At 63.2% G+C, this 56,382-nt stretch carries 53 protein-coding genes (1 of these 53 only partly in view); 34 read left to right on the plus strand and 19 right to left on the minus strand.

Going from position 1 to position 56,382, the window contains the following annotated elements; all coding sequences use genetic code 11:
• Together VSX56_RS15545 and VSX56_RS15550 are read left to right on the plus strand one after the other, a co-directional pair.
• Window positions 1-334 (plus strand): transposase (locus VSX56_RS15545; RefSeq protein ID WP_350938465.1); only part of this gene is annotated, 334 nt, incomplete at its 5' end.
• Window positions 335-640: 306 nt separating this feature from the next.
• The gene (locus tag VSX56_RS15550; protein WP_350938467.1) at window positions 641-2,905 is read left to right on the plus strand and encodes a methyl-accepting chemotaxis protein; all 2,265 of its coding nucleotides are present in this window, start codon (window positions 641-643) and stop codon (window positions 2,903-2,905) included.
• Window positions 2,906-2,946: 41 nt separating this feature from the next.
• On the opposite strand, the gene VSX56_RS15555 is transcribed toward VSX56_RS15550, so the two are convergent.
• The 4 genes from VSX56_RS15555 to VSX56_RS15570 form a co-directional block, all read right to left on the minus strand.
• A complete protein-coding gene (locus VSX56_RS15555) occupies window positions 2,947-4,380 on the minus strand; it encodes a DUF6880 family protein (protein WP_339114962.1) in 1,434 nt (477 codons plus the stop codon).
• A 151-nt stretch (window positions 4,381-4,531) separates the two neighbouring features.
• Entirely contained in the window at window positions 4,532-4,843 is a 312-nt protein-coding gene (locus tag VSX56_RS15560) for an ETC complex I subunit (protein ID WP_339114961.1), read from the minus strand.
• A gap of 96 nt (window positions 4,844-4,939) precedes the next feature.
• Window positions 4,940-6,259, minus strand: coding sequence for a sigma-54-dependent transcriptional regulator (locus VSX56_RS15565; protein ID WP_350938470.1), 1,320 nt, complete (start codon window positions 6,257-6,259; stop codon window positions 4,940-4,942).
• Window positions 6,256-7,902, minus strand: a complete 1,647-nt coding sequence (locus tag VSX56_RS15570) for an ATP-binding protein (protein ID WP_350938472.1) — start codon at window positions 7,900-7,902, stop codon at window positions 6,256-6,258. The genes VSX56_RS15565 and VSX56_RS15570 overlap by 4 nt, the downstream gene beginning before the upstream one ends.
• A 213-nt stretch (window positions 7,903-8,115) precedes the next feature.
• Between VSX56_RS15570 and VSX56_RS15575 the strand changes: the two genes are divergently transcribed.
• The gene (locus tag VSX56_RS15575; RefSeq protein ID WP_349295641.1) at window positions 8,116-9,462 is read left to right on the plus strand and encodes a dicarboxylate/amino acid:cation symporter; all 1,347 of its coding nucleotides are present in this window, start codon (window positions 8,116-8,118) and stop codon (window positions 9,460-9,462) included.
• 114 nt (window positions 9,463-9,576) lie between these two features.
• Here the strand turns inward: VSX56_RS15575 and VSX56_RS15580 are convergent, their stop codons facing one another.
• Window positions 9,577-10,275, minus strand: a complete 699-nt coding sequence (locus VSX56_RS15580; RefSeq protein WP_349295640.1) for a fumarylacetoacetate hydrolase family protein — start codon at window positions 10,273-10,275, stop codon at window positions 9,577-9,579.
• A complete protein-coding gene (locus VSX56_RS15585) occupies window positions 10,272-10,685 on the minus strand; it encodes a VOC family protein (protein ID WP_339114956.1) in 414 nt (137 codons plus the stop codon). Before VSX56_RS15585 ends, VSX56_RS15580 begins: the two co-directional genes overlap by 4 nt.
• Window positions 10,686-10,778: 93 nt before the next feature.
• Between VSX56_RS15585 and VSX56_RS15590 the strand changes: the two genes are divergently transcribed.
• A complete protein-coding gene (locus VSX56_RS15590; protein WP_350938475.1) occupies window positions 10,779-11,666 on the plus strand; it encodes a LysR family transcriptional regulator in 888 nt (295 codons plus the stop codon).
• 8 nt (window positions 11,667-11,674) lie between these two features.
• Here VSX56_RS15590 and VSX56_RS15595 read toward each other — a convergent pair whose 3' ends face one another.
• Window positions 11,675-12,337 (minus strand): GntR family transcriptional regulator, encoded by a 663-nt coding sequence (locus tag VSX56_RS15595; protein ID WP_349295638.1) that lies wholly within the window; start codon window positions 12,335-12,337, stop codon window positions 11,675-11,677.
• Between the two features lie 132 nt (window positions 12,338-12,469).
• Here VSX56_RS15595 and VSX56_RS15600 point away from each other — a divergent pair, with 132 nt between their 5' ends.
• The 8 genes from VSX56_RS15600 to VSX56_RS15635 all read left to right on the plus strand — a co-directional run bounded on the left by VSX56_RS15600 (window position 12,470) and on the right by VSX56_RS15635 (window position 18,801).
• Window positions 12,470-12,973 carry an ureidoglycolate lyase gene (locus VSX56_RS15600; RefSeq protein WP_339114953.1) on the plus strand — a complete coding sequence of 168 codons (504 nt, stop codon included), beginning with the start codon at window positions 12,470-12,472 and terminating at the stop codon, window positions 12,971-12,973.
• The gene (locus tag VSX56_RS15605) at window positions 12,970-13,878 is read left to right on the plus strand and encodes a polysaccharide deacetylase family protein (protein WP_339114952.1); all 909 of its coding nucleotides are present in this window, start codon (window positions 12,970-12,972) and stop codon (window positions 13,876-13,878) included. The genes VSX56_RS15600 and VSX56_RS15605 overlap by 4 nt, the downstream gene beginning before the upstream one ends.
• A 96-nt stretch (window positions 13,879-13,974) precedes the next feature.
• Window positions 13,975-14,823, plus strand: a complete 849-nt coding sequence (locus VSX56_RS15610) for a substrate-binding periplasmic protein (RefSeq protein WP_350938478.1) — start codon at window positions 13,975-13,977, stop codon at window positions 14,821-14,823.
• A 74-nt stretch (window positions 14,824-14,897) separates the two neighbouring features.
• Window positions 14,898-15,575 carry an amino acid ABC transporter permease gene (locus tag VSX56_RS15615; protein WP_339114950.1) on the plus strand — a complete coding sequence of 226 codons (678 nt, stop codon included), beginning with the start codon at window positions 14,898-14,900 and terminating at the stop codon, window positions 15,573-15,575.
• A gap of 1 nt (window position 15,576) precedes the next feature.
• Window positions 15,577-16,251: an amino acid ABC transporter permease gene (locus VSX56_RS15620; RefSeq protein ID WP_339114949.1), complete on the plus strand. Its 675-nt coding sequence runs from the start codon at window positions 15,577-15,579 to the stop codon at window positions 16,249-16,251.
• A 9-nt stretch (window positions 16,252-16,260) separates the two neighbouring features.
• The gene (locus VSX56_RS15625) at window positions 16,261-17,283 is read left to right on the plus strand and encodes an NAD-dependent epimerase/dehydratase family protein (protein WP_350938481.1); all 1,023 of its coding nucleotides are present in this window, start codon (window positions 16,261-16,263) and stop codon (window positions 17,281-17,283) included.
• Window positions 17,270-18,025 carry an amino acid ABC transporter ATP-binding protein gene (locus tag VSX56_RS15630; RefSeq protein WP_350938483.1) on the plus strand — a complete coding sequence of 252 codons (756 nt, stop codon included), beginning with the start codon at window positions 17,270-17,272 and terminating at the stop codon, window positions 18,023-18,025. The genes VSX56_RS15625 and VSX56_RS15630 overlap by 14 nt, the downstream gene beginning before the upstream one ends.
• Complete coding sequence (locus VSX56_RS15635) at window positions 18,022-18,801, plus strand: SDR family NAD(P)-dependent oxidoreductase (RefSeq protein ID WP_350938485.1); 780 nt, start codon at window positions 18,022-18,024, stop codon at window positions 18,799-18,801. The genes VSX56_RS15630 and VSX56_RS15635 overlap by 4 nt, the downstream gene beginning before the upstream one ends.
• Before the next feature lie 65 nt (window positions 18,802-18,866).
• On the opposite strand, the gene VSX56_RS15640 is transcribed toward VSX56_RS15635, so the two are convergent.
• Window positions 18,867-20,237 (minus strand): aminotransferase, encoded by a 1,371-nt coding sequence (locus VSX56_RS15640; RefSeq protein ID WP_350938487.1) that lies wholly within the window; start codon window positions 20,235-20,237, stop codon window positions 18,867-18,869.
• A gap of 284 nt (window positions 20,238-20,521) precedes the next feature.
• On the opposite strand from VSX56_RS15640, the gene VSX56_RS15645 reads away from it, so the two are divergent.
• From VSX56_RS15645 to VSX56_RS15655, 3 genes are all read left to right on the plus strand, one after another.
• Complete coding sequence (locus VSX56_RS15645; protein WP_350938489.1) at window positions 20,522-21,589, plus strand: AbrB family transcriptional regulator; 1,068 nt, start codon at window positions 20,522-20,524, stop codon at window positions 21,587-21,589.
• Between the two features lie 71 nt (window positions 21,590-21,660).
• Complete coding sequence (locus tag VSX56_RS15650) at window positions 21,661-23,145, plus strand: aldehyde dehydrogenase (RefSeq protein ID WP_339114943.1); 1,485 nt, start codon at window positions 21,661-21,663, stop codon at window positions 23,143-23,145.
• 18 nt (window positions 23,146-23,163) lie between these two features.
• Entirely contained in the window at window positions 23,164-24,114 is a 951-nt protein-coding gene (locus VSX56_RS15655; RefSeq protein WP_350938491.1) for an NAD(P)-dependent oxidoreductase, read from the plus strand.
• Here VSX56_RS15655 and VSX56_RS15660 read toward each other — a convergent pair.
• Window positions 24,111-24,869, minus strand: coding sequence for an IclR family transcriptional regulator (locus VSX56_RS15660; protein ID WP_350938493.1), 759 nt, complete (start codon window positions 24,867-24,869; stop codon window positions 24,111-24,113). The two genes, VSX56_RS15655 and VSX56_RS15660, sit on opposite strands and share 4 nt — an antisense overlap.
• Before the next feature lie 180 nt (window positions 24,870-25,049).
• Between VSX56_RS15660 and VSX56_RS15665 the strand changes: the two genes are divergently transcribed.
• From VSX56_RS15665 to VSX56_RS15695, 7 genes are all read left to right on the plus strand, one after another.
• A complete protein-coding gene (locus tag VSX56_RS15665; protein ID WP_349295631.1) occupies window positions 25,050-26,216 on the plus strand; it encodes an extracellular solute-binding protein in 1,167 nt (388 codons plus the stop codon).
• An 83-nt stretch (window positions 26,217-26,299) separates the two neighbouring features.
• Window positions 26,300-27,259 carry an ABC transporter ATP-binding protein gene (locus VSX56_RS15670; RefSeq protein WP_350938496.1) on the plus strand — a complete coding sequence of 320 codons (960 nt, stop codon included), beginning with the start codon at window positions 26,300-26,302 and terminating at the stop codon, window positions 27,257-27,259.
• Window positions 27,256-27,414, plus strand: a complete 159-nt coding sequence (locus tag VSX56_RS15675; RefSeq protein WP_350938498.1) for a hypothetical protein — start codon at window positions 27,256-27,258, stop codon at window positions 27,412-27,414. The genes VSX56_RS15670 and VSX56_RS15675 overlap by 4 nt, the downstream gene beginning before the upstream one ends.
• On the plus strand, window positions 27,411-28,418 hold the full coding sequence (locus VSX56_RS15680; protein WP_339114937.1) for an ABC transporter permease: 1,008 nt from the start codon (window positions 27,411-27,413) through the stop codon (window positions 28,416-28,418). Before VSX56_RS15675 ends, VSX56_RS15680 begins: the two co-directional genes overlap by 4 nt.
• Window positions 28,415-29,281: an ABC transporter permease gene (locus VSX56_RS15685; RefSeq protein ID WP_339114936.1), complete on the plus strand. Its 867-nt coding sequence runs from the start codon at window positions 28,415-28,417 to the stop codon at window positions 29,279-29,281. Before VSX56_RS15680 ends, VSX56_RS15685 begins: the two co-directional genes overlap by 4 nt.
• Before the next feature lie 32 nt (window positions 29,282-29,313).
• A complete protein-coding gene (locus VSX56_RS15690) occupies window positions 29,314-30,648 on the plus strand; it encodes an NAD(P)/FAD-dependent oxidoreductase (protein ID WP_350938500.1) in 1,335 nt (444 codons plus the stop codon).
• A 176-nt stretch (window positions 30,649-30,824) separates the two neighbouring features.
• Window positions 30,825-32,066, plus strand: a complete 1,242-nt coding sequence (locus VSX56_RS15695; RefSeq protein WP_350938502.1) for an NAD(P)/FAD-dependent oxidoreductase — start codon at window positions 30,825-30,827, stop codon at window positions 32,064-32,066.
• 7 nt (window positions 32,067-32,073) lie between these two features.
• On the opposite strand, the gene VSX56_RS15700 is transcribed toward VSX56_RS15695, so the two are convergent.
• The gene (locus VSX56_RS15700) at window positions 32,074-33,462 is read right to left on the minus strand and encodes an MFS transporter (protein WP_350938504.1); all 1,389 of its coding nucleotides are present in this window, start codon (window positions 33,460-33,462) and stop codon (window positions 32,074-32,076) included.
• Between the two features lie 143 nt (window positions 33,463-33,605).
• On the opposite strand from VSX56_RS15700, the gene VSX56_RS15705 reads away from it, so the two are divergent.
• Entirely contained in the window at window positions 33,606-34,532 is a 927-nt protein-coding gene (locus VSX56_RS15705) for a LysR family transcriptional regulator (protein ID WP_350938506.1), read from the plus strand.
• A 4-nt stretch (window positions 34,533-34,536) separates the two neighbouring features.
• On the opposite strand, the gene VSX56_RS15710 is transcribed toward VSX56_RS15705, so the two are convergent.
• Entirely contained in the window at window positions 34,537-35,112 is a 576-nt protein-coding gene (locus VSX56_RS15710) for a cupin domain-containing protein (RefSeq protein ID WP_349295624.1), read from the minus strand.
• A 121-nt stretch (window positions 35,113-35,233) separates the two neighbouring features.
• Between VSX56_RS15710 and VSX56_RS15715 the strand changes: the two genes are divergently transcribed.
• From VSX56_RS15715 to VSX56_RS15725, 3 genes are all read left to right on the plus strand, one after another.
• Entirely contained in the window at window positions 35,234-36,526 is a 1,293-nt protein-coding gene (locus VSX56_RS15715) for a 4-aminobutyrate--2-oxoglutarate transaminase (RefSeq protein WP_349295623.1), read from the plus strand.
• A complete protein-coding gene (locus tag VSX56_RS15720; protein ID WP_350938509.1) occupies window positions 36,519-37,994 on the plus strand; it encodes an NAD-dependent succinate-semialdehyde dehydrogenase in 1,476 nt (491 codons plus the stop codon). The genes VSX56_RS15715 and VSX56_RS15720 overlap by 8 nt, the downstream gene beginning before the upstream one ends.
• 236 nt (window positions 37,995-38,230) lie before the next feature.
• Window positions 38,231-40,612: a methyl-accepting chemotaxis protein gene (locus VSX56_RS15725; RefSeq protein ID WP_339114928.1), complete on the plus strand. Its 2,382-nt coding sequence runs from the start codon at window positions 38,231-38,233 to the stop codon at window positions 40,610-40,612.
• Window positions 40,613-40,645: 33 nt separating this feature from the next.
• Here the strand turns inward: VSX56_RS15725 and VSX56_RS15730 are convergent, their stop codons facing one another.
• Window positions 40,646-40,981 carry a hypothetical protein gene (locus VSX56_RS15730; protein ID WP_339114927.1) on the minus strand — a complete coding sequence of 112 codons (336 nt, stop codon included), beginning with the start codon at window positions 40,979-40,981 and terminating at the stop codon, window positions 40,646-40,648.
• Between the two features lie 213 nt (window positions 40,982-41,194).
• Here VSX56_RS15730 and VSX56_RS15735 point away from each other — a divergent pair, with 213 nt between their 5' ends.
• Window positions 41,195-42,214 (plus strand): LLM class flavin-dependent oxidoreductase, encoded by a 1,020-nt coding sequence (locus VSX56_RS15735; protein ID WP_339114926.1) that lies wholly within the window; start codon window positions 41,195-41,197, stop codon window positions 42,212-42,214.
• 78 nt (window positions 42,215-42,292) lie between these two features.
• Window positions 42,293-43,225, plus strand: a complete 933-nt coding sequence (locus VSX56_RS15740; protein ID WP_339114925.1) for a 2-hydroxyacid dehydrogenase — start codon at window positions 42,293-42,295, stop codon at window positions 43,223-43,225.
• Between the two features lie 31 nt (window positions 43,226-43,256).
• On the opposite strand, the gene qhpR is transcribed toward VSX56_RS15740, so the two are convergent.
• From qhpR to VSX56_RS15760, 4 genes are all read right to left on the minus strand, one after another.
• Complete coding sequence (gene qhpR / locus VSX56_RS15745) at window positions 43,257-44,279, minus strand: AraC-like transcriptional regulator QhpR (protein ID WP_350938512.1); 1,023 nt, start codon at window positions 44,277-44,279, stop codon at window positions 43,257-43,259.
• A 169-nt stretch (window positions 44,280-44,448) separates the two neighbouring features.
• Window positions 44,449-45,813, minus strand: a complete 1,365-nt coding sequence (gene eat / locus VSX56_RS15750) for an ethanolamine permease (RefSeq protein WP_350938514.1) — start codon at window positions 45,811-45,813, stop codon at window positions 44,449-44,451.
• Between the two features lie 39 nt (window positions 45,814-45,852).
• Window positions 45,853-46,614 (minus strand): ethanolamine ammonia-lyase subunit EutC, encoded by a 762-nt coding sequence (gene eutC / locus VSX56_RS15755; protein WP_350938516.1) that lies wholly within the window; start codon window positions 46,612-46,614, stop codon window positions 45,853-45,855.
• Window positions 46,615-46,623: 9 nt separating this feature from the next.
• The gene (locus VSX56_RS15760) at window positions 46,624-48,015 is read right to left on the minus strand and encodes an ethanolamine ammonia-lyase subunit EutB (RefSeq protein WP_339114921.1); all 1,392 of its coding nucleotides are present in this window, start codon (window positions 48,013-48,015) and stop codon (window positions 46,624-46,626) included.
• A gap of 284 nt (window positions 48,016-48,299) precedes the next feature.
• On the opposite strand from VSX56_RS15760, the gene VSX56_RS15765 reads away from it, so the two are divergent.
• From VSX56_RS15765 to VSX56_RS15785, 5 genes are read left to right on the plus strand one after another with little or no spacing between them, the layout of a single operon-like run.
• Complete coding sequence (locus VSX56_RS15765) at window positions 48,300-49,430, plus strand: ABC transporter ATP-binding protein (RefSeq protein WP_350938518.1); 1,131 nt, start codon at window positions 48,300-48,302, stop codon at window positions 49,428-49,430.
• Window positions 49,427-50,338 (plus strand): carbohydrate ABC transporter permease, encoded by a 912-nt coding sequence (locus VSX56_RS15770; RefSeq protein WP_350938520.1) that lies wholly within the window; start codon window positions 49,427-49,429, stop codon window positions 50,336-50,338. The genes VSX56_RS15765 and VSX56_RS15770 overlap by 4 nt, the downstream gene beginning before the upstream one ends.
• On the plus strand, window positions 50,338-51,156 hold the full coding sequence (locus VSX56_RS15775) for a carbohydrate ABC transporter permease (RefSeq protein WP_350938522.1): 819 nt from the start codon (window positions 50,338-50,340) through the stop codon (window positions 51,154-51,156). The genes VSX56_RS15770 and VSX56_RS15775 overlap by 1 nt, the downstream gene beginning before the upstream one ends.
• Window positions 51,157-51,194: 38 nt before the next feature.
• Window positions 51,195-52,484, plus strand: a complete 1,290-nt coding sequence (locus VSX56_RS15780; protein ID WP_350938524.1) for an ABC transporter substrate-binding protein — start codon at window positions 51,195-51,197, stop codon at window positions 52,482-52,484.
• A gap of 53 nt (window positions 52,485-52,537) precedes the next feature.
• Window positions 52,538-53,338 carry a phosphodiesterase gene (locus VSX56_RS15785; RefSeq protein WP_350938526.1) on the plus strand — a complete coding sequence of 267 codons (801 nt, stop codon included), beginning with the start codon at window positions 52,538-52,540 and terminating at the stop codon, window positions 53,336-53,338.
• Window positions 53,339-53,365: 27 nt separating this feature from the next.
• Here VSX56_RS15785 and VSX56_RS15790 read toward each other — a convergent pair whose 3' ends face one another.
• From VSX56_RS15790 to VSX56_RS15800, 3 genes are all read right to left on the minus strand, one after another.
• The gene (locus VSX56_RS15790) at window positions 53,366-54,094 is read right to left on the minus strand and encodes a haloacid dehalogenase type II (protein WP_339114915.1); all 729 of its coding nucleotides are present in this window, start codon (window positions 54,092-54,094) and stop codon (window positions 53,366-53,368) included.
• A 111-nt stretch (window positions 54,095-54,205) separates the two neighbouring features.
• A complete protein-coding gene (locus VSX56_RS15795; protein ID WP_349295613.1) occupies window positions 54,206-54,757 on the minus strand; it encodes an ImuA family protein in 552 nt (183 codons plus the stop codon).
• A gap of 39 nt (window positions 54,758-54,796) precedes the next feature.
• A complete protein-coding gene (locus VSX56_RS15800; RefSeq protein ID WP_350938529.1) occupies window positions 54,797-55,609 on the minus strand; it encodes a helix-turn-helix domain-containing protein in 813 nt (270 codons plus the stop codon).
• 149 nt (window positions 55,610-55,758) lie between these two features.
• Here VSX56_RS15800 and VSX56_RS15805 point away from each other — a divergent pair, with 149 nt between their 5' ends.
• Window positions 55,759-56,382: the 5' end (the start) of an alanine/glycine:cation symporter family protein gene (locus tag VSX56_RS15805; protein ID WP_350938531.1), read on the plus strand. The gene runs 801 nt beyond the window's last position; 624 of the gene's 1,425 nt are visible here — the first part of the coding sequence; its start codon is at window positions 55,759-55,761; its stop codon lies off the right edge, out of view.

Genomic DNA, 56,382 nt, shown 5'->3' on the forward strand with positions numbered 1-56,382 from the left:
CGCTGATCAGATGCGTCCGAAACTGCCAAAGCTGGCGACCCTCATGGACGGCGCCGAGGAGGATGTGCTGGCCTACATGACCTTTCCCCAGCAGCATCGAACGAAGCTACACAGCACAAATCCGATGGAGCGCCTAAACGGCGAGATCAAGCGCCGTACGGACGTGGTCGGGATCTTTCCTAATGAGGCTTCGATCCGCCGCCTCGTTGGGGCCATCCTGATGGAGCAGACCGAGGAATGGACCGTCCAGCGCGGTCGATACATGACACTGGAAACGCTGGCGCCAATCTGCGATGATGTCGTGGTCAGCTTGCCTGCAGCGCAGCGCGACTGATCAGCTCGGCCCGCCAGTCAGCACGAGGCCCGCTATGAGCTACACCATCAGTTGGGACACGATCCTCGCTCCAAAGGGTCGGGATCGCGCGGTGCTGGAAGCACGCTTGCCGCTTCCGACAAAAATCTCTGTCCGAACCGCCTTTCGGGAAACGATATCTTCAGGGTTTTTGTGGAATTTACGAAGGTAACCTTGAGGTGTTCCATGGCGCAGTCAAAAATTTCCAACCAACTCAAGTTGGGCTTCGGTGTTTTTCTCGGCATCACCCTTTTAAGTGGTGCCTTCACAATATGGCAGGTCGACCATATGTCGACCGTCGGCGATCAGATCGGCGAGCGACTTGCGCAGGAAATCGAGGCTGCAATGCTGCTCGAACAGACGATCGCCCAAGCCAATCTGGACCTCGAGGAGTATATTTCTAACGGGGACGATACCTTCAGATCCGAAATGGAAACAATGTTCGCTCATGCGGATAAACTCCTTCATGCCCTGATAAACGGCGGCGAGATCGACGGATTGTCGCTGCCCGCTCCCAATGCGCCCAAACTCCTTTCAGACATGTCATCGATGGAAGGCAGCCTGAAGGTCCTGCAGGCAAAGGCTCTGGAACGCATCGAGGGAGCAGCCCAACAGCAAGGGGCCGGATCGGGGGCTGATGAAACATTCGACGCCCTCTTCGACGGGATTACCGAGAAATTCTCCACTCTGGCCAGTTCTCCCGCAACCCAGTCCACCGAGATGCAGAACACACTCGGTCAGGCACTATTTCTTGTCACGCTTGGCCACCTGAAGGTAGAAGAAATTCTCGGCGGAGATACCGGAGAGGATTTTTCGCTCGCCGTCGCCAACATATCCCGTGCCGCGCAACTCGTCGACGATCTGCCTTTGTCTGGCAGCAAGGCGGACCTCGTGTCGGAACTGACGGCCTTCGCGCAGATAGCCGACGAACGCTATGATACCGCAACGAAGGTCGCCGCCGAAAGTCTTGCCGACTACCAGGATTTCGATCAGGCCTTCCGCGCGTTCCAGACAAGCGCCGATGCGCTCGTGGAAAACCTGAATATCGAAATGTCGCACGGATTGTCCCAATTCTCCTCCGTCAAATCGACCTCGTTTACCGTCGTTCTTTGCGCGGCCCTTCTGCAGCTGGCCTTTGCGCTTGCCGCCTTTACGCTGGTGAAACGCCGTTTCGTCAACCGGTTGGAAGATGTCACGGGCAGCATCCAGAAGCTCTCCGGCGGGGATCTCGAGGCCCCTCTCCCCGAATGGCATAGCCGCAACGAGCTGGGTGAATTGCGCGACGCATTGAGCGAGTTCCGCGATATTCTCGAACGTCAGAAACAAACGGAAGTCAATGCGCGCGCCGCCGAGTTGCGCGAACTCGAACAGCGCGAGCAATTGGCCCGTCAGGAGCGGGACCGGATTTCACAGGACGCCCAAAAGGCGCGCGCCCAGCAGCTCGAGGCCGAGGAACAGGCGAGATCGGACAAGATCGTTGCGGAAGAGATCGGGCGGGTGGTCGAGGCCTGTGCCGCTGGCGATTTCTCGCATCGCATCGATCTTTCGGGAAAAGACGGACTTCTGGCCGAGATCTGCAACGGCCTGAACCGCGTCGGTCAGGCTGCGGGGGAAGGTCTCGGAGCGGTCTCGGCAGCCCTCGAACATCTCGCAGAGCGGGATCTGAGTTACCGGATGCCCGATAATTTCAAAGGGATCTTCAAGGATATCGCCACGGCCGTCGATAGAACGAATGACACATTGCGCGACGCCCTGTCCGGTATCGCCATGGCCTCAGGTTCCGTCGATACCGCAGCGCGCGAAATCGCCTCGACTGCGGATGATCTTGCCCGCCGTACCGAGCGTAGTGCGGCCATGCTGGAGCAGACCTCTGCGGCGCTGGAAGAGATGTCGGCCACCGTCAAGCAATCAGCCTCCTCGACCTCCGAGGCTGGCCGCACGATCGGGACCATCTCCGATAAGGCGCAGCATGGAAGCCGCGTCGTCACCAAGACGGTCGAGGCGATGGGCGAGATCCAGAAATCGTCCTCCCAAATCGCCCGTGTGCTTCAGGTGATAGACGATATCGCCTTCCAGACAAATCTTCTGGCTCTGAATGCCGGGGTCGAAGCCGCGCGCGCGGGGGATGCCGGCCGTGGTTTTGCGGTGGTCGCGTCAGAAGTACGGGGCCTGGCCCAACGGTCTTCCGACGCTGCACGCGAGATCGCGGAGATTGTCGAACTGTCGGATAGCAATGTCCGTCAGGGCGTGCAGATGGTTGACGCCTCCGGAAATGCTCTGTCCGAGATCGTCGAAGGTATTATGACCGTCGCGGAAATGATCCGCACGATAGCCCAGTCGGCCTCGGAATTGGCGAGCGGCATTCAGGAAATTACAACCGCCACGTCCGAACTGGACCGGACCACACAACAAAATGCAGCCCTCTTCGAGGAGACCAATGCCGCAGTCGCGTCACTTCAGATCGAAGCGCAAGGTCTCGCCGAGGCGATGTCATCCTTCAACGTATCCGTCGAACCGTCGCGCCAGAACGCTCCAAGCAGACTGGCCAGTTAACGCAGCTGATCGGTTCGATCTGAGTTTGAGCACGAAACCTGTCAGTTTCTTCTTTTCGAGGCTGCAAGGTGGGCATGGGTGTCCTCTAGCGCCTGCAGGTAGGCGGCGTGCGAGAGGTGCGGACGATAGTCGCTGATGCGGGTGTCGGCCTCGGCACAGCTTTGGAGGTGGCGGGCGGCGTGGCCGTAGCGGCCCTTGCGCTGCTGGGTGAGTGCAAAATCGATCAGGGCGCGCCAGAGGAGCGCCGCCTGAAGCGGGTGGTTTGGAGCCAGTTCCTCTGCCAGCGGCGTCAGGATCTCGTAGACATTTCCATTCAGTTCAGCGTAGCGGGCGTCGATCAGCTGGCGGGCCAGCTGTAGATCCTGCGTGGTATGGCAAAACCACAGCGCCTTGGTCATCGAAGGATAGGCCAGCACGATTGCGCGGGCAGTATCCTCCGCATCGATATCCTCGAAATCCGGCAACAGTTTCAGATGATGGCGCAGCGCATCGGGACAGAGCCGCGCTTCGAACCGCGCCCAAAGAGCCTCACGCAGCTCCGCCTTGCGCCCGAGCGCCGAGAGGCAGGCGAAATGCGCATCATCGAGCTCGCGCGGGTCGTGCCAGTCGGACCGCTGATCAGGTTTCTGCGCGGCGAGGGCAGTGCGGATCAGCGCGAGGGCCTCCTCGGCGCGGCCTGCATCCAAGAGACGGGTCGCGGCATCGGGGGCAATGGTGTGGTAGGCCAACTGTTCGGGCGTGTATTTGGCCATCCAGCCATCGACATCGCCCTGCTGATCGGCCACGTCCTGCAGGATGCGTTCCAGCGTGCTGCTACGATACTGACGGGCGCGGCTTTCGCGTTCGGACGGGCGGCCATAATCATAGTGGGCAAGGTCGCTGGCGGCGATCGGCGCTTCAAAAGCGGCAGTGGCTTTGTCCTTCAGCGCGGCCAGCCCCTCTGGGCCAAGTGCGGGCGCGAGGACCTCGATCGCGCGATCAAAAGCGCCGTAACCATCTGCAAGCGTGGCCTCAAGGATCTGCTCGGCCAGCGTGTCGGAGGTAAGCGTCAGGTGCGGGGCGATCTCACCAATCGCCTGCATCGCCGCGCGCATCGTGTCGCCGATGGTCCCCCAGCTGTCATCGGTGCGCTCATGGATGCCTTCGGCCAGATGAAGTTGCGTCCAGAGCAGGTCAAAAGCCAAGCCAGGCGCTGTGGGCGCGATGCGGGTCTCGATCAGCTGAATGGCCTCGGTCAACTCCTGCGCCAGCTTTTTCTGCGAGGGGCGGTTCAGGAAGCCTTTCGCCCGCCGGATCGCGGCAAAGCGCTTGCGGATATCGGCGGAAACCGTCTCGGGCCCCTCATCGGCCGCTAAGGCCATCCGCACCCTGCGCTGCCGCGCGGCATCCCCCTTCACCGCCTCAAGGAGTAGATCGGCCAGCACCTCGGCCCCGAGCGCGGTCAGATTGGCTTTATTGAGGGGCTTGCTGGCCATGAAATACGCCCTTGGGTCTAAGAGATCGGCTTAGCCTAGCCGACAGCGAAGGGAAATCAACATATAGAAAAGGCGCCCATTGGGCGCCCTATATATAGATCTCGGGAAAACTTAGCCTGCTTCGGGAAAAACTCAGGTTAGTTTTACACCCTCAATGCGTCCAGTTCCCGCGGCGATCCGAGGAGAAATTGTCGCCATAGCCACGGGCGCGGACGTTGGCGGCGCGTTTGTGGGGCTCGGTCACGGTGTAATCCAGCCCCTTCTCCTTGGCATAAGCCTCGGCTTCCTCGCGGGTGTCAAAGCGGAGGCGGACCTGCGATTGCGTGTCCGAAGAGCTCGTCCAGCCCATCAGCGGATCGATATCGCGCGCGCCCTCGTGGGTGAAATCCAGATACCACTGCTTGGTTTTGGCCACACCCGATTGCATCGCCGTCTTAGCGGGTTGGTAGATACGTGCGCGCATGAACGTCCTCCGATTAGCTCTGTCTCGTCTTAGACCATCACCACGAAATCGCAAGAGATTCCGGTCAGAAATTGCGACATTCCGTCACAGCGCCGCTCAGCGGAAATCACTGCTGCGGATGCCATGTTTTGCCAGTTTATCGTAAAATGTCTTACGGGGAAGTTGCAAACGCGCCATGGCGGCGGTGGCATTGCCACTTTCCGCGCGCAAGGCATTGCGTAGCAACGCCGCCTCGTAGCGCGTCACCATATCCGAAAGCGAGGCCTGTGGCGCGGTCCGGGCATCGGGACGACCATCGAGCCCCAGACTGAAGGTTTCGGCGAATTGTTCCAGCTCGCGCAGGTTTCCGGGCCAGTCATGGGCATCGAGATGGGCCTGATCGACCTCGGTCAGGGGCGGCACCACCCCGCCCCGCCGCGCGGCTGCCCGCGCCACGAAATGCCTGAAGAGCGGGCCGATATCCTCGCGCCGCGCGCGCAAAGGCGGCAGGGTTAGGCTCAGGCCACCCAAGCGGTAATAGAGATCGTCGCGGAACCGCCCCGCCGCCACCTCGGCTCCCAGATCGATGCGGGTGCCCGCGATCACCCAGAGATCGACGGGACGCGGCGAGGTCGCCCCCACCGGCCAGAGCTGCCCCGTCTCGATGACCTCCAGCACCCGCGCCTGCATCTCGGGGCTCAGCGCCTCGATCCCGCCCAGATAGAGAAGCCCGCGCGAGGCGCTCTCGATGCGGCCCGTGGCACGGATATGCGATCCCGATCCGCCGACAGAGCCAAAGAATTCGGCATCGAACCGCTCGGGCGAGAGGGCCGCACAATTCACCGCCACAAAGGGCCGCGTGCGGCGCGCGCTGGCGGCATGGATATGGCGCGCCAGCCGTTCCTTGCCGACACCCGCCTCCCCCAGAAACAGCGCGTTCATCCCCGATGCCGCGATATGCTGGGCAGTCTCGCGCAGATGGCGCATCGCGGGACTGTCACCGATCAGACCGGGGGCAAGACCACTTTCATCGCGCGCCGCCCGCAGCTCGCGGTTCTCCAGCACCAGTCGGCGCGCCGCCAGCGCACGGTGCAATGTCGCCTCGAGTGTCGCGCGGCTCACCGGTTTGGTCAGGAAATCATAGACCCCGTCGCGCAGCGCCCCCACGGCCATCTCCACATCGCCATGGCCGGTGATCAGGATCACCGGCAGCTCGGGGTCGATCCCGCGCATCCGGCGCGCCAGCGTGATCCCGTCCATGTTGGGCATGCGTACATCCGACAGGATCACACCAGGCCAGTCGGCCGTGATTCCCTCGATGCCCGCAAGAGGGTCATCGAAGGCCTCCACATCGAAGCCCGCCATGCGCAGACCTTGTGTCTGTGCCGCCAGAAGGGCTGTATCATCCTCGATCAAGCGGATGGAACCGTGGCTCATAGGGCCTCCCATAGATTGAGATCAATCCGCCAGCGCGCGCCTGTCTGGCCCGCGCGCGGATCATAGGTCAACTCGCCCCCGAAATCGCGCAGGATGGACTGGCAGATCACCAGCCCCAGCCCCAACCCTTTGGGTTTGGTGGTCTGGAATGGCGTGAAGGGCGCACGGGCCACATCAGGGTCCAGCCCCGGCCCGTTATCGGCGATATAGAGCGAGATCGATCGGCCATGTGGCACAAGCTCGAGCCAGATCCGTCCATCGGACTGGCCCGAAAGTGCCTCCTGCGCGTTCTGCAACAGGTTCACCAAAACCTGCTCGAGCCGCACCGCCTCGGCGTCGATCATCAGTGTTTCGGGGATCGGCGGCGCATGGATTTCGGCCGCCTCGGAGGCGCGACGGCTGGCCGCGAGGCGCAGCGAGGCCTGCCACGCCTGCGCCAGCGAGACCGGTTCGCGGTTTCCGCGCGCCTTGCGCGCAAAGCCCCGCAGATCCGAGGTGATCGTGCCGATCCGCTGCGACATCTCCACGATCTGGCCCAGATTGCTGCGCAAAAGATCATGGTCCGCGCCTTCGGGGACCGCGTCCTGCCCGTATTCGGCGAGAAGGCGGATCGTCGAGAGCGGCTGATTGATCTCGTGGGCCACGCCCGCCGAGATCTGCCCCAGCGACGCCAGCTTATTGGCCTGCACCAGCGCCGATTGCATGCCCGCCAGCTGCGCCTCGGCTTCCTCGCGCTCCCTGATCTGGCGGGTCAGCGCCAGTGTCCGCGCCTCGACATCACGCTCGAGCCGGTCGCGATAGAGCGCGGCCTCGACCTGACGGCGCCGGAGCGAGCGCCATGCCAGCCAGAGCGTGACCATCCCCAGTGCCGCAGCGCCGGTGACCGCCGCCGCCACACTGCGAACGGGCCAGATCGGCAGATGCAGCCAGAGCACCCAGTCCGAGCCCGGCACCGGCTCGGAGACCGTCACCGGCTGCGGCTCGGGCGAGGGCTGGAAGCGCAACGCGGGATCGGAGGTGACCGTCACGATCCCCTGACGGTTGCTGACCCATGCGGCATTCTCGCTACTGCGCCAGCCCGTCTCGAGCGTCTCGAAGGTCAGTTTGACCACCACCACCCCCAGCGGCCCTTCCGGCCCGTCGATGCGCCGCGACAGATAGAGCCCCGGCTGGTGCGAGACCGACCCCAGCGCATATTCGCGCCCCTCTCCGGTCTCCAGCGCCTCGCGGATATAGCTGCGATAGCCGTAGGACGTGCCCACGAAGGATTCCTCCTCGCGCCAGTTCGAGGCAGCAATCGCGCGGCCCTTGGCATCGGTCACATAGAGAACGGAGGCCCTGATATCGGCATTCAGCGCCTCGAGCCGCTGCGACAGGGCCTGCCAGTCGCCCGCATCGGCCCTCTCCTGCGTGGTGATGATCTCGGGATCGCTTGCCAGCACCGCCCCCACCGATTGCTGGCGCGCCAGCTCCGAGGCGATCGCCAGAACGCGCATATGGGCATCAACCTGCGCATCCGCCCTCAGCCGCCTCGACAGTTCGTAATCGCAGACCAGATAGACCAGCACGAGCCCGAGCACCACCGCCAGGGCCGGCAGCAACGCGCGACGCGAGGATTTGGGACGGGAAGCGGTCTGGGTCATGGGACGAGTCTGATCCGGAGGGGCTTGGGTTCAAGCTGTTTCACTTTCCGCATTATCGTAAATCAACCTGTGTGGAAAGCGAAACATATTTTCCCCGAGACTTTTACAAATATGACGGAAATATAGACAGTTAGCGAATTTTCAGCGAAATCGGGACTTCAATTTCGATCTAACTATGCTCATCCGCAGATCTCAAAGCATGTGGAGGAGCAGATGCAGTTCGAGACCGGCGGCACGACCGCCCATCGGCATATCCCGTTCTATCGTCACCTATATTTCCAGGTTCTCGTTGCCATCATCCTTGGCGCGGCACTTGGCCATTTCTACCCCAGCATCGGTGAAGCGATGAAACCGCTGGGCGATGCCTTCATCAAATTGGTGAAGATGATCATCGCTCCGGTCATCTTCCTGACCATCGTGACGGGTCTTGCGGGCATGGGCTCGCTCAAACATGTGGGGTCGGTTGCGGCCAAGGCCTTCGGCTACTTCCTGTTCTTCTCGACGCTCGCCCTGATCGTCGGGATGGTCGTGGCCAATGTTGTCCATCCGGGCTCTGGCATGAATATCGACCCCGCCTCGCTTGATGCCTCGAAAGTATCGAGCTACGCGGAAAAAGCGCATGAGACCTCGCTTCAGGGCTTCCTCATGGGTATCATCCCGACCACGCTGGTCTCGGCCTTTGTCGATGGCAACATCCTGCAGGTCCTGCTGGTTGCGATCCTCTTCGGCGTCGCCTGCATCATGGTCGGTGAACCCGCCCAGCCCGTCGTGAAATTCTGCGAGAAACTCTCGCTGGTGATCTTCCGTCTGGTGGCGGTCCTGATGAAAGCCGCGCCCATCGGTGCCTTCGGGGCCTTCGCCTTCACTATCGGGAAATACGGTATCGGCTCGATCGCGAACCTCGCGATGCTGGTCGGCACCTTCTACCTGACGGCGGCGATCTTCATCTTCGGCGTGCTCGGCATTGTCGGCAAGCTCTGCGGCTTCTCGATCTTCAAGCTGGTCGCCTATCTGAAGGCCGAACTGCTGCTGGTTCTGGGCACCTCGTCCTCGGAATCCGCGCTGCCCGCACTGATGGAGAAGATGGAACGCGCAGGCTGTGCCCGCCCCGTGGTGGGTCTCGTGGTCCCGACCGGCTATTCCTTCAACCTCGACGGCACCAATATCTACATGACGCTGGCCGCGCTCTTCATCGCCCAATCGATGAATATCGACATCAGCCTCGGTGACCAGATCCTGCTTCTGCTCGTGGCGATGCTCTCGTCCAAAGGCGCTGCAGGTGTGACAGGTGCAGGTTTCATCACGCTGGCCGCGACCCTCTCGGTGGTGCCCACCGTGCCGGTCGCCGGGATGGCGCTGATCCTCGGTGTCGACCGGTTCATGTCGGAATGCCGCTCGCTGACCAACTTCATCGGCAACGCGGTCGCTACGATTGTCGTCAGCCGCTGGGAAGGCAAGCTCGACAAGGAACAGCTCAACCGCGCCCTGAATGGCGAGCTGCCCCCGATCCAGCACTCCACCGTCCATACGAGCGACGTGGCAGAGCCCCACCAGGCCTGATCCCCTTCCTCCCCAAGTCCGGTCCTCCCACCGGCAAAGCACGAAAAACCGGAGCACCCCTGGTGCTCCGGTTTTTTCTTGTCCAGTCCGATTGGATTGCTTCCGGTGCGAGACTTACACGATCCGCGTCTCGATCCGGCCAAGACCGTCGATCTCGACGGCAACCAGATCGCCTTTCTCGAGGCGTCCGACACCCGCCGGTGTGCCGGTGAAGACCAGATCGCCCGCCGCCAGAGTGACCGAGGCGGAAAGCGCCGAGATCACTTCGGGGATCGTCCATATCATCTGCGCCAGATCGCCGGACTGGCGCTCCTCACCATTCACGAAGCTGCGGATCGCACCGGCGGCAAGCACATCGGCGCGGTCCTGCACAAGATGGCGATGCACGGGGCCCACGACCGCTCCGCCATCGAAGCCCTTGGACAGATCCCACGGGCGTTTCAGCGATTTGGCAAGCGCCTGCATGTCACGCCGCGTCAGATCATTGCCCACGGCATAGCCGAAGATGGTGCGCGATGCGGCCTCCAGATCCAGATCGCGCCCGCCCGAGCCGAGGCAGACCACCAGCTCGCCCTCGTAATGCAGGTCTTCGGTCTGCGGCGGGAAGGGCAGATCCTGCCCGCCCTCGGTGATGCTATCGGCCGGTTTCGAGAAGAAGAATGGCGGCTCGCGATCGGGATCATGCCCCATCTCGCGGGCATGCTCGGCATAGTTACGCCCGACGCAATAGATCCGCCGGATCGGAAAGCGCGCGGTTTCACCCTCGACCGGCAACGAGGGCACGGGCGGCGGCGTGAAGACATACTCGCTCATTTCGCGAAAAGCCCGTCGAAATCGGCAAAGCCCTTGATCTCGATCGGGTTACCCGACGGGTCGAAGAAGAACATGGTGCGTTGCTCGCCCGGTTGCCCCTCGAAACGGATGACCGGCGGAATGTCGAAGGCGATGCCTTTCGACTGCAGACGGTCGGCCAGAGCCTTCCAGTCATCCAGCGCCAGAACCGCACCCATATGCGGCATCATCACCATATGATCGCCGACTTTACCGGTGCGGGTGGTCTCGAAAGGCTTGCCCAGATGGAAGGACAGCTGATGACCGAAGAAGTCGAAATCGACCCAAGTATCGGTCGAACGGCCTTCCTCGCAGCCCAGAACATCGCCGTAGAAATGGCGCGTCTCGTTGAGGTCGGTAACGTGGATGGCAAGGTGGAACAGGGATTTCATAAAGGCTCTCCAATTGCGTATTGGCCTTTTGGGTAGAGAAACCGTAGAGAAAGGAAAAGCTGGAAATTCTTTGTCTGAGAGATAGAAAAACCGATGGATATCCGGTTTCTTGAAAGCCTGATCGCGGTCAGCGAGTTGGGATCGATCGTGGCCACCGCGCGCGCTCAGGGGCTGACCCCTGCCGCCGTGAGCCAGCGGATTCAGGTGCTCGAACGCGATCTGGGCCTGCGCCTGCTGGACCGGCAGGCCAATGCGGCGCTCCCTACCCCTGCCTGCCGCGACCTGCTACCCGCCATGCGCCAGCTGGTAACGCAGGCGCGCGCCCTCGAGCAGGCGGCCAAGCCCTCCGAGGCGGCTGGCCCGCTGAAGCTGGGCGCGATCTCGACGGTGCTGACAGCCCTTCTGCCCGATATTCTGGAACATATGCCCAAGCGCGCGCCAAAGGTTGAGCTGCGCATCACACCGGGCAGCTCGGCCCAGCTTTACGAGGCGCTTCTGGCGGGCGACTTGGATGCGGCGCTGCTGGTCGAGCCGCCCTTCGATCTGCCCGATAGCCTCGAGGCACAGGTGCTACGGCGCGAGCCGCTCTGCCTGTTGGCACCGCCCGCCTGTCGGGAAAAGGCCCTTGCGCGGATCTTCGAGGACCTGCCACTGCTGGCCTATGACCCGCAGTCCTGGGGCGGGGCCATCGCGCAGCGTTATCTGCGGGATCACGGGCTGAAGCCGGTGGTCTTATGCGAACTGGACGCATTGGAGGCGATATCGGCCCTTGTCGCGCGGCGAGCAGGGGCCGCGCTGGTGCCGGACTGGCCGGAACTGCAAGGGGCCTCCCCCCTGCCCGACGGGGCGCAATATGGCAGGACCGTCTCGCTGGTCACACCGCGCACCTCGCCGCGCGCCGCCAACCTGCAGGCGCTGCGCGATGTGATCGAGGGATGCCGTCGCGCGGGCTGCACCTTCCTGTCGGGCGCGCCGCGCTAGGCGCGGAGTTACATCCCCGTATACCAGCGCAGGAACCGCTCACGGACTCGATGGGCATGCTCGGCCATCGCCGCGCGCGCCCGATCCGCATCGCGGTCCGAAATCGCCTCGAGCACCGTGAGATGCTCCTTCGCCTGATCCGAGAAATTACGCTCCATCCGCGCCACGTTACACATACGCACGCGGTCGCGATTCTCGCGGATCATCTTGGCCAGCAACGGCATGCCGCTCGCATTGGCCACGAAATTATGGAAGCGGTCATCATAGGCCCAGAAGGTCTCGAGCTCGGTCTGTGGCGTGGACATGATCTCGCGGGTCTCGTCGATCAGCGCGGACAGCTCGGCCGTGTCGGCGCGCAATGCCGTCTGTGCCGCCGCTTCACTTTCCAGCTGGCGGCGGATGACCATGATCTGCAACAGCTCGTCAAGCGGCACCTCGCGGATGACCAGTGTCCCGTTCGAGAGCCGTTCGGCAAGCCCCTCACCGATCAGCCGCGTGATCGCCGTGCGGAAGGGCGTGCGGGAGAACTCCAGTTGGGCTGCCAGCTTTCTTTCGGTAAACACCGCGCCGGGCTGCAACTCGCCCGTGAGGATCAGGCTGCGGACATATTGATAGGCCTGTTCCGATAGGCTGCTGGCTTTTTCCAGCTCCAGATTTTCGCCATCGCCCATATTTTCAGCAATCCCTCTGTCAAAATTTCTTATCTGTCCGACATTGGCAAATCTCTCTTGCCAGCGCAATATCCAGATGGCATCTAACTGGTATCCCACCGGGATACGAATAGTAATAAAGGACGTTCCGAAGTGTCTCTGCCAGCCTCTCTCCCTTCCCTGACCGAGGAAGCCTTTGCTCCCTATGGCAAGGTCATCCGCCATAAGGGACAGGAACGTCGCGCCTATTTCAGTTCCGATATCGGCGATGATGTCACGGGAACCTCTGTCACAAGCTGGGTCTCGCGCATTGCCGCACCGCTGGCCGAGGACATGGCCCTCACCAGCTTCGAACGCCATCCCCATACCGACCAGCTCTTCGTGCCACTCAGCGGCCAACGCTTTCTGGTGGTGGTCTGTGACGACGCGAACGGCAAACCCGCAGCAGACACCGCGCGCGCTTTCATGGCTGAGCCGGGCACGGGCGTGCTGTTCCACCGCAATATCTGGCATGCCGGCATGCAGACATTCGATGCCCCCGCCGAGTTCGTCGTGATGATGCGCAAGGGGCTGCCTGACGACGATGTGTTCGTGGATCTCGATGCGCCCCTGCCGCTCGCCACGATCGCCTCTTGTGCGACGGAGCGCGCGCTATGACCGATAACAGCCATCTCGAACGCGATTTTCGCGGCTATGCCGGTGCCCTGCCGCAAGCGCAATGGCCCAATGGCGCCCGTCTCGCGCTGAACTTCGTGATCAATATCGAGGAAGGCTCCGAGCCTTCGGTCCCCGACGGGGATGAAGCGACCGAACAGGGGCTGACCGAGGCCGGGGGCGACCCGATGCCGGGGCGCAATCTGGCCGCCGAGACCATGTTCGAATATGGCAGCCGGATCGGATTCTGGCGCATCGCCAAGATGTTTGCCGAGCGCGGCCTGCCTGCCACCGCCATGGCCTGCGGGCTGGCCCTCGAGCGTAATCCCGAGATCACCGAATGGATCAGGCAGTCGGAGTTCGATGTCTGCGCCCATGGCTGGCGCTGGGAACATCACCGCAAGCTCAGCCGCGAGGACGAGGCCGCCCGCATCGCCCGCACCGTGGACTGCTTCAAGCGCCTCCTTGGCGCACCGCCCGAGGGCTGGTATTGCCGCTACGGGCCGAGCCTGAACACCCGCGCGCTTCTGGTCGAGCATGGCGGCTTCCTCTATGACAGCGACGCCTATAATGACGAGCTACCCTACTGGACGCGCGTCGATGGCAAGGACCATCTGGTCCTGCCCTATTCGCTGGCCACCAATGACGCCAAATTCATGCGCGGCGGCATCGCGACCGCGCAGGACTTTTTCGAATATCTGCGCGACAGCGTCGAGTTCCTCTGTGCCGAGGAAGAGCCGCGCATGCTCTCGGTCGGGCTGCATCTACGGGTCGCGGGCCATCCGGGCCGCGCTCTGGGGCTGCGTCGTTTCCTCGACTGGGTCAAGGAGCGCGACGATGTCTGGATCTGCCGCCGCAGCGATATCGCGCATCACTGGGCCAAGACCCATCCGCCTGCAAAGGCGTAACCCGATAGCCGGAAGCCCTGCTTCCGTCTCTGGCCCCGCTCCCCGCAGGGCCCAAAAGCAAGAACCTTCTCTCCAATCCAACCCAACAGGGAAATCATGAAAAAATCTCTCTATGCTCTCGCCCTCGCCTCGGTCATGGCTGTGCCCTCCTTCGCAATGGCCGATGAACACCCCGCAGACCAGCCGCTGCTCGTGGGCTCCGATTTCGGCGTGGCCCCGTGGATGATGCGCTCCGTCGACGGCCCCGAGGGCTTCGGCTATGACATGATCCAGGATATCGCCAAGCGCATTGGTCGGCCGTCGGCCGAGGTGAATGACATCGCCTTCTCGGGTCTTTTCGCCGCGCTGCTGTCGGGCCGTATCGAGATGACGGCAAACCCGCTCAACATCACCGCCGAGCGTGCCAAGACCATGCTCTATACCGAGCCCTTCATGGCCACCGGTAACGGCTTCATCACCGCCAAGGGCGAGAAGATCGCAAGCCTCGAGGACCTCAAGAGCAAGGTTCTGGCCGTGAACCGCGGCACCACGCAGGACAAGTGGGGCACCGAGAATGCCGAGAAATACGGCTTCACCGTGCAGCGTTTCGACAGCTTCCCCGATTCCGTTCAGGCCGTGATCACCCATCGGGCCTTTGCCGCCGCCAACGAGATCCCGACCGCCTCCTATGCGGCCTCCAAGAACCCCGCCATCGAGCTGGCATATTCCGATTATGACGGGCGGATGTTCGGCTATGCCTTCCGCAAGGAAGACGTTGCCTATCGCGACAAGGTCGAGACCGCGCTCGAATGCATGAAAGAGGATGGCACGCTCAAGAAGCTCTATAACAAATGGTATGGCGGCGAGCTGCCCGCAGACAGCCCGCTCCTGACCGTCTATCCGGGCTTCGGTGCACCGGGCTTCGAGGGCTATGACGAGAAACCCCACGAGCTGGACTGCAAGTAATCGCGCAGACCTTATGGCCAGAGCCCGTCAGGCTCTGGCCCTCCCCCCACAAGACTGGCGACGACTGAAAACCAATGGATAAACTCGCGCAAAATTTCTTCAATACCGAGGTGATGCTCGCGGCGCTGCCATCGGTCTTCCAGGGCTTCCTCATCACGATCGAGGTTTCTTTCGCCATCATCGCCATCGGGCTTGTGCTCGGCATGGCGCTGGCCCTATTACGTCTGACCGGATCGCGGCTCCTGAGCGCGCTGGTTACGGCGTGGATCGAGATCTTCCGCACCCTGCCGCAGCTCGTGATCCTGATCTTCCTCTTCTTCGCGCTGCCCTATGCGGGGATCGCGCTCTCGCCCTTCGTGGCTACGGCCTTTGCGCTCGGCTTCGTGCTCTCGGCCTTTTGCGCCGAGATCTTCACCGCCTCCATCATGGCGCTGCCCAAGGGCCAGTGGGAGGCCGCCCATGCGTTGGGTTTCGGCACCTTCCGCACGCTCTGGCTGATCATCCTGCCGCAATCGGTGCGGCTCGCCACGCCGCTTGTGACGAACCGCGTGATCGCCGTCACCAAAGGCTCGGCGCTCGGCACGGCGGTCTCGCTCAATGACACGCTGGGCTCGGCCGAGAGCATCATGTCGATCACCGCGAACCCCTCCCCGCTGATGCTGGCCGCCGCCTTCTATCTGGCGTTCTATATACCGCTCGTCGCCTGTTCCCGCTGGCTCGAACGCCGCGCCAGCTCGCACAAAGGAGCCTGATATGGAACTCTTCCTCGCGAATTTCGCCAATATCGACTCCCTGAAACAGACATGGCCGCTTCTGGCCCAGGGCCTTGTGGTGACCATGCAGCTGGTGCTTGTCTGCCTGCCGCTTGCCGCGCTATCGGGTCTTCTGGTGGGGGTGCTCTATTCCTTCGCCCCGCCTGCCGCCCGCCGTATTCTGGTGATCGTGATCGACCTTCTGCGCTCGTTCCCCGTGCTGGTCCTGCTGATCGTCATCTATTACAGCCTGCCCTCGGTCGGCATCAAGATCTCGGCCTTCTCTGCCGTGGTGCTGGCACTTGTGCTCAACAATACCGGCTATTTCGGCGAGATCTTCCGCGCGGGGCTTGTCTCACTCGACAAGGGCCAGACCGAGGCCGCGCAGGCGCTCGGTTTCGGTCCGATCCGCATGATGATCTGGATCCTGTTACCGCAGGCCCTGCGCCGGGTGGCGGCCCCTTGTGCCTCCAACGCGCTCGAGCTGGCCAAAGGCACTTCGATCGCCTCGATCGTGGCGCTGCCGGAACTCCTGCGCTCGGCCAATGTGGCCCAGCAACAGGTCTATAACCCGACGCCGCTCACCGCGACCGCGATCATCTTCTTCGTGCTCCTATGGCCCTTCTCGCGCTGGGTCTCGGTGCTCGAACGCCGCGCGATCATCCGTCGGGGCTGAGCGATGTCCATGCCGATAACGCCCCGGACACCGGCCATTGCCATCATCGGCGGCGCAGGCTTCATCGGCCTCGCCTGTGCCGAGGCGGCACGCGCCATGGGCTGCCGCGTGGCCCTGCTGGATCTGGCGCCGCCTCCCGCCGGATGGCTGACCCATCCCGCGCTGGCGGGTGCCAGCTTCCATCCTTGCGATCTGCGCGACCCGGCCTCCTTGCAGACGGCGCTGGCCGAGGCACAGCCCGATCTGGTGCTCCATCTCGCGGCCCTCACCCCCGATGCAGCCCAGATCCGCCAGAGCGCGGACCGGATCGTGGCGCTCAATGTCGCGGGTATCGCCACCGCGATGACGGCGGCCGCCGATTTCGGGATCCCCCGCTTCGCAATGACCTCCTCCGTCGCGCTTTACGGCACCAAAGGCCCCTGGCCCGAACAGAGCACCCTCACGGAAGACGGCCCGCTCTGCCCCGACAGCCTTTACGGACTGACCCGCGGTGCCGCCGAGGATCTGGCCCGCCTTCTGGCGCCCGAATTCGGCCTCTCGCTGCAGATCCTGCGGCTCGGTCCGGTCTTCGGGCCTTGGGAACGGGCGGGGGCCACGCGCCCCAATCTCTCGCCCCATGCCCAAATCGAGGCGCTGGCACAGGACGGCCTCCCCGCCACGCTGCCCCACGAGATGCGCGCCGACTGGCTCTATTCGCGCGATGCGGGCGAGATCATTGCCGGCCTCCTGTGCCTCTGGCCCGAAACCGGAACGGACGGGACCGTCTTCAATATCGGCGCGGGCCAGCTCTCGAGCCCTGCCGACTGGGCGGCGCTCACCGGCCTGCCGCCCGTGCGGATCGATGCGCATGCGCCCAGCGTGACCGCGCGCATGGCCCAAGGCCGCCCGCCCCTCGACACCGTCCGCAGCCTGCGCGCCCTCCAGCGCCCCGCCGCGAGCCGCTCCCTTGCCGCCGCCGCCGAGGATTACCTCCGTTGGCGCGCGGACTTCCCCGACACCGACACTCCGGAGACCGTATATGCCCGCTTCTGATACCGCGACAGACCCGCTCATCAAGGTTCAGGGCCTCTCGAAGTTCTATGACAAGTTCCAGGCCCTCAAAGAGATCACCCTCGACGTCCCAAAAGGCCGCAAAGTCGTCATCTGTGGCCCCTCGGGCTCCGGTAAATCGACACTGATCCGCTGTATCAACGGGCTCGAGAAATTTCAGGACGGGCTCATCCGCGTCGGCGATAACGAGCTGACCTCTTCGGGGCGCGGCGTCGACAAGGTGCGCCGCCGCGTGGGCATGGTGTTCCAGCATTTCAACCTCTTCCCGCATCTGAGTGTGCTCGACAATCTCACCGTCGCCCCGCGCCGGATCGGCAAGGTGCCCAAAGCCGAGGCCGAGGACCGCGCGATGTATTATCTCGAACGCGTCCGCATCGCCGATCACGCGCATAAGGTTCCGAGCCAGCTTTCGGGCGGCCAGCAGCAGCGTGTGGCCATCGCCCGCGCCCTGTGCATGGAGCCCGAGGCGATGCTGTTCGACGAGCCGACTTCGGCGCTCGACCCCGAGATGATCGGCGAGGTGCTCGATGTGATCACCGATCTGGCCGCGGGCGGGATGACCATGATCTGCGTCACCCACGAGATGGGTTTTGCCCGCAAGGTCGCCGACGAGATTGTCTTCATGGATCAGGGCGCCATTCTCGAACGCCGTCCGCCCGAGGATTTCTTCACCGCCCCGCGCCATCCCCGCGCCAAGGCCTTCCTCGAACGGATCATCCGGTGAGCCGCCTGAACGGGCTGACCGCCCTTGTGACCGGTGCCTCATCGGGGATCGGTCGCGCCATCGCGCTGCGTCTGGCCTCCGAAGGCGCCACCACCATCGCCGCCGATGTGACCGAGCATGTGGTCGAGGGCGGCGATCCCGTGCGCGCGCCCCTGCGCGCCCTGTCACCGGCCAATGAGTTCGCACGCCTCGATGTGCGCGATCCTCTGGCCACACAGGATCTGGTCCGCGGGATTGCCGCGCGTCACGGACGGCTCGATATCGTGGTGACCTCGGCCATGGTGCCGGGGGGACGGGCGCTGCCCGATACCGATCTGGCCGAGTGGGAGCGGGTCACCTCGGTCAATCTGACGGGTGTCTATGTCACGCTGCAGGCCAGCCTGTGCCAGATGCTGGCGCAGGATCCGCGTGGCCCCGAGGGCGAGCGTGGACGGATCATCAATATCGGCTCGCAGCACGGGATGATCGCCTCGCCGCGCTCCTTCGCCTATGGCGTCTCGAAAGCGGCCGTGCTGCAGATGACCCGCCAGATCGCGGCCGATCATGCCGCCGACGGCATCGTGTGCAACGCCGTCTCGCCGGGCAAGATCCTGACCGGTAAGAGCGGCCCTGCAGTCAGCGAGGAGGCGATGGCCTATTCGCGCGCCCGCACGCCCTCGCCCCGTCTGGGCCAGCCGCGCGATGTGGCCGAGGCCGTGGCCTTCCTCGCGGCGCCCGAGACGCAATTCATCAACGGGCATAACCTTCTGGTCGATGGCGGCTGGATGGCCGCCTGACCCCGATCGGTTTCTCCGTCATCCCCTACGCCCGCCGCACGGGCGTAGGGGCGTTTCCTGTGCGCTCAGAGCGCGGCATGCGCCTCGTCGAGCGCGGCCTTGAGACGGGTAAACATCTCGCCCACCTCGGCCTCGGTGATGATCTGCGGCGGGGCGAGTGCGATCCGGTTGCCGATCAGGCGGGTGATCAGCCCGTGTTTGCGGGTCAGCCGGTCGAGCATCGGCATCACAGCCAGCGCCGGATCATGTATCGCACGGGTCTTCTTGTCGGCCACCACCTCGAGCGCACCGATCAGGCCGACACCATCGATATTACCGACCAGCGGATGGTCTTCCAGCGCCTTGAACCCGCCAAGGAAGGCGGACTCGAGCGATTTCACATGGGCCACCAGATCCATCTCCTCGTAGATCGTCAGCACCTCATGGGCCACGGCGCAGGCCACCGGATGTCCGCTATAGGTATAGCCATGGGTGAAGCTGCCACGCTTGTCGGACTGGGCCATCATCCCCTCGAACACGCGCTCGCCCACGATCACCGCCGAGATCGGGATTACCGCCGCCGAAAGCGCCTTGGCGCAGCAGATCAGGTCAGGCTTGATCCCGTAGGTCTGGCTCCCCCACATCTCGCCCGTGCGGGCAAAGCCGCAGATGACCTCATCGGCCACGAAAAGCACTCCATATTTGTCGAGAACCGCCTGAACCTTCTCGAAATATCCGGCGGGCGGGGTGATGGCGCCGCCCGAGCCCATGACCGGCTCCGCCCAGAAGGCCGCTACCGTCTCGGGGCCCTCGCGCAGGATCAGCTCCTCGATCTCGTTGGCAAGGCGGGTGGAAAACTCCTGCTCGCTCTCGCCCTCTTCGGCCTTGCGGTAGTAATAGGGTTGGGTGACATAGTGGAACTCGCTGAAGGGCAGCCCGTAGCCCTCATGGAACTTCACCTTGCCGGTCAGGCAGGAGGTCAGCGTGCCAGTGCCGTGATAGCCCTCGTGACGCGAGATGATCTTGCGGCGCTGCGGGGCGCCCATCGCATCCCAGTAATACCACACGAGCTTGAGTGCGGTGTCATTGGCCTCCGTGCCCGAGGATTGCAGCAGGATCTTGTCCATGCCGTCGGGCGCGATATCGGCCAGTTTCGAGCAAAGCTGGGCCGCCTGCGGCGTGCCTGAGCCGCGGAAGTTGTGGTAATAGCCCAGATCGGTGATCGCCTGCTTGGCCACCTCGGCCAGACGCGCGTTGCCAAAGCCCAGCGACGAACACCAGAGCGCCGCGGCCCCTTCGATATAGCCCTTGCCCGTCTCATCAAAAACCTGAATGCCCTCGCCACGCACCAGCAACTCGTTCGGGCCGGTTTCCAGATGTTTACGCAGGTTGGTATGCGGGTGGATCTGATGGGCCGCATCCATCGCGGCCACGGAATTCAGCAGGGGTTTATTCATCAAGACAGCCTTTCAACACTGTGCCGGAATCGGGGGCGACGCGTCAGGATATGGCGCGAAAACGTTTAGTATTATTCTATTGGGCAGAACACTATTTCCATAAATAGAACATCGCCCTTTTCGTTCGTCAAGCAGCATGGCGCCTTTCCGGTGCAGGATATTCGTCACTGCCTCGAAGTTAGGCTCTTGTCAGCCCAAGGGAATATTGTTCTATTTAACATAACTAAGTTCTATCTAGTAGAATATTTCCAGTAACGACGCCCGCGCGGCGCAGGAGACGCTTCGTGGTGACATTCTGGAAGATCCTTCTGGTTCTGACGGCTGCAGGTGGCGGCGGCGCATTGGCGACCGCCGCCCATATCCCGCTCGGCTGGCTGATCGGCGCCTTGCTTGTCAGCACGGGATTCACGCTGGCGGGGATGACGATCCGCATCGACCGTATCCGCGCCTACGGGCTGGTGGTGCTGGGGCTCTCGCTGGGTCAAAGCTTCACTCCCGAGATCATGGCCCAACTGATTGCCTATCTGCCGCTGATCCTCGCCTGTGGCCTCTTCACGCTGCTCTCCGGCCTGCTGTTCACGGGCCTGTTCACAAAGGGCGCGGAGCTTGATGCTTCGACGGCGTTTTTCTGCACCATACCGGGGGGCGTCGTGCTGATGGCCGTGCAGGCACAGCGGGCGGGCGCATCGGAGGCGCATGTGGTGCTCGCACAGACCGTGCGGCTCGGCGTGGTCGTGCTCAGCTATCCGGTGCTGCTGCATGTCTTCCTGCCCGATCACACCCGCGACGCGGTTGCGGCCGCGGTGGGCGGAACACAGGCCTACACACCGGCCGATCTCCTCTGGGTCGCCCTCCTGCTGGCAGGCGGGGTGGGCGTGGCGCATCTGGCGCGCCGCAGCTTCCTGCCCAACCCGTGGATGATCGCGCCCTGCCTCTTCGCCATCGCGCTGCAGCAGACGGATCTCGATCCGGTGACCCTGCCGCATTGGATCGTGACCGTCTGCCAGATCATTCTCGGTGTCTCGCTGGGCGCGCGGATGGTCCCCGATTTTCTGCGCCGCTCCTTGCGGCTGGTGGTGGTCTCGGCGGTCTCCACCCTCTGTCTTACCGTGCTTCTGGTCCTGGCCGCGCTGGCGATGGCGCGGATAAGCACCATGGACGAGGCCGCGCTGCTCTTCGGCATGTCCCCAGGCGGCATGCCGGAAATGACGGTGGCCGCGCGCGCCATGGGGGTCTCTGTGCCACTGGTGCTGAGCTTCCACCTCACCCGCATCCTGCTGGCCAATCTCATGCTCGAACCGTTCTGGCACATACTGAGCCGCCTTCTGGCACGTTGTGGCGCTAAGCCCTGACCCCGTTTGACATTCCGCTCTTGCACGGAGCCTCACATTCCTGCCCCATAGGGCACATGAAGGACGATGACATGACCCTGCTGACCGTTGAGAACTTTATCGATGGCGCATCCTGCCCCGCGCAATCTGGCGCGTGGCTCGAATGCGACAATCCCTATGAAGCCGCGCCTTGGGGTCGCATTCCGCGCTCGGATGCGGCGGATGTGGAACTGGCCGTGGCCGCCGCGCACCGAGCGTTCAAAGACCCCGCATGGGGCGGGCTGACCGCCACGAAGCGCGCGGCACTCATGAACCGTATGGCCGATGTGATCACCGCCCATGCCGAGGAACTGGCGCGCATCGAGACCCGCGACAACGGCAAGACCTACAAGGAGATGCTGGCGCAGCTCAGGCGCATCCCCGAATGGTATCGCTTCTATGCGGGGCTCTGCGACAAGATCAACGGCGCGGTCCTGCCCACCGAGAACCCCGATATGATGAACTATACCCGCCACGAGCCGCTGGGGGTCATCGCGATGATCACGCCGTGGAATTCGCCGCTGATGCTACTCAGCTGGAAGCTGGCACCGGCGCTGGCGGCGGGCAATGTGGCAGTGGTGAAACCGTCGGAATATACCTCTGCCTCTGCCGTGCGCTTTGCCCAGATCGTGACCGAGGAGGCCGGGCTTCCGGCGGGCGTGCTGAATATCGTGACGGGTCTCGGGGCCGAGGCCGGTGCCGCGCTGACCCGCCACCCCGGGATCGCCAAGGTGGCCTTTACCGGCGGCATTGGCGGCGGGCGTCAGGCCTATATGGCCGCCGCCCATAACCTGCGCCCCGCGACGCTGGAACTGGGCGGGAAATCCCCCAACATCGTCTTCGCCGATGCCGATCTCGAGCAGGCCGCCCGCGGCGTGGTGCAGGGCATCTTCGGCTCGGGCGGGCAAAGCTGTGTGGCGGGCTCGCGGGCACTGGTGCATGTGTCGGTCTATGACCGCGTCCTGACACGCATCACGGAGTTGGCGGACAAGATCCGCCTCGGCGATCCGATGTCGCCTGACACCGATATCGGCCCTGTCGCCAACAGGGCGCAATTTGACCGCATCATGACCTGTATCTCTTGGGCAAAGGAAGATGGCGCCCGCCTTCTGTGCGGGGGCGGGGCGGTGGCCGACCCGAAGGGCGGTGCGGCGCTGTTTGTCGCCCCCACCATTTTCGCCGATGTCGATCCCGCCTCGCGCATCGCGCAGGAAGAGGTCTTCGGCCCCGTCCTGTCGGTGATCCCCTTCGAGACCGAGGCGCAGGCGGTCGAGATCGCCAATGGCACGGCCTTCGGTCTGGGCGCCGGCCTCTGGACCCGCGATATCGCCCGCGTCCACAAGATCGCCGCCCGGATCGAGGCTGGCACCATCTGGGTCAACAGCTATAAAGGCGGCTCGCATATCTCGCCCTTTGGCGGCTTCAAAGCCTCCGGCATCGGTCGCGAAGGCGGTGTCGAGATGATCCATGACTATCTCCAGACCAAGAGCGTCTGGATCAATCTCGCCGATGAGGCGCCCTACCCTTTCCCACTCTGAACCCTTGAAAGAAAATCCATGACAGCCGATCGCCACCCCGTTATCGCCAACCAGATCGATGCCGAATTCGGCCGCTTTCTGGCCGCTCTGCCGCAAGCACCACAGGTGATCGATTGTCTGGATGCCGACCGCCCCTTCGATGTGCCCACCGAGGCGGAAATCCTCGTCACGCGCAATATCCCGGGCTGGAAACAGGCCCCCGCCCACCTGGACCTGCCCGCACTGAAATGGGTGCAGACCTTCTCGGCGGGGATCGAGGTCTATCCCGACTGGTTGAAAAAGGACCGGATCCTCAGCTGCGGGCGCGGACTGACCGCACCCCAGATCGCCGAATATGTGATGGCGGCGATGCTCCTGATGGTGAAGGATCTGGCCGGTGCGGTGGTGCATGGCCCATCCGACTGGGGACCGCGCAATCTTGGCACGCTCGAGGGCGGCAGTGTCGGTATCATCGGCTACGGCGCCATCGGCTCGGAGATCGCGCGACGCGCGCTGGCCTTCGGCATGGAGGTGCGCGCCTGCCGCCGTGGCCCGTGGGACAGCCCCGAGGAAGGGGTTATCGCCTGTGCCTCGCCACAAGAGGTGGCGCAAGCCTCCGATCATATCGTGCTGGCCGCGCCACTGACACCCGAGACGGAAGGCATGGTCAACGAAGCCTTTCTGGCAGGGGCCAAGAGAGGCTGTCATATCATCAATATCGCACGCGGCGGGCTCGTCGATGACGCAGCCCTTCTGGCCGCGCTCGGGGATGGCACGGTTGCGCGTGCCACGCTGGATGTGACCACGCCCGAGCCCCTGACGGATGGCCACCCCTATTACGGCCATCCCAATGTGCTGCTGACCCCGCATCAATCCTTCAGGGGCGGGTCCGAGCGGGCGCGGTTCGAGCGCAAGATGGCCTTCAATCTGGCGGCCTATCTGTCAGGAAACCCGATGAGGGATGTGGTGGATCTGGTGCGCGGCTATTAGAGCCGCCCTTCCCAGAGTTCATAGAACCGCGCGCCGAGCGAGGCGCAGGCCGTGGCGGCCCCCGCCATGAGGATCGGCTGGATCTCGTCGATCTTGGCCTCGGTCAGCCGCGCGGCGGGCCCCGAGACCGTCATCGCTCCGAGCATCGCCCCGTCCGCCCCGAAGATCGGCACCGAGAGCCCCGCGATCCCCGGCCCGCGCTCGCCCACCGAAACGGCAGGCAGCTCGTTGAGGATATCCAGAGGCGCGGGCTCGTCGCCGCGCATCATGTCATAGTCGATGAAAACATGGCTGGGAGCGCCCTTGCCGATATCCACCGCATCGCCCTCCGCGACATGTTCGCGCAGCAGTTCATTGCAGTCCTCGCGGAACAGACAGACCCGCTTCTGCCCCTCGCGCCGGAAGAAGGAGGCGCTCTCTCCTGTCACTGCCACGAGCTTTTGCAGGACCGGACGGATCTCGCCCTCGAGGCTGAAGGTCGACTGGTAGATCCGCCCGACGCGGAAGGCCTCGGGACCGATGACATAGGTCTTGTCGGCGCTGATACGCAGATAGCCCGCCGATTGCAGCGACACCAGAAGCCGCAGCACCGAGCTTTTCACCAGCCCCGTGCGAGCGCTGATATCGCCCAGAGACAGGCGCTTTGTCGTCGAGTCGAAGAGGCTGAGGATACGCAGCGCCTTGTCCACCGCCTCCACGCCTTTCGTCTTCAGCTTGGCGGGTGCCTGATAGCCACTTTTTTGATCCGCTGACACTTCCGATCCTCCGACATGAGAGAAATTGCCGATTTCGCTTCCGGCAAACTTGACGTGCTCACTTCCATTTTTCATCATTCTATTATGCAGCAAGACATTTCACCAGATAGAATATTATAATACCGCAAAATAATCGCCCTCAACGGCTCCGGTGCTTGCTGTTCCAACATGGAGATATTGATGACCAAGACGCACACTCCCACCAGCACCTCCCTCACCGCCGCCGCCGCGCGCAGTTTCAACCGCCGGACCCTCCTGAGCACGGCGCTTGCCGCAGGTGCCGCCACGATAGCCGCGCCGCTTTACGTCAAACGTGCCTTTGCCGCCAGTGGCGAGCTGAACCTTCTGTGCTGGTCCGACGAGCTGCCCGAGGAGGTGATGTCGGGCTTCACGGAAGCCACCGGCATCAAGGTGAACAAGACCCCCTTCTCCTCGAACGAGGAAGCCATCAACAAGATGCAATCGACCTTCGGCGAAGGGTTCGATCTTGTGATGCCGTCGTTCAACCGTGCTTCGGAGTTCAAGTATATCGAAGCGCTTCAAGCCTTTGATGAAGATCGCATAGATCTGTCGGCCTATCAGCCGTCGATCCTGAAAGCCTCGACCGGTCTGTGGACGTGGGACGATGGGCTTTATCACATCCCCCATGTCTGGGGCACCGAGGGGCTGTCCTTCAACACTTCGACCGGCATCGATTACGCGCAAGCGAGCTATGGTCTGCTGTGGGAGCCCGACTATGCGGGCAAGGCGCAGGTTCGCCCGACCTCGGCGCTTCTCGGTCTGGGCCTGTGGCTTGATGCGACAGGCCAGGTGCCCTCGAACCGCATGCTCGATTGCTACAAAGATCAGGAGACGATGCGCAAGATCTACGACCAGATCTTCGCCTATGCGGTCGAGCGCAAGGGGAATTTCAAGCAGTTCTGGGACAGCGCGGACAGCATTCGTTCGGGATTTGCGCAAAATGGCTGCGTGATTGGCCAGACATGGGATGGTCCGGTGAAATCCATGGCCAAGGATGGCGAGCCGGTGGTATTCATGGCGCCACAGGAAGGCGCACTGACATGGATGGACGGCTTCGCGATGTCGGCTGCGGCCCGCAATATCGACGAGGTCTATGCCTTCTTCGACTATATCCTGAAACCCGAGACTGCAGGCAAGATCGCCTCTGATGGCGGCTACAGCCCCTCGGTGGCGGGTGCGGATGAATATATGACCGCCGAGGACAAGAAGCTGTTCCAGGCCGCCTATCCCGAGGACGCACTCGACAAGCTCTGGTGGTATCCGGCCAGCCCCGAATGGTTCAACCCGATCCGCAACGACTATGCGGAACGCTTCAAGGTCTCCTGAGCCACTCCCCGTCCCCAGACTGGCCGATCCGTCGCAGCCCCTGCGGCGGGCCGGCATCTTTTTCCTCAAAGAGAGCGGACCCCATGACGAGTGCAATCGAACTCGAGCAGGTGGAGATCACCTTCGGCAGCTTCACCGCCGTCCATAAAACCGACCTCCAGATCCATGATGGCGAGTTCTTTTCCTTCCTTGGTCCGTCGGGCTGCGGCAAGACCACCCTGTTGCGCACGATCTCCGGTTTCGTGCAGCCGACCTCCGGTCAGGTGCGGATCGGCGGCAAGGATATGGCCGGGATCGGCCCCAACAAACGCCCGACCGCGCTGATCTTCCAGAACCTCGCGCTCTTCCCGATGATGACCGTGGCCGAGAATGTGGCCTATGGCCTGCGGGTGCGCGGTATGGGCAGATCCGAACGCGAGGCGCGGGCGCTGAAGCTTCTGGATCAGGTCGCCCTCTCGCCCCACGCGCATAAGAAGGTCAGCGCGCTTTCGGGCGGGCAGAAACAGCGTGTGGCGATCGCGCGTGCGCTTGCGGTCGAGCCGAAGGTGCTGCTGCTGGACGAGCCGCTTTCGGCGCTGGACCTGAAGCTGCGCCAGCATATGCGCCGCGAGCTGCGCGAGATCCAGCAGCGCGTGGGCATCACCTTCATCTATATCACCCATGATCAGGGCGAGGCGCTAAACATGTCCGACCGGATCGCGGTGATGAATGCAGGCCGGATCGAGCAGGTCGGCTCGGGCCGCGAGATCTATGCCAATCCGCGCAGCGCTTTTGTTGCTTCCTTCGTGGGCGAGAGCAATATGATCCCCGGCCGCGTGGCCGCGGTCTCCGATGGGCTCGTGCATGTCGATACGCAGGTGGGCCAGCTGACGGGCCGCATCGGTTTGGGCATGGATGGCGTGACCCCGATTGCGCTGGATGTGGGCGATCAGGCCTCGCTTTTCGTCCGCCCCGAACAGCTGAGACTGGTGCCCGCAGGGGCCGCTGGCCCAATTGCGGTTTCGGCGCCAGGGTGCGCGATCTGTCCTTCGAGGGCTCGATGACCCATCTGGAACTCGATGCGGGTCTGCCCCGCAAATGCGATGCCACCATCATGACCTCGAATGCAGGCACCCTGCCCGAGATCGGCACCGAATTAACGTTGCAATTCGATCCGCTCGATGCCGTGGTGCTCAAGTATGAAGAGGTGGCCGCGTGAACAACCTGCCGATCACCTTCATCGTAACAGCGCTGATGCTGGCGCTGTTCTTCTTCCTGATCCGCTATGATCGCCTACGCGCAACAACCGGCCATATCGGCTTTTTCAAGCGCAATGGCGGCATGGTCGGCACCTATCTGATTGTCGGCGTCGGCTTCTGGATGCTGATGACATTCCTGATGCCGATGGTCTTCATGGTGGATCTGTCCTTCCACCACAAACTGCCGCCCTCCAAGGTGGGCGGACCGGAAGATGTCTACACGCTGGACAATTACCGGATGTTCCTCTTCGGGTCGAAAACCAGCATGGACAGCCTCAACTGGCTGCATCTGCGCAGCTTCTTCATGACCATCGGGATCTCGATCCTGCTGACGCTGCTGACCTTCGCCATCAGCTACCCGCTGGCCTATTATATGGCACAGGCGGCAAGGATGCAGGTGCTGCGGCTTTTGCTGCTTTTGCTGATCATCCCCTATTGGGTCAATGACATCCTGCGCGCATTCGCCTTCCGTATCGTGATGGCCGAGAACGGGTTTCTCAACACACTCCTGCAGGGCTTGGGCCTGACGGGCGGGCCGATCGACTTTCTGGGCCAGAATATCGCGCTTTATGTGGCGCTGTGCTATTCGCATCTGCTGATCATGATCTTCCCGCTTTATAACGCGATCGAGGCGCAGGATCACAACCAGATCGAGGCCGCGCGCGACCTTGGCGCCCCTTGGTGGCATATCCACCTCTTCGTGGTCATGCCCCATGCCAAACCGGGCATCGCCTCAGGGATGACGCTGACCTTCATGCTGACAGCGGGTGCGGTTGCCACGCCCATGGTGCTTGGCGGGCCGAATTCGCTGTGGTTCACGCCCATCGTCTATGACCGTTTCTACCAGCTCTTCGACTGGCCGCAGGGGGCCGCCTACGCCATCGTCCTGCTGATCGCCTGTATGACCTTCGTCTTCGGTGTGTTGAAGATTTCTGGTCTCAAACTCGGGGAGATCACCAAATGAACCAGCAGAAAATCAATTCCGCTCTGGTCGGCATCTATCTTGTGGTGTTCTTCATCTTCCTGCTCGGGCCGCTTCTGGTGATGGCCGTCTCGGCCTTCAACACCCCGAACTACCCGCAGGTCTGGCCGATAGAAGGCGTCACACTGGACTGGTTCAGGGAGCTACTCCACGATCAGGAGATGCTCGAGGGCCTGCGTACCTCGGTGATCATCGGGATCAGCGTCTCGATCCTGTCGGTGGCAATGGGGCTGGCCGGCGCGCTGGTAATGACCCAGCTCTTCGGCACATCGCGCGCCTATTACTATTTCCTCGTTGTGGCACCGGTGCTTATTCCGGGGATCGTGCTGGGGATCGCAACGGTCGTCTTCTGGCGCGATTTTACGGGGCTTCTGGGGCTGCGCAGCCTGCTTTACAACGGGACAGTTCTGACCATTCTCGCGCAATCGAGCTTTGTGTCTTCCTATTGCATGCTGATCATTCTCGCGCGGCTCCAGCGGTTCGATATGTCGCAGGAGGAAGCGGCGCTCGATCTGGGGGCCAGCTATCCGCAGGTCTTCCGTGATGTGCTCCTCCCCTATCTGCGGCCTGCGATCCTGTCCTCGATGATGCTGGGGTTCCTCACCTCGTTCGAGAACTATAACGCGACCACTTTCGCCATCCTCGCCGACAAGACCCTGACCACCGTGCTGGCCTCGCGCGTGCGGATGGGCTCCTCGCCTACCATCTCGGCGCTGGCAACCGTCATCGTCGTTCTGACGATCATCGCGGCGCTGATGTTCGAATGGGTCAAACGCCGCGAGCAGACGCGCCAGTGGAAGTTGCAAAAGGACGCACAGGCCAGTGACCAGCTGGAAACGGCCTGAAGCCTCTTCACAAGGAATGGAAGGAACGGGACATGTCTCCCAAGGTAGATCGCGTCACCACCTCTGACGTGCTTCCCGAAAGCGCCGATGTGGTGGTTGTCGGTGCAGGGATTGTCGGCGTCACAAGCGCGCTGTTTCTGGCAGAGCGCGGCCTGAAGGTCGTGGTGCTCGAGAAGGGCCGCGTGGCGGGCGAACAGTCGGGCCGCAACTGGGGCTGGGTGCGCGAGCAACTGCGCTCGCCGGTCGAACAGGAGCTGGCGATCCTGTCGCTGCGGCTCTGGCGCTCGATGGACCAGCGGATCGGACAGGATGCGGGCTTCCGCAAGACCGGCATGATGGTTGTGTCGAAAGACCCAGGGGAACGCCAGCGCTGGGAGGCATGGGCGCGCAGCATGGCCCATCACAACCTCCCCGGCGGTATTCTGGAGGCCGATGAGGTCAAAGCCGCCCTGCCCGACACGGCCGAGGACTGGCATCATGCCATCCACTCTCCCGAGGATGGCTGGGCCGAGCCACAGATCGCCGTGCCCGCGATGGCGCGTGGCGCGCAGGCCAAAGGCGCCATCATCGTGCAGAATTGCGCGGTGCGCGGCTGGGAAACCTCTGCGGGCCGGATCTCGGAGGTCGTCACCGAGCGCGGCACGATCCGCTGCGCGAAGGTGCTGGTTGCGGGCGGGGCATGGTCGTCGATGCTCCTGCGCCATCAGGGCATCCGGTTCCGCCAGTCGGGTGTCTTCGGCACCGCCTTCCGCACCAATGCAGGGGCCGAGGTCTATGCAGGCGGGGTGGGCAGCCCGCTCTTTTCCTATCGCCGCCGCGATGATGGCGGCTATACGGTGGGGCTGCGCGGACGTGGCCGGATCGAGCTGTCCCCGATGGGGGTGCGCGATGCATGGGCCTTCCGCAACCTCTTCTTCCTGCGCCGCGACCAGCTGACCTTCGCGCTGACGAAATCGGCGCTGAACGGGCCTTTCGCCTTCCGGTCATGGAAAAATTCCGGCCCCTCACCCTTCGAGGAAGACCATGCCCGCATCTATGATCCCCCCGCCGATCCCAAGCTGGTCGCGGGCGGAATGGCCGCGTTCGAGGCGGCGTATCCGGTGCTCAAGGGCGTGGGCGTGGCCGAAAGCTGGGGCGGTGTGATCGACGCCACCCCCGATATGGTGCCGGTGATCGGCGCCGTGCCGCAGCAGGCGGGCCTCTTTGTCGCCAGCGGTTTCTCGGGGCATGGTTTCGCCATCGGTCCGGGGGCGGGCTATCTGATGGCGCAGATGATCGCGGGCGAGACCCCCGAGATCGATGCGACAGGCTTCCGCTTCGCGCGCTTCGATCAGGGCCGCGCGCATCCGGTGCATCACTGGATCTGACACCGTCGCGGTCTGCGGCCCCTGACACCCCCTCGGGCCACAGATCGGGTCTTACCATTGCGCGCCCGAGCTGGCATCCTGCGCCGACAAACAGACAGTTTTACCGGATACTGATCGCGCATGGCCTCCTCTCTCGCACCCTGCCCTGACACAAACGGCCCCAAGAGGCCGCACCCATGAGCCCCACAGCCATTGTCCTCGGGGCCGGAATGGTCGGCACCGCCACGGCGCTGGCGCTTCAGGCACGCGGTTGGGAGGTCACGCTGATCGACCGGCGGCCTGCAGGGCAGGAGACCAGCTTCGGTAATGCAGGCATCATCGAGGCCGAGGCCGCCGAGCCGTTCGCCATGCCGCGCGATCCGGCCAGCCTCTGGGCCATCGCCACCGGCCGCAATAACGAGGTGGCATGGGATCTGCGCGGGGTTCTGGCGCAGGCGCCCGCGCTCTGGCGGTATTTCCGCGCCTCTGCCCCCGCACGCCATCTTGCGCTCTCGCGCCATTACGCCGCCCTGACGCGCCGCGCCACGTCAGATCACGCGCCCCTGATCGCCGCTGCAGGCGCTGACCCCCTGATCCGACGCGACGGGTTCTATATGGTGATGCGCGATCCGCGCGCGCTCGAAACCGCCTGGACGGAGGCGCAGCGCCTGCGCGAGAGCTACGGGGTCGCCTCGGAGATTCTCGACAGCACGGCCCTGCGCGCCGCCGAGCCGGTTTCCGCGCGGGCCGCAGGGGCGATCCTGTGGCCGGAGGCGTGGTCCTGCCGTGATCCGGGAGCACTGGTGAGCGCCTATGCCGCTCTCTTCACCGCGCGGGGCGGGCGCATGATGCACGCGGATGCGACACAGCTGCAGCGCAAAGGATCGGGCTGGGAGCTTGGCGGGGCTGAAGCCCAGCATGTGGTGCTGGCCCTCGGCCCGTTCAGCAATGCCCTTCTTGCGCCCCTGATCGGGCTGTCCCTGCCGATGGTGCTCAAACGCGGCTATCATTGCCATATGGAGGGGGCGGCGCTCCCCTCGCGTCCGGTGCTGGATGCCGATTACGGTGTGGTTGCCGCACCAATGGTCCGCGGCCTGCGGCTTCTGACCGGTGCCGATCTCTGCGCGCATCCCGCCCGCGCGCCGCGCCAGCTGGCCCGAGGCGAGGCGGCGCTGCGGCAGCTGCTCGATCTCGGGCAGCGCAGCACGGATCCCGTCTGGACCGGTCAGAGGCCCTGTATGGCCGATATGCTACCGGTTCTGGGGCCGGTCACCGACCAGCGGGGAATGTGGATCCATACCGGCCACGGGCATCAGGGCTTCACGCTGGGGCCGACCACCGCCGCATTGCTCGCCGATGCCATGACCGAGGGGCGCCCCCTGCCCGATGCGCTCTTGCTCTCACGCGCGCGGGGCCATCGGTGGCACGGTGCCCGCTGAGCGCCCCTCAGCCCGCGATAACAGAACGGGCCACAGCGCTCCGGCGCAGGCTCATCAGCCCGCCCGCAATCGCGGCAATGGCGGCAAAGGCCAGCCCGAGCTGCGGCACCTCTCCCTCGGGCAGCAGCGCGAACATGATCGACAGTGCCAGCCCGCCAACCGTCTGGCCGAGCAGCCGCGCCGTGCTCTGGCAGCCCCCCGCCGCCCCTGCCCGCACCTGCGGCGCCGTCATCAGCATATTGCGGTTATTGGGCACCTGCACGAAGCCGAAGGCCGCCCCCGAGATCACCATGCCGAGGATCAGCGGCACCAGCGATGTCGACCAGACCGAGGCGATCGCGAACCCGAGCGCCATGACGAGCGCCCCGATAGCACAGAGCCGCGCGCCATCGATCTGGTCGGCCATCCGCCCCGCCCATGCGCCGGTCGTCGCCAGAGCCAGCGGCCATGCGCTCATCGCGAGCCCCATTTCCAGAGGCGACATCGAGAACCCGCGCATCAGCAGGAAAGGCAGCGCCACGAACCCCGCCATCTGGCCCGCGAAGATCGTCACGGAGACGATGATCGATAGCCGGAATGCGGGACGGCGCAGTAGATCGAGCGGGATGACGGGGGTCTCCTTGTGCCATTCGCGCCGGATCAGCGCGGCAAAGACCAGCACGCTCGCCGCCAGCATCGCCCAGCCCTGCCACGGCACGACCGCCACCCGCCCTGCCCCGAGGATCAGCGCGGCAAACCCCAGCGCATTCATCACCATCGCCGGAATATCGGCGCGGCGCCCCGTGCCCCGCGGCCCGATCAGCGCCACCGATGCCACAAGCGCCACGATCCCCACCGGCACGTTGAGCGCGAAGAGCCACGGCCAGCCGGTCACCGACAGGACCGCCGCGCCAAGCGCGGGCCCCGCCGCCGTCGCCAGCGCCACCACCATCGAGTTGAACCCGATCACCCGCCCCAGCATTCCCGCAGGCAGGCTGTAGCGCAAAAGTGCGATGGTCAGCGACATGATGGGCGCCGCGCCGATCCCCTGCAGCACCCGCGCCGCAATCAGCCAGTCGATGCTGGGCGCCAGCGCACAGAGCCCCGAGGAGAGCGTGAACAGGATGACCCCACCGGTAAACAGCCGTTTGGGACCGATGGCCTCGCCCAGAAACGCCATCGGCAGGAGCCCCATGACGAGGGTCAGCTGATAGGCGGTGACCACCCAGACCGTTTTCGAGGTCGAGGCATTCAGGCTCTCGTGGATCGCCGGAAGCGCGACATTGGCGATGGCCCCGTCGAGCACCACCAGCGTCAGCGTCACCAGCAGGGCAAAGAGCGCGAAATAGCGGCGCGGCGCGGGCAGGCCGTCCTCGTAAACGGTGGTTTGCGTGGCCGCAGGATCGGCATGGGTCATTGGGATCATCCTTTCGTCATGCCGCCAGATCTATCATCTCTGGCGAAATGCAGAAGACGCAGCCATTGCATTTAATAGTTGCACCAAACGCCATGCCACGGCTGGCGCGCGCGCGGCAGGTGCCTTAGGCTGGACCGATGGATATGCGTGATCTCAACCTGCTGCGGGCGCTTGATGCGCTGCTGGCCGAGGGGAGTGTGGCTGCGGCCGCACGGCGGCTGGGGCTGTCGACCTCGGCCATGAGCCGGACGCTTGCGCGTCTGCGCGAGGCCACGGGCGACCCGCTTCTGGTGCGGGCGGGGCGCGGAATGGTGCTGACGCCGCATGCCGAGGCCCTCAAGGAGCGCGTGCCGCATCTGGCCGCCGAGGTCGAGACCGTACTGAGACCGGCCGAGACCCTCTTGGACCCCGCCCATCTGCAGCGTGATTTCGTCATCCGTGCCAATGACGGGTTCATCGCCGCCTATGGCGCGACATTACTGGGGCTGGTGCGCGAACGCGCCCCCGGTGTGCGGCTGCTCTTCGCGCAGAAAGAACCCAACCCCGCGCGGGCGCTGCGCGACGGGCTGTGCGATCTGGAGCTGGGTATCCTGCGCGACACCGCGCCCGAGCTGAAAGTCCAGCGCCTGACCCGTGATTATTTTGTGGGGGTGACACGGCCCGGACACCCTCTGGCCGCGCGACCGATCACCGCGCGCGATTTTGCCGAGAGCGACAGCATCGTCTCCACCCTGCACCAGCCGGTGAATTTCACGCATGTGGTGGATCGGGCACTTGCCGAGATCGGGCTGAAGCGCCGCCGGACCTTTCAGGTGCCATCCTTTCTGGTGGCGCTCTCCATTTCCCAGCAGAGCGATCTGGTGGCGATCCTACCCCATTCCTATGCCATGATGGAAAAGCGCCGCCTGATGGCGCTCGGCCTTGAGGGGCCGGAGATCTTCGATCTTCCCTTCGAGACGGGCGAGATCGTGATCTCGCTGATCTGGCACCCGCGGATGGACCGTGATCCGGCCAACCGCTGGCTACGCGAACTGGTGCGCGAATGCACGCGGATGGTGGGCGCGGGTTGAGCGCTCAGAAGGTCGGCGGCGTGCAGGCGCTGAACACCACACAGGGCTCGGCGCCCACCTGACGGAACCGGTGCGGCAGTCGGCTGTCGAAGTAGTAGGCATCGCCCGGGCCGAGCACCTTGCGCTCCTCGCCCACGGTGATCTCCACCCGCCCCGAGAGGACGATCCCGCCCTCCTCGCCCTCATGGCCATACATCACGCGGCCCGTATCGGCGCCCGGCTCGTAGGTTTCCTGCAGGATCATCATCGCGCGGCCAAAGAGCGTGCCGCCGATCTGGCGCAGCGACAGCTTCCCCTTGCCGATCTCGGTCAGCTCGTCCGCGGCATAGAAAATCTGGCGCTCGGCATCGGGCTGGAACTCGAAGAAAGCCGAGAGACTGATCGGGATACCATCGAGGATCTTGCGCAGCGCCCCCACCGAGGGGTTCATCTTGCCCGATTCAATCAGCGAGATCGTCGAATTGGGCACGCCCACCTTCTTGGCCAGTGCGCGCTGCGACAGCCCCGCCCGCTCGCGAATCACGCGCAGTCGGTGGCCCAGCTCCTTGTCCTGGGAGGTCGTGTTATGAGTGTTCACCATAGATCAAACACCTCCATTCCATGACGCTTATACAACGACTTACAGCCAATAAGAAACAGACTATTTAACTTTCCAAATCCCGCTAGGCTTCTCTCAAATCAGCTCTTCAGGGATACTCCTCATGGCAAATGCAGATATCGAAACCCGCCGCAAAGCAGCCCTCGCCCGTGGCGTCGGCGTCCTCACCTCGCATTACGCAGTCCGCGCCGAGAACTCGGAAATCTGGGATGCCGATGGCAACCGCCTTCTTGATTTCGGCTCGGGCATCGCCGTGCTGAACACCGGCCACCGCCATCCGAAAGTGGTCGAGGCGGTCAAGGCGCAGCTCGACGCCTTCACCCATACCTGCCATCAGGTCGTGCCCTACGAGAACTATGTCCGTCTGGCCGAGCGTATCAACGAACTGGCGCCCGGCGATTTCGCCAAGAAGTGCCTCTTTGTCACCACCGGTGCCGAAGCGCTTGAAAACGCGGTCAAGATTGCCCGTGCGCATACCAACCGCTCGGCTGTGATCACCTTCCAGGGCGGCTTCCACGGCCGGACCTTCATGACCATGGCGATGACCGGCAAGGTTGCGCCCTACAAGATCGGCTTCGGCCCGCTGATGAATGACGTCTTCCACGCGCCATACCCCTATGAAGCGCATGGTGTTTCGGTCGATGACAGCCTGAATGCGATCGAGAAGCTGTTCAAAGCGGATGTCGATCCGGCCCGCGTCGCGGCCATCGTGCTGGAACCCGTGCAAGGTGAAGGCGGCTTCGTGCCCGCGCCGAAAGAGTTCACCGCCCGCATCCGCGCGCTGTGCGACAAACATGGCATCGTGATGATCGCCGATGAAGTCCAGACCGGCTTCGCCCGCACCGGCACCGTTTTCGCGATGGAGCAACATGACGCCCATGCCGATCTGATCACCATGGCGAAATCGCTGGGGGGTGGTTTCCCGATCGCGGGTGTCGTTGGCCGCGCCGAGATCATGGATGCGGCAGGCCCGGGTGGTCTGGGCGGCACCTATGGCGGCAACCCGCTGGCGATTGCCGCGGCCAATGCCGTGCTCGATGTGATCGAGGAAGAAAAGCTCTGCGCGCGCGCCAACACGCTGGGAGCCAAGCTGAACACCAAGCTCGAAGAGCTGAAAACCCTCGTGCCGGAACTGGCCGAGATCCGTGGTCCGGGCTTCATGGTCGCGGCTGAATTCATGAATGCCGATGGCACCCCCGCGACCGAGCTGACCAACAAGATCCGTCTGGCAGCGCTGGAGCGTGGCCTGCTGCTGCTGACCTGTGGCGTCTATGGCAATGTGATCCGCTTCCTCGCGCCGATCACCATTCCGGAGGCACAATTCGATGAGGCGATGGACATCCTGACCGCCGCCATCAAAGAGGTCAAAGGCATCAAGGAACTGGCCGATGCTTGATCGCTCGGATCTGGCAGCCAAACTCAAGGACGCGTCTCTGCTGGAGACGCGCGCCTATATCAATGGTGAATGGGTGGGGTCGGAGACGCGTTTCGCGATCGAGAACCCCTCGACCGGCGAGACGCTGGCCGAGGTGCCGGACCTGACCGTTACCGATACCAATCGCGCGATCGACGCGGCCTATGCGGCCAAAGCCGCTTGGGCTGCCAAGACCGGCAAGGAGCGCGGCGCGATCCTGCGCAAGCTCTATGATCTGATGGTTGCCAATGCCGATGATCTGGCCACTATCCTCACCGCCGAGATGGGCAAGCCTTGGGCCGAGGCCCGTGGCGAGGTGCTTTACGGCGCCTCCTATGTCGAGTGGTTCTCGGAAGAGGCCAAGCGTCTTTATGGCGATTTCATCCCCGGTCATGCGACCGACATCCGCATGGTTGTCGTCAAACAGCCGGTGGGTGTGGTGGGTGCCATCACTCCGTGGAACTTCCCCAATGCGATGATCGCGCGCAAGCTTGCGCCCGCGCTCGCGGCAGGCTGCACGATGGTGGCACGCCCGTCCGAGTTCACGCCCCTTTCGGCACTGGCGCTGACCGTGCTGATCGAGCGTGCCGGCGTGCCGGCAGGTGTGTTCAACATCGTGACCGGCCTCGATGCCGCAGGGATCGGCAAGGCGCTATGCGATAGTCCCAAGGTCGCCAAGATGACCTTCACCGGTTCGACCCGCGTGGGCAAGATCCTGATGCGTCAGGGCGCCGATACGGTGAAGAAGATCTCGCTCGAACTGGGTGGCAATGCGCCCTTTATCGTGTTCGACGATGCCGATGTGGATGCGGCGGTCCAGGGCGCGATGATCGCCAAGTTCCGCAATAATGGTCAGACCTGTGTCTGTGCCAACCGCATCTATGTGCAGGCCGGTGTCTATGACGCCTTTGCCGAGAAACTGGCCAAAGCCATGGGCGCATTGACCTTGGGCGATGGGTTTGCGGAAGGCACGACCACCGGCCCGCTGATCAACGCGGCAGCGCTGGCCAAGGTCGAGGACCATATCGCGGATGCTGTGGCGAAGGGCGCGACCGTTCTGACAGGCGGTAAACGCTCGGCTCTGGGCGGAACCTTCCACGAGCCCACCCTGCTGACCGGCGTTACGCAAGAGATGAAGGTGGCCTCCGAAGAGACGTTTGGCCCGCTGGCGCCTCTGGTAAAGTTCGAGACCGAGGCCGAGGCGATCGCCTTTGCCAATGACACCGAATTCGGGCTGGCGAGCTATTTCTACACGGGCGATCTCAAGCGCGCATGGCGCGTGGGCGAGGCGCTTGAGACGGGGATGGTCGGCATCAATACCGGTGCCATCTCCTCGGAAATCGCGCCGTTCGGCGGGATCAAGCAATCGGGACAGGGGCGCGAGGGCTCCAAATACGGCTGCGACGACTATCTCGAGATCAAGAATCTCTGCTTCGGCGGGATAAGATAATGCCAGATGCCTCCGGTCAGGCCGGAGGCATTTCCCTTTATACGGCTTTCCCGATTTACCCTAGATTTTACGCTAAATTTCGGTGCATCGCGGATAATCGGAATTTGCCCCAATATTTCATAAGGATGCGGCTGCAGAAATAATTTCTGCATATGAAAATACACGCCTTGAGGGAAAGTAGCTCTTAATAAATCACGCTTAAGACTATGCTCACTGTCAATAAGGTGAGCCGCACAATGTCCGCACCCTCGCGTCCTGTCTTCCTGCATCAGAAGGTCTCGCGCCTGATCATGGTTCCGCTTTTCGCCGTGGTCGTGTTCTCAGCCGCAATGATCACACAGCGGATCTCCAACGCGCTCGATGCGCAGACCCTGACCCATCTGATGCGATTTGCCTCCTCTCTCTCCAATCTGGTGCATGAGCAGCAAAAAGAACGCGGCGCGACAAGCATCTATCTCAGCAGCAAGGGCGCGACCTTTGCCGAGGAACTGGCCGCACAGCGCGCCTTGACGGATGAGCGGGTGCGCGAGGTCGCACAGGTCGGGTCCGCCGTGGCAGATGGCCTCCCGCCCGAGCTGGCCAGCTCCTATGCCGAGATCCAGGCGCAGATCGCGAAGCATGATGCGGTGCGGGCGCAGGTCGATGATCTCGCCATTCCGGTGCCCGACGCTTTGGGACATTATACCAAGATCAACGGCGACACGATCGCGATGCTGGGCCAGCTCACGGAAATGGGGCTGAACGCAGATATGGCCAAACGTCTGAGCGCGTTCACCTCCTTCATGGCGGCCAAGGAACGCGCGGGTATCGAGCGGGCTATCGGCTCGGGCGGCTTCGCGCTCGGGCGCTTCGATACGGCACGGCTGGGGACATTGCACCGGCTGATCTCCCAACAGGATATGGGGTTTGCTTTCTTCCGCCAGTTCGCAACACCGGAACAGGTGGCGGCCTTCGCGACGCTGGAAAATGGCTCTGCATTTACCCGCGTGAACGAGCTACGCGCGATCGCCTTCGCCTATCCGGATACGGGTTCGGTAGAGGGCATCACTCCCAAGGAGTTTTTTGACGCGACCACGACCCGCATCGGCCAACTCAAGACCTTCGAGGACAGTCTGGGGAGCAATATCAACGAGGTCGCCACGGCATATCGCAACCATCAGCTATGGCTGCTGCTGCTCAACACGCTCGCCATGCTTGCCGCGACAGCTGTGATCCTCGTTATTGCCCGGCGCATAACGAGAAGTATGGTTCAGGAGGTTACCAACATATCGCAGCGGGCGGCAAAAATGGCGACCGGCGATCTCGAGAGTGACATGCCGATGACAACCATCGTCGAATTCGACCGCATCAACGAAGCGATCGAGGCCTTCCGGAGCAGTATCCTCACGGCACGGGCCAAGGAAGAGACCCATGCCAAGGAAGAGCTCGCCCGCGAACATGCCGAGCGCGAGAGATCCGAGGTCCTGCGCCTTGAAGAGCGCCGCGCCTCAGAACAGGCTTTAGCCGAAACGACCGCCAAACGTGCGGCCGATGAGGCGATTGCCAAGGACGTTAGGGATGTCGTCAATGCCTGTGCCAGCGGAGATTTCACCAAACGCATCCCGCTCGAGGGTAAGGACGGCATCATGGCCGATCTGTGTCAGGGCCTGAACGAGATCGGCGCCAGCGTCGAACAGGGTCTGGGCGAGGTCGAGAGGTCGATGCAGACTTTCGCACGCGGCGATTTTACCTATCGTATGCCCGAAACCCTTCGCGGCAGCTTCCGCCGCATCGCCCAGTCAAGCAATCAGGCGGCAGAGGCCCTCTCGGCGACAATGCAGAGCATCGCAGCCTCGTCGCAGCGCATCGAAAGCTCGACCCGCGAGATTTCCGACGCCTCGGCGGATCTGGCCCGCCGGTCCGAGAAGAATGCCGCCGTGCTGGAAGAAACCACCTCGGCGCTGACCGAAATGTCGGCCTCCGTCAGCAGTTCGTCACGGGAGCTGGACGAGACCCAGAAAACCGTCACCGATATCAACGAACGGGCCGAGCGCGGGCACGAGGTCGTGGTCGATGCGATCGCCGCCATGAGCAGCATCGAGAACTCCTCGGCCAAGATCGAACGTGTGCTGCAGGTGATCGATGATATCGCCTTCCAGACCAACCTTCTGGCGCTCAATGCCGGCGTCGAGGCCGCGCGGGCGGGGGAAGCGGGCCGTGGGTTTGCGGTTGTGGCCTCCGAGGTGCGGGCTCTGGCGCAGCGCTCCGCCGACGCCTCGCAGGAAATAGGCACCATGATCTCGACATCCAGCGCCGATGTGCAACGTGGGGTCTCGATGGTCAATTCCACCGGTAGGGCACTCGAGGAAATCGTGCAAGGCGTGCGTGACATACGCAGCCGGATCGAGGGGATTGTGGGCGCCACCCGAGAAACGACAATCGGCATCAAGGAAATCTCGAACGCCACGCTGGAACTGGATCAGACCACCCAGAAGAATGCCGCGATGTTCGAAGAGACAAATGCCGCGATCACGACCCTGCGCAACGAGACACAGGCGCTTTCCGCCGAGCTCGGAACCTTCAAGATCGATACGGGAGACGTCGAGCTTTTCGACGAACCGAACCGGATGGCGAGCTAGGGGAGAGGCGGCAACAACGCGCCGCCTCTGCTGTCATTTCAGCGCGACATAGGTCGCGGCATCGAGATGCGAGATCCGCACGGCGACCTTTGGTCCGGTCACCTCCTCGATCCGCGCCTTCAGCACTTCCGCCAGTTCCGTAAGCTTTTCGCGCGTCCGCTCGGGCTTCGGCAGGATCGCCAATTCGCAATTGACCACCGGCTGGTCCGGAAGGCCCGTGACCGGCAGCCATGCCAGCTGGCAGGCCGCCTCTGCCGAGGACAGTCTCTCGCAAAGGATTGCACGCAGATCGACAAGCAGGGTCCGGACCCCCTCCGGATCGATGCGTGCGTCACATGTCCTGTCGACATGGAGTTTCAGAATGGGCATATGTTCCTCCCCGACTTACAGAATACATTGAATGACCGTGCAAGCGGCCCCGAATTCGAGTGGCCCGATCACTGCTGCAGACGATGGCAGATCCCCGTCCCCGCCTCAATCCCGATCCTTGTGCACATCGCCTGCGCCTGAGGGAACAGCCCGCGCCCTTGCAGCCCCCCCGCCGGCATCCCTAGATGCGAAGGAACTGAAAGGATCACTTGTATGAAAAAGATCGGCTTTCTCTCTTTCGGCCACTGGGCGGATGACCGTGGCTCGCAGGTGCGTTCGGCCTCGGATGTTCTGCTTCAATCCATCGACCTCGCTGTTGCGGCGGAGCAGATGGGCGTCGATGGTGCCTATTACCGTGTGCACCATTATGCCCGCCAACTCGCCTCGCCTTTCCCGCTTCTGGCTGCGGTGGGCGCACGCACGACAAGTATCGAGATCGGCACCGGTGTCATCGATATGCGCTACGAGAACCCGCTTTATATGGTCGAGGATGCCGGCAGCGCCGATCTGATCTCGGGCGAGAGGCTGCAGCTCGGTATCTCGCGCGGATCGCCCGAACAGGTGATCGACGGCTGGAAGCATTTCGGATACCAGCCCGCCGAGGGCGAAAGCCCTTCCGATATGGCACGCCGCCATACGGAGGTTTTCCTCAGGATGCTCGACGGTGAGGGCTTTGCCCAACCCAATCCGCGCCCGATGTTCCCCAACCCGCCCGGCCTGCTGCGGCTCGAGCCCCAGAGCCCGGGCCTGAAGGAACGCATCTGGTGGGGCGCGGGCTCGAACGCGACGGCGATCTGGGCCGCGCAGCTCGGGATGAACCTACAAAGCTCGACCCTGAAAGATGACGAGACCGGCGAGCCCTTCCATATCCAGCAGGCCAAACAGATCCGTGCCTATCGCGAGGCCTGGAAAGAGGCGGGTCACGCGCGCAGCCCGCGGGTTTCGGTGTCGCGCTCGATCTTTGCGCTGACCAATGATCAGGACCGGATGTATTTCGGCAACGGCTCCAAGGATCAGGACCAGATCGGTTTCATAGACCAGACCCGTTCGGTTTTCGGGCGGGGCTATGCTGACGAGCCCGATCGCCTGATCGAACAGTTGCGTCGGGACGAGGCGATTGCCGAGGCCGATACGCTACTGCTGACCGTGCCGAATATGCTGGGCGTCGATTATAACGTCCATGTGCTGGAAAGCATCCTGACCCATGTGGCTCCCGCTCTGGGCTGGCGCTAACTAAATCCCTGAAACCACGCCTTGCACCGGCGTGGTTTTCTTGCTCTGATCCGGCAAAATTATACTACAGGGATCATCATGAGCATCGTCGTTTACCTCCCCAATCCGAAAACCTCCGCCAAATGGGTTACCCGCCTGCAGGGCGTGCTGCCCGAGGCCGAGATCGTTTCCGCTCATGAGCCCTTCGATGCGCAGGCCGTGACCTATGCCGCGGTCTGGCAACCCGCGACGGGCTTTCTGGCAGGGCTGCCCAATCTGAAGGCCATCATCTCGCTCGCGGCAGGGGTAGACCATATCGCTGCGGATGCAGAACTCCCGCGCCATATCCCGGTGATCCGCACGGTGGGCACCGATCTGACCCAGCGGATGCGCGAATATGTGGCGATGCAGGTGCTGAACCTGCACCGCTACATGCCCGAGATGCAGCTCGCGGCGGCAAAAGCCGAATGGAAGGCGCTGGTCGCGCCGGTTGCAGGGCAGCGCACGGTCGGTGTGCTGGGTCTGGGCAATCTGGGGGCGGCGTCGGCGGCCCTGCTGGCGCAGATCGGCTTTGAGACGCGCGGCTGGGCGCGAAGCCCCAAAACCATCGACGGCGTCACCTGCCATCATGGCCCCGAGGGTCTGAAGGCGTTTCTGGAGGGCTGCGAGATCGTGGTGAACCTCTTACCGCTGACCCCCGAGACCCATCATATCCTGAATGCCGACTTTTTCGCGCAATTGCCCAAAGGTGCCCGCCTGTTGAACGCCGCCCGCGGCGACCATCTCGACGAGGCGGCCCTGCTGGAGGCGCTGGAGAGCGGCCAGATCGCCCATGCCATCCTCGATGCTTTCCCGCTGGAGCCCTTGGCCAAGGACCATCCGTTCTGGACGCATGAAGGGGTGACGGTAACCCCGCATATTGCCTCACAGGTCGACCCCGAGACCGGCAGCCACATCATGGCCGCCAATATCGCGGAATTCGAGGCGCAGGGCCATTGCAAGGATCAGGCCGATATGCAGCGGGGCTACTGATCCAGCCCGATATCGCTCTGATGCCGCAACCCTAATGTCGCAAGGCGTTGAATGCCTTGCGATATTGCGAGGGCGAGGTATTTTCCCAGCGTCGGAAAGCGCGAACGAAGGCGCTGGGTTCGGAATAGCCCAACTCTTCCGCAATCAGCGAGATCGACAGGCCCGAGCCTTCAAGATAGCGGCAGGCCTGCTCGTGGCGGGTCTCCTCGACAAGCCGTGCGAAGCTGGTGCCACAATCCTGCAGGCGGCGCTGGAGCGTCCAGCGCGGCATCCCCATCCTGTCCGATAGAAGGTCGAGATCCAGCGTGGTATCTTTCAGATGCAGCCGGATCACCTCGGCGGCCGCCTCGGTCACGCAAGGCCCCGTCTCGCGCAGGCTGAGCGCCTGAAGATTACAGCGCAACAGCTGCTGGAGCGTACCATCGGCCTTGGGCATAGCAAGTCCCTGATCGGCAGACCGGAAGACCAGCGCATTGGTCGGGCGGCCGAAACGCACAGGCGCCCCGAAGGCGGCCTCGATCTCGGCGCGGGTGCCGTTATCGGCTTGCTCCAGCTCGATCAATTCGGGCGCCCAATCCTCGCCGCCCGCATGGCGCAGGACATTGCGGAACATCCCCAATGTCACCAGCGCGTCCTGATCACGCATCCGCACACGATCCGGGGCCACACGGTAGCTGATCCAGCTCAGATCGTCCTGTGCGCGGAAGCCGGTCGCAGTGCCCTGCTGGTGCCACGGGAAATAGGCCGCCAGATTTTGCGCGGCATCGCCCAGACTGGCCGAGTTGATCGCCATATAGCCGATCAGCCCCAACATCTCTGGTGTAAAGGCCTGCCCGTAGGCCAGCCCGAAATTCACATCGCCCGAACGCTCGGCGCCCAGTTCCATCATCCGGCAATACAGGTCGAGATCCATCCGGCTCATCGGCTGGGCCGCGGTCTCGGGCGCAAAGCCAAGGCTGCCGAAGAAACTGTCAGGGCACAGCCTGTAACGGCGGATGAATCCGTCGATACCGGTCGCGGCTGCGGCGAGAACCTGCGGTGTCTGGGCCTGCATGGGAATCCCTCCATCTCTGGGAGATGGGGATGAACGCAACCATCGCTTATAGCAATTCGCGCCGTCTTCGGTTGCCTTGTTTACAAGGGCGAGACATGGAGTATGATTAAAAAATAAACCACCCGCCTAATTAAGAGGCGGGTGGAAAATCAGATATGGCGAGGCCTGTTTACTCGCCCGGCGTTGCGGTCGCGTCGACCTTGCGGCGCAGCAAGGCGGCCACACCCACACCGAGGATCATCAGGATCGCGAAGATCACGAAGATCTCGAAATTGTAGATGATCATCGCCAGCATCGCGAGGCAGGCAAGCCCCAGCGCGATTGCCGGAAGGACCGGGAACAGGGGCGCCTTCCACGGGCGGTCCAGATCGGGCTCGGACTTGCGTAGACGGAAGAGCGAGGCCATCGACATGATATACATCACCAGCGCGCCGAACACGGCCATCGTCACGATAGTGGCGGTCAGCGACATGCCGGCGACCGAGATCAGGCTATCCGAATAGATCGCGATGATGCCTACGACACCACCCGCGATGGTGGCCACATGCGGCGTGTGGAAGCGCGGATGCACCTTCGAGAAGACCTCCGGTAGAAGACCTGCGCGCGACAGGGCGAACATCTGGCGGGCATAGCCCATGATGATGCCGTGGAACGACGCCACCAGACCGAAAAGACCGAGCCAGACAAGCATATGGGTCCAGCCGCTGCCTTCACCCACCACACGGATCATCGCCTGCGGCAGCGGGTCATTGAGGTTCGACAGCTGCGTCCAGTCGCCCGAGCCACCTGCCATGATCATCACCCCGAAGGCGAGGAACACGAGCGTCAGGATACCGGCGATATAGGCTTTCGGAATGGTGCGGCGCGGGTCCTTGGCCTCTTCTGCGGCCATAGCGACGCCCTCGATGGCGAGGAAGAACCAGATGGCAAACGGGATCGCGGCAAAGATACCGCCGATGGCCACGGGCGAGAACTCGCTGGCACCGGCCCAGCCATGGGCCGCGAAATTGGTCACCGAGAAGGCAGGGGCGACAACACCCATGAAGACCAAGAGCTCGAAGACCGCAAGCAGCGTCACCAGCAATTCGAAGGTCGCCGCGATTTTCACACCCGCGATATTGAGTGCGATGAAGATGATATAGGCGCCTACCGCCGCCAGTTTCGGGTCAAGCCCGGGGAACTGGACGTTGAGATAGGAGCCGATCGCCAGCGCGATGGCGGGCGGGGCAAACAGGAACTCGATCAGCGTGGCAAAGCCCGCGATGGCGCCGCCCGTCGGGCCGAAGGCGCGGCTGGCATAGGCAAACGGCCCGCCCGCGCGCGGAATGGCGGTGGTCAGTTCGGTGAAGCTGAAGATAAAGGCGGTATACATGGCCGCCACGATGATCGTGGTGATCAGGAAGCCCAGCGTGCCCGCGCTTTCCCAGCCATAGCTCCAACCGAAATATTCGCCCGAGATCACGAGGCCGACTGCGAGACCCCAGAGATGGAAGGCGTTGAGGCTTTTTGACAGCCCCGCTTTGCCAGTTGACATGATGTTTTCCCCGTTTTGTTTTTTGATGCCCCTTCGGGCCTATTCCTTTGGAATTGCGGTTGTTTCCGAGGCCGCCAGCGTGGGAGCCTCTTCTTTCAGCTTGGTGCCGGTCAGACCCAGCCTGCGCGCCTCGCGCACCAGCCATGCCAGTTTGCTTGCCGCCTGAGCGGGCGTCTGACCGCCACTGAGGTGAATATTGGACAGGCAGTTCCGGTCGCTATCGGGGCAACCGGACCGCGGGTTATAGGTAAGGTAGATGCCAAGGCTGTCAGCCACGGTCAGGCCCGGACGCTCGCCGATCAGCACGGCCACCATGCGGGCCCCCAAGCCCTGCCCGACCTCGTCGCCCACAGCCACGCGGCCTTGGATGACAATCGCCACCGGCGCGATGGACAGATCCGGAAGCGCCTCATGGGCCGCGCGCAGGGTCGCGCCCGCATGTGCCGCAACAGCCGCCGAGGACAGCCCGTCACAGATAACAAAAGCCAGATCATAATCGCCCTTTGCCAGCCCCGCGCGATCCTCTTCGGCCAGTTTGCGCCCCAGATCGGGGCGGCGGAGATAGATGGAGCGGTCGGCCGCAGCCGAACGGAGCGCCAGCGTCTCGAACTCGGAAAGCTCGGCCTGCAAGGCCGCCACGTCCAGCGGCGCATGGACCGCATCGCGCGCCCGCGCGGCATCGAGCCGGAAGGACGCGAGCGCCGGCGTGGGCAGCCCCGCGCCCGAACGCCCGAGCCCGATACGGGCGCGGGTGGCTTGACGCAGGCGGGCGAAGGGGTCGCGGGTCAGATCATCGCTCATGGTATCCCCTCACGCGCTCAGGGCCGGGCGGGTCATCGCCGCCAGCAGCCGGTCCGGCGCAGGCGCGATACGCCCGCCCTCATCCACAATCCCCTGTGCCGAAAGCCAGCTCTCGAATTCGGGCGCGGCCCGCAGCCCGAAGCTTTCGCGCAGATAGAGAATGTCGTGATAGGAGAGCGACTGATAATTGAGCATGATGTCATCCGCGCCCGGCACGCCGATGAAATACCGGCAGCCCGCATCCGACAGAAGCGTCAGCAGACCGTCCATATCATCCTGATCAGCATGGGAGTGGTTGGTGTAGCACACATCGCAGCCCATCGGCACGCCCATCAGCTTGGCGCAGAAATGGTCCTCGAGGCCCGCGCGGGTGATCTGCTTGCCATCAAACAGATATTCCGGCCCGATAAAGCCCACGACCGTGTTCACCAGAAGCGGGTCGAAAGCGCGCGCCACCGCATAGGCGCGGGTCTCGACGGTCTGCTGGTCCATCCCGAAATGCGCATCGGCTGACAGAGCCGCGCCCTGCCCCGTCTCGAAATACATCACATTCTGGCCCACGGTGCCGCGCTTGAGCGACAGCGCCGCGTCCTGCGCCTCGGCCAGAATCGCCAGATCCACCCCGAAGCCTCGATTGGCCTTCTCGGTGCCCGCAATCGACTGGAACACCAGATCGAGCGGCGCACCACGATTGATGATCTCGATGGAATTGGTCACATGGGTCAGCACGCAGCTTTGCGTGGGGATCGCGTGACGCTCGCGGAGTTCATCCAGCAGATGGATCAGGGCCATTGCCTGCGGCACGTTATCGGTGGCGGGGTTGATGCCGATCATCGCATCGCCAATGCCGTAAAGGAGCCCGTCGATGATGCTCGCGGCCACGCCTGCCGGATCATCGGTCGGATGGTTGGGCTGGAGCCGGCTCGAGACGGTGCCCGACAGGCCCATCGTGGTGCGGAAGGCGGTGATGATCTCGATTTTGCGGGCCACCGCGATCAGGTCGCGGTTGCGCATCAGCTTGGAGACGGCGGCGACCATCTCGGGCGTCAGCCCCGGCGCCAACGCCTTGAGCGAGGACGCGTTGGCCTCGTTCGACAACAGCCAGTCGCGGAACTGGCCCACCGTCATATGCGCCACGGGCGCGAAGGCCGCGCGATCATGGCTATCACAGATCAGGCGCGTGACCTCGTCGTCCTCATAGGGCACAAGCTGTTCTGCCAGAAATTCGGTGAGCGGCAGATCGGCCAGCGCCATCTGGGCGGCCACTCTTGCGATCTCGCTCTCGGCGGCAACGCCTGCCAGCTCGTCTCCCGAGCGCTGCGGGCTCGCCGCCGCCAGCAATGCGGTCAGGCTGTCGAAACGGAAGATTTCGGAACCGATCATATGGCGATAGCTGGGCATGGGGCCTCCGATAGATGTCTGCAGCAAGGATAGCGCATCCTGCCCCGCCAAGACTTGACCGCATATGACAATCGCACCGGCGCCACTGTCATGATCTGTCAAGTTTGGCGATCTCCCCCGAATCCGGCAGCCCTGCCTGAAGGACGGGCATCCGGCGAAACCGCCCCATCGCGCTGCATGCCTTGCGGCGGTCAGGGCCCTGTCGGAAATCTTTCATAAAAGCTAAGCCTGATTGTTACCTTGCCGCTGCATCTGGAGCCCGAACAGATGCGAAGGAAACTGACATGACCTCCCAATCCGTGACACTTGCCGGTATCGGCAAGGGGTTCGGCACGACGACCGTGCTTAAGGGGATCGATCTCGAGATCCATGCGGGCGAATTCCTGTCGCTGGTAGGGATGTCGGGCTGCGGGAAATCGACGCTGTTGCGGATCATCGCAGGGCTCGAGACTGCCGATACCGGCTCCGTGCGGATCGATGGCGAGGATGTTACCGGCACCGATCCGACAGACCGCAATCTGGCGATGGTCTTCCAGTCCTACGCGCTCTATCCGCATATGAGCGTGCGCCAGAATATCGCGACGCCTCTGCGCATGCGCCGTCTGCGGCTGATCGACCGGCTGCCGCTGCTGGGGCGGCTGACCGCGCCGCGCGATACCCTGCGCGAGATCGAGATCGCCGTCGAACATGCCGCCGAGCTGCTGCAGATCTCGGCGCTTCTGGACCGCAAACCGGCGCAGCTCTCGGGCGGACAGCGCCAGCGGGTGGCGCTCGCGCGGGCCTTGGTGCGCAATCCGGCAGCCTTCCTGATGGACGAGCCGCTCTCCAATCTCGACGCCAAACTGCGCGCCCATATGCGCGACGAGCTGGCCGCCCTGCACAAACGCCTTGGCGCGACCTTCATCTATGTCACCCATGATCAGGTCGAGGCGATGACCATGTCCGACCGGATCGCGCTGATGTCGGAAGGCCGGATCGAACAGCTGGGAACACCCGAAGAGCTCTATCGCCGCCCCGCCAACCTGACGGTGGCACGGTTTATCGGCGCGCCCACGATCAACCTTCTGCCCGCCGAAAGCATGGCCGATGGCCGACTGCGCCTGATGGGCGAGATGCTGGATCTGCGGGTGCGGCAAGCGGGGCCGCTGACGCTCGGTCTGCGCGCCGAGGATCTGCATCTGGCGGCAACAGGGCTTCCTGCGCGCGTCACCCGTATCGAGACCCATGGCGCCGACCGCTATGTGAGCTGTGCGCTTCTGGCCGATGAGACGCTCTCGCTTACCCTGCGCCAGAGCGCCTCGGGCCCCGCGCCCGCCGGGATCGTCCATCTGGGCTTTGCACAGGACGCGCTGCATGTGTTCGGCCCCGATGGGCAGCGCCTGACCGCGCGCCTCCTACAAAAGGTGGTGGCATGAGCGCGCTCGATTTGCCCCATGCCCCCACCCGCGCGCGCGCCCGCACAGGTGCCAAAATCAGCAAGGGTATGCTTTTTGCCGCCCCCGCCGTGGTGCTGCTGCTGGCGATCTATATCCTGCCACTCCTCACGCTGGCGGGGTTCTCGCTGACCGACTACCAGCTTGGGGCGATCCGCTGGAACTTCGTGGGGCTCCAGAATTTCACCAAGGCGTTCCATGACGCGGTCTTCCTGCGCGCCTTCTGGAACACGGTGCTCTATGCCGCCATCGTCATCCCCTGCGGCATCTTTCTGGCGCTCGGCGTGGCACTTCTGGTGCATGGGCGGAGCCGCACGCGGGGCCTGTGGGAAGTGGCCTATTTCCTGCCCGTCACCGCCACGCTGGTCGCCATGGCGACCGTCTGGCAGTTCCTGCTGCACCCCACCCTCGGGCCGGTGAATGCCGTGATCACTTGGGCGGGCTTTGATGCGGTGCAGTTCTTGGGCACACCATGGCTTCTGATCCCGACCATGGCGCTGATCGGCGTCTGGCAGGTCGTGGGGTTCAATATGGTGCTGTTTCTTGCAGGGCTGACCGCCATCCCGCAGGACCTGCACGAGGCCGCACAGCTGGACGGCGCGAAATCCCCGATCGACCGTTTCCTGACCGTGACATGGCCGATGCTGGGGCCGACGACGATGTTTGTCACGGTGACCACCTCGATCTCCGCCTTCAAGGTGTTCGAGACCGTGGCTGTGCTGACCAAGGGCCGCGCAGGCTCCGAGACACTGCTCTACGCGCTCTATCTCGAGGGCTTCGATTACTCGAACACGGGCTATGCGGCGGCGCTGACGCTGATCTTCCTCGGCCTCGTTCTGGTGCTCTCGATCGGCCAGACGCTCCATCTCGAAAAGAAGGTCCATTACTGATGCGCGCCTCGAAATACCTCCCCCATCTCGTGCTGGGCCTTGGCGCTGTGGTGATGCTTTTGCCCTTCTACTGGATGGTGCTGACCGCGATCCGCTCGCCTTCCGAAATTTTCGACATCTCGCTCTGGCCGATCCCGAAAGACTTCGCGGGCGGTGAGAATTTCCATCAGGCGGCGACCTCGGTGCCGATGGCGCGGTTCATGCTCAACGGGGTGATCGTCTGCGCGGGCATCCTGATCGTGCAGGTCCTGACGGCGGTGCCCTGTGCCTATGCGCTGGCCAAGCTGCGGTTCCGTGGCCGCAAGATATTGCTATCGGTGATTGTGGCCGCGCTTTGCGTGCCGATGCAGGCGCTGGCGCTGCCTTTGTTCGTGGGGCTTGCGAAGGCGCAGATGCTCAACACCTATTTCGCGATGATGGCGCCCTTCTTCCTGTCGGTCTTCGCGATCTTCCTCTTCCACCAGTCCTTCCGCTCCTATCCCGACGAGATCATCGAGGCCGCGCGTCTGGACGGGTTTTCGGAAATGGAGATCTGCTGGCGGCTGGTCCTGCGCGCCTCGCTGCCCTCGCTTGCGGCCTTCGCGGTATTTTCCGTGGTCGCCCATTGGAACGACCTCTATTGGCCGATGATCGTCGTCAACCGCACCGAACTGGCACCGCCGCCGCTTGGCATGCTGTTCTTTGCCGATGCCGAGACCGGCACCAATTACGGCGCGCTCATGGCGGGGGCCTGCCTGATCACCGCCCCCATAGTCGCCTGTTTCCTCCTTGCCCGCCGCCAGTTCATCGCGGGCATCACCATGACGGGCGTCAAATGACCCGTCCGCCTTCCTCCCAACCGAACCGGAGTTTTCCCATGTATCCCACCCGCCGCACCGTTCTGACGGGGCTTACCACCTCTGCCGCTTTGCTGATGGCGCTTCCCGCCATGGCGCAAGAGGTCACGCTGAATGTGCTCTACAACATGCCGGGCTTTACGAAATTCCATCAGCCGCTGGCCGAGGAATTCGAGAAGAACAATCCGGGTGTGAAGATCAACTTCCTAGCACCCGCCGCCAATTACACCGACGGTCAGGCGCAGGTGCTGCGCGCGGCGGTAACGGGCGATCTGCCGGATGTCTATTTCTCGGGCTATAACCTGACCGCCGAGCTGGTCCATACGCTGGAGCCGCGCGGCCAGATCACCGATCTGGGGCCCTTCATCGAGGCCGAGGGCGGTCAGTCCTTCCTCGACAAGAACTACTCGCCCAATATGGCGGCGCTTGGCCAGATCGATGGCAAGCAATACGGCCTGCCGGTCAATGCGTCTTCGCCGATCCTCTATATCAATTCCGAGCTGGTGAAAGAGGCGGGCGCCGATCCGGCGCATATGCCCGACACCATGCCCGAGCTGATCGCGCTTGGCGCCAAGATCCACCAGATGCATCCCGATATGGCGGGCATGGCCTATGATATCGCGGGCTGGCCGGATGACTGGCTGTGGCAGGCGCTGATCTTTGAACAGGGCGGCAAGCTGGTCGATGAGACCACCGGCAAGGTGGCTTTCGATAACGAGATCGGGCTGAACGCGCTGAAGATGATCCGCCAGATGGCCGCCGAGGCCGGTGCGCCGACCTTTGACTGGGATCAGGCACGCCAGCAGTTTGGTGCAGGCAAGACGGGCTTCATGGTCTCGACGCCTGCGCATGTGCAGACGATCGAGGGCCTTGTGGGCGACCGGTTCGCTCTGACCACCGCGACCTTCCCGCTGGATGACAAAACCAATGGCGGCGTTCCCACAGGCGGCAATTCGGCGGTGATCCTGACGCAGGACAAAGCCAAGCAACAGGCCGCGTGGAACTATCTCAAATGGATCACCGGCCCCGAGGCGCAGAACGTGATCGTGCGCATCACGGGCTATCTGCCCACCAACAAGAACGCCACCGGCGAGGCCTATCTGGCGCCTTATTACGCCGAGCATCCCAACGTAAAAACCGCCTCGCTGCAGGCCGACAAATCGCTGCCTTGGGCGGGTTATCCGGGTGGCGACTCGGTCCGTATCTGGCGCACCCAGCGTGACATCATCGGCACGGTCATGCGCGGCGAGGTCTCGCCCGAGGACGGGCTGAAGCAGATCGTGGAACAGACCAACGCCCTGATGGAATGACCCAAACCATGCGGGGGGCTCTGGCCTCCCGCATGACCTTTGAAAGCAGAGCCATGAAGATCATCCAGCTGACCGACACCCATCTGATGCCCGCGGGCCAACTGGCCAACACGGTGGACCCCGAGGCGCAGATGCGCGCGGCCATCGACGATATCCTGACCCGCCATAGAGACGCCGATCTGATGGTGATCACCGGCGATCTGTGCAACCACGGCGACCCCGAGGCCTATGACCTTCTTCGCGAGATCCTGGCGCCTGTGCCCTTCCCCGTGCGGCTGATGCTGGGCAATCATGACGACCGGCCCAATTTCATCGCCGCCTTCCCCGAGCATCCGCTGGATCCCAATGGCTATGTGCAGGGGGTTCAGGACACCGATTTCGGGCGGCTGATCTTTCTCGATACCCATGAGGCGGGCGTGATCGGCGGCATTTTCGGACCCGACCGGATGGAATTTCTGGACAAGGCCCTGCAAGGCGCAGGCCCGCTGCCGCCCACGATCTTCATCCACCACCCGCCGATGGATGACGGGATCGGCCATTTCACCAATATCAGCCTGCATGACGAGGGCCGCGTGATGGCGCGGTTGGCCGCCCATCCGCAGGGCATTCGCCATATCGTCTTCGGCCATATCCATATGCCGCTCACGGGCACCTCGCCCGAAGGCATCGCCTATAGCGCGGGTCAGGCCTGCGCGCATCGCTTCATCACCGAGATCGACCGCCCCGATCCGTGGTGGACCACAGGCCACGCCCATTACCGCGTGATCTTCCTCGACGGGCTGGGGTTCCGCGCCTTCATGGCCGAGGCTGGACAGGTGCCCACGGTGCAGGCCCCTGTCTGCGTCGGTCCCTGACTTTGGTCAGGGACTTCCCGCCCCGCCTCAGGCCATTGCGGCAACCGCCTCTTTATGCGCCTGCGCCAGTTCCGCCATCGAGTTGAAGCGGAAATCGTAGCTCGGCATCTCGCCCGGATTCATCGTGGCACCAAAGCCTTCCTTGTCGTGGCGGCGATAGATCCACGCATTGGCCAGCCCGTGACGGTTTGCGGGCTGGTGGTCATGGAACATGCTCTCGGCCGTATGCAGGATCTGGTCCTTGGCTATCCCGACCCGCGCCAGATGCCCGATCATATAGTCGAAATTCCGGTCCGAGGGCTTGTAGCTGCCGATATCCTCGGCGGTGTAGACATGATCGAAGGTCACGCCCAGCTTCGCATTGGAATGTTTGAACGAAGCCGCATCCACATTGGAGAGCACGCAGAGCTTGTAATGCTGCTGTAGGTAACGCAGCGCCTCGGCGCTATCGGGGAAGGCGGGCCAATGTTCGACCGACCGGCCATAGGTCTCGCATTCTTCCCATGTCACGGGGATCTGCCATTCCTCTGCCAGACGGCGATAGACGGTGGCCAGAAGCCGGGTATAGGGCATGGCCGGAGTCCAGGCCTGCTGGGTGCTTTCGTGATAGGCATGCGCCTCGAGGACCTGATCGCGGCTCAACGGGGTTTTCAGCTGCGAGGTCAGTGGCTTGAGCCCCTCGAACATGCCGCTCTCCCAGTCGATCAGCGTGCCATAGACGTCAAACGTCAGGATCTTGAAATCGGTCAAATTCATCGGGCCACCTTTACGCGATATCTGTCGGTTCGCCCTATTGCTAAAGATCATGACCGCGCGGACAAGCGCAATCGCCCGCGCGAGAGGCGCAGAAAGATGACGGGTCAATTTTTAGGCAGACGCCTGCGCCAGAACCCGCATCCGGCCCGCCTGCGCCTCCCATGCCAGACGCCATGTGCCAAGCGGGCCGGATTTGTTCTTGCTCAGATGCCAGTCCACCACCATGCCCTGCCCCAACGGGTCGAAGACCGGCTCCGCCCGCCAGCGGGTCTCGGCGGCGTTTGAGCCCATACCTTCGGGAATGATGCACAGCCCCAGACTGTTTCCGGCCTTGGCCGCCAGCTGCAAACGACGGCCTTCGCGCAGGTTCAGCGGGCGCGTGACCTCCAGCACCACAAAAGGCAGCGCACCATCCTTCAGCGCCTCTTCGGCCACGGCCAACGCATCGGTCTGGTCGGACGGACGCGCAAGCAAAAGCCCCTCGGGCGGGCGGAAGGGGATCAATCCCTGCGGGTCCAGCCCCTCGGCCCGCCATGCCTCGCGGATCCATAACACAGCAGCACTACGTGTCGTGATCAGGGCAAAGGCCATGGCTCCGGCGCCATGGACCTCATGCACCCGCCCGCGGCGCAACGCGATAGATGTGTGGAAATCGGCGACCATGTCAGGAACATATCAAGAACAGACGGATTCGCCAATGGGTTATGGCAGGGGCGCCTCGACCAGATGGCTTCCCGGTCGCAACCCGTTCGAGAGCATCAGCCGCACCTCTTCGGGGATCAGGCTGTCATCTGGCGCATAAAGCCCCGAGCGCCGCATCATCGCCCGCAGATCGACCGATTTGCCCAGATATTCCATGACCATCTGCGTGGCCGAAGGCGGACGCGGCGCACGGGCCGCCACCCCCGAAACCACCCCACTCAGATAGCGGATGCGATTGTTATAACTGGGATAGAGGATGATCTGCATCACCTCGTTACGGGTCAGCGTCTCCATCACCGTCATGAACAGACGATCGCCCAGCAGAAAACAGGCGCCCTCGTATTTGCAGGTAAACTTGCGCGCCCCAACACGGCCCACGCTCTCGACGCTTTTGACATTCACCCCGAAAGGGGTCTCGTAGAGCCTGGTCAGCGCGCAAAGCACCTGCCCCGGATGGGACATGGAATTATACCATGTGAGGTAATAGCCCAGATAGGGCATCAACGCCTTGGCCGAACCCGCCCGCAAATCGGTGGCTGTGCGGGCCACTGTATCAAGCTCGGTGCGCAATCCGGTGCTTTGCGGGCGCAGCCGGACGATCTCGGCGAATTGCGCATGCGACAGCAGCAGCTCGGCCTCTTCCACCCCGAAGAAGTCGCAGATCCGCCGCATGGAGCGCAGCGAGGGAAATGTCTCCCCCGTCAGGTAGCGGTTGAACTGCGAACGATTCACCCCCAACTGCTGGCAGACCGATACGATCGAGCTATGGTAACTACATAGTAGTCGTAGATTTCGTGGCAGATCCTGGGACACCCGCCCACCTCTTGATGCTAGTTGACGCTACTTATGTATCCGGTCGCGTCTGCCTGATGCAAGATAGACCATGGTATTCCGTAACTGCATCCCTAGTTTGCACCGAATTCGCGACAACAAAACCAAACGCGACAATAATGGGGGATATCATGGATTTTCTGGAGCTGATCTTTAGCAAGATCGGCGATCTGACTTGGGGTTGGTCGCTGATCCCGATTCTCGTCGTCTTCGGCGTGTTCATCACTCTGGCAACCGGCTTTGTGCAGTTCCGCTTTTTCGGACGGATGTTCCGCGTTCTGCGCAAATCGAACAACGCGGCCGATAATGACAAGATCTCGGCGCGCGAGGCGCTTCTGGTCTCGGTCGGCGGACGCGTAGGCGGCGGCAATATCGCAGGCGTTGCCGTGGCGATCACGCTGGGCGGTCCGGGGGCCGTATTCTGGATGTGGGCCGTGGCGCTTGTTGGCATGGCCACCAGCCTTGTCGAATGCTCGATCGCACAGCTGTTCAAGCGCCGCACGGGCGAACACAGTTTCCGTGGTGGTCCCGCCTATGCGATCATCCATGGTCTGGGCCCCGAATACAAATGGCTTGCAGGGCTCTACGCGGTCTGCCTCATTGCGGCCTTCGGCTTCGGCTTCAATGCGTTCCAGGGCAATACCGTGGCCGGCGCGATGCAGGACAGCTTCCATATCGACCGTCTCTGGACGGCAATCGGCCTGTCGATCATTTCCGCCATCATCATCTTTGGCGGTATCCACCGCATCGCGAAA

Source organism: Thioclava kandeliae (genome assembly GCF_040297545.1).
Taxonomy (GTDB): Bacteria; Pseudomonadota; Alphaproteobacteria; order Rhodobacterales; family Rhodobacteraceae; genus Thioclava; species Thioclava kandeliae.

What these genes read in the sequence shown, in the direction of transcription:
- VSX56_RS15640 (WP_350938487.1), bottom strand. Translation starts at nt 20,237, where the DNA reads ATGAATAAACCCCTGCTGAATTCCGTGGCCGCGATGGATGCGGCCCAT.
- VSX56_RS15720 (WP_350938509.1), top strand. Translation starts at nt 36,519, where the DNA reads ATGCTTGATCGCTCGGATCTGGCAGCCAAACTCAAGGACGCGTCTCTG.
- VSX56_RS15695 (WP_350938502.1), top strand. Translation starts at nt 30,825, where the DNA reads ATGAGCCCCACAGCCATTGTCCTCGGGGCCGGAATGGTCGGCACCGCC.
- VSX56_RS15605 (WP_339114952.1), top strand. Translation starts at nt 12,970, where the DNA reads ATGACCGATAACAGCCATCTCGAACGCGATTTTCGCGGCTATGCCGGT.
- VSX56_RS15690 (WP_350938500.1), top strand. Translation starts at nt 29,314, where the DNA reads ATGTCTCCCAAGGTAGATCGCGTCACCACCTCTGACGTGCTTCCCGAA.
- VSX56_RS15585 (WP_339114956.1), bottom strand. Translation starts at nt 10,685, where the DNA reads ATGAAATCCCTGTTCCACCTTGCCATCCACGTTACCGACCTCAACGAG.
- VSX56_RS15555 (WP_339114962.1), bottom strand. Translation starts at nt 4,380, where the DNA reads ATGGCCAGCAAGCCCCTCAATAAAGCCAATCTGACCGCGCTCGGGGCC.
- VSX56_RS15580 (WP_349295640.1), bottom strand. Translation starts at nt 10,275, where the DNA reads ATGAGCGAGTATGTCTTCACGCCGCCGCCCGTGCCCTCGTTGCCGGTC.
- VSX56_RS15730 (WP_339114927.1), bottom strand. Translation starts at nt 40,981, where the DNA reads ATGCCCATTCTGAAACTCCATGTCGACAGGACATGTGACGCACGCATC.
- VSX56_RS15650 (WP_339114943.1), top strand. Translation starts at nt 21,661, where the DNA reads ATGACCCTGCTGACCGTTGAGAACTTTATCGATGGCGCATCCTGCCCC.
- VSX56_RS15775 (WP_350938522.1), top strand. Translation starts at nt 50,338, where the DNA reads ATGCGCGCCTCGAAATACCTCCCCCATCTCGTGCTGGGCCTTGGCGCT.
- VSX56_RS15560 (WP_339114961.1), bottom strand. Translation starts at nt 4,843, where the DNA reads ATGCGCGCACGTATCTACCAACCCGCTAAGACGGCGATGCAATCGGGT.
- VSX56_RS15575 (WP_349295641.1), top strand. Translation starts at nt 8,116, where the DNA reads ATGCAGTTCGAGACCGGCGGCACGACCGCCCATCGGCATATCCCGTTC.
- eat (WP_350938514.1), bottom strand. Translation starts at nt 45,813, where the DNA reads ATGTCAACTGGCAAAGCGGGGCTGTCAAAAAGCCTCAACGCCTTCCAT.
- VSX56_RS15595 (WP_349295638.1), bottom strand. Translation starts at nt 12,337, where the DNA reads ATGGGCGATGGCGAAAATCTGGAGCTGGAAAAAGCCAGCAGCCTATCG.
- VSX56_RS15665 (WP_349295631.1), top strand. Translation starts at nt 25,050, where the DNA reads ATGACCAAGACGCACACTCCCACCAGCACCTCCCTCACCGCCGCCGCC.
- VSX56_RS15725 (WP_339114928.1), top strand. Translation starts at nt 38,231, where the DNA reads ATGTCCGCACCCTCGCGTCCTGTCTTCCTGCATCAGAAGGTCTCGCGC.
- VSX56_RS15565 (WP_350938470.1), bottom strand. Translation starts at nt 6,259, where the DNA reads ATGAGCCACGGTTCCATCCGCTTGATCGAGGATGATACAGCCCTTCTG.
- VSX56_RS15675 (WP_350938498.1), top strand. Translation starts at nt 27,256, where the DNA reads ATGACCCATCTGGAACTCGATGCGGGTCTGCCCCGCAAATGCGATGCC.
- VSX56_RS15620 (WP_339114949.1), top strand. Translation starts at nt 15,577, where the DNA reads ATGGAACTCTTCCTCGCGAATTTCGCCAATATCGACTCCCTGAAACAG.
- VSX56_RS15740 (WP_339114925.1), top strand. Translation starts at nt 42,293, where the DNA reads ATGAGCATCGTCGTTTACCTCCCCAATCCGAAAACCTCCGCCAAATGG.
- VSX56_RS15570 (WP_350938472.1), bottom strand. Translation starts at nt 7,902, where the DNA reads ATGACCCAGACCGCTTCCCGTCCCAAATCCTCGCGTCGCGCGTTGCTG.
- VSX56_RS15790 (WP_339114915.1), bottom strand. Translation starts at nt 54,094, where the DNA reads ATGAATTTGACCGATTTCAAGATCCTGACGTTTGACGTCTATGGCACG.
- VSX56_RS15705 (WP_350938506.1), top strand. Translation starts at nt 33,606, where the DNA reads ATGCGTGATCTCAACCTGCTGCGGGCGCTTGATGCGCTGCTGGCCGAG.
- VSX56_RS15590 (WP_350938475.1), top strand. Translation starts at nt 10,779, where the DNA reads ATGGATATCCGGTTTCTTGAAAGCCTGATCGCGGTCAGCGAGTTGGGA.
- VSX56_RS15715 (WP_349295623.1), top strand. Translation starts at nt 35,234, where the DNA reads ATGGCAAATGCAGATATCGAAACCCGCCGCAAAGCAGCCCTCGCCCGT.
- VSX56_RS15670 (WP_350938496.1), top strand. Translation starts at nt 26,300, where the DNA reads ATGACGAGTGCAATCGAACTCGAGCAGGTGGAGATCACCTTCGGCAGC.
- VSX56_RS15630 (WP_350938483.1), top strand. Translation starts at nt 17,270, where the DNA reads ATGCCCGCTTCTGATACCGCGACAGACCCGCTCATCAAGGTTCAGGGC.
- VSX56_RS15625 (WP_350938481.1), top strand. Translation starts at nt 16,261, where the DNA reads ATGCCGATAACGCCCCGGACACCGGCCATTGCCATCATCGGCGGCGCA.
- VSX56_RS15610 (WP_350938478.1), top strand. Translation starts at nt 13,975, where the DNA reads ATGAAAAAATCTCTCTATGCTCTCGCCCTCGCCTCGGTCATGGCTGTG.
- VSX56_RS15765 (WP_350938518.1), top strand. Translation starts at nt 48,300, where the DNA reads ATGACCTCCCAATCCGTGACACTTGCCGGTATCGGCAAGGGGTTCGGC.
- qhpR (WP_350938512.1), bottom strand. Translation starts at nt 44,279, where the DNA reads ATGCAGGCCCAGACACCGCAGGTTCTCGCCGCAGCCGCGACCGGTATC.
- VSX56_RS15770 (WP_350938520.1), top strand. Translation starts at nt 49,427, where the DNA reads ATGAGCGCGCTCGATTTGCCCCATGCCCCCACCCGCGCGCGCGCCCGC.
- VSX56_RS15785 (WP_350938526.1), top strand. Translation starts at nt 52,538, where the DNA reads ATGAAGATCATCCAGCTGACCGACACCCATCTGATGCCCGCGGGCCAA.
- VSX56_RS15780 (WP_350938524.1), top strand. Translation starts at nt 51,195, where the DNA reads ATGTATCCCACCCGCCGCACCGTTCTGACGGGGCTTACCACCTCTGCC.
- VSX56_RS15655 (WP_350938491.1), top strand. Translation starts at nt 23,164, where the DNA reads ATGACAGCCGATCGCCACCCCGTTATCGCCAACCAGATCGATGCCGAA.
- eutC (WP_350938516.1), bottom strand. Translation starts at nt 46,614, where the DNA reads ATGAGCGATGATCTGACCCGCGACCCCTTCGCCCGCCTGCGTCAAGCC.
- VSX56_RS15615 (WP_339114950.1), top strand. Translation starts at nt 14,898, where the DNA reads ATGGATAAACTCGCGCAAAATTTCTTCAATACCGAGGTGATGCTCGCG.
- VSX56_RS15550 (WP_350938467.1), top strand. Translation starts at nt 641, where the DNA reads ATGTCGACCGTCGGCGATCAGATCGGCGAGCGACTTGCGCAGGAAATC.
- VSX56_RS15735 (WP_339114926.1), top strand. Translation starts at nt 41,195, where the DNA reads ATGAAAAAGATCGGCTTTCTCTCTTTCGGCCACTGGGCGGATGACCGT.
- VSX56_RS15685 (WP_339114936.1), top strand. Translation starts at nt 28,415, where the DNA reads ATGAACCAGCAGAAAATCAATTCCGCTCTGGTCGGCATCTATCTTGTG.
- VSX56_RS15710 (WP_349295624.1), bottom strand. Translation starts at nt 35,112, where the DNA reads ATGGTGAACACTCATAACACGACCTCCCAGGACAAGGAGCTGGGCCAC.
- VSX56_RS15700 (WP_350938504.1), bottom strand. Translation starts at nt 33,462, where the DNA reads ATGACCCATGCCGATCCTGCGGCCACGCAAACCACCGTTTACGAGGAC.
- VSX56_RS15760 (WP_339114921.1), bottom strand. Translation starts at nt 48,015, where the DNA reads ATGCCCAGCTATCGCCATATGATCGGTTCCGAAATCTTCCGTTTCGAC.
- VSX56_RS15795 (WP_349295613.1), bottom strand. Translation starts at nt 54,757, where the DNA reads ATGGTCGCCGATTTCCACACATCTATCGCGTTGCGCCGCGGGCGGGTG.